This window comes from Methylocaldum sp. GT1TLB (assembly GCF_051027445.1).
GTDB lineage: Bacteria > Pseudomonadota > Gammaproteobacteria > Methylococcales > Methylococcaceae > Methylocaldum.
In genome coordinates this window covers 2582512-2640182 of sequence record NZ_CP194898.1, presented here as the reverse complement: position 1 = coordinate 2640182, position 57671 = coordinate 2582512, and the positions used below count along the sequence as shown (strand labels likewise).

Genomic DNA, 57671 nt, shown 5'->3' with positions numbered 1-57671 from the left:
AACAAAAGCGCGACCTGGATCTCAGCGCCTGGACATTGGCCTTCAATGGGTCCGAACCGGTACGCGCCGCGACCTTGGAGCGTTTTGCCGGCGCCTTCGCCGAATGCGGCTTTCGCCGCGAAAGTTTCTTTCCTTGTTACGGTCTGGCCGAGGCTACGCTGTTTGTAACAGGAGCGAGGCTAGAAACCGGAGGCGTGAGGCTGGAGGAAACAAAGGCCAAACCCAAGATCGGCGATTCCTCAAGCCTCAAGTCTCCAGCCTCCAGCCTCGTTTCCTGCGGCTTGCCCACGGATCGCCATATTGTCCAAATTGTCGATCCCCATACGGGAAAACCGTGCCTGCCGGGCCGGGAAGGCGAAATCTGGGTCTCGGGTCCCAGCGTGGCGCAGGGCTACTGGAACCGCGCCGAGGAATCCGAGAACACCTTCAGGGCGAGGCTAGAGGCTCTAGACCATAGACTTCGGACTAGCGGAATCCGGCCTATGGACTCTGGCCTAAAGCCTGAAGCCTCATTTCTCCGCACCGGCGACCTGGGATTACTCGACGACGGCCGGTTATACGTTACCGGGCGTATCAAGGACCTGATCATCATCCGAGGGCGGAACTATTACCCGCAGGACATCGAGCACGCACTGACTGACAGTGTGGATGTCCTGCGTCCCGGAGGCTGCGCCGCATTCTCTGTGACCTGTCAGGACGAGGAAAAGCCGATCCTGGTCGCGGAACTGACCCGCGAAGCCATACGGAAGGCCGATTACGAAGCGATTTTCGCATCCTTGCGGAGCACCCTGGCCGAGGCTTGTGAATTGACGGCCGCCGAACTGGTTCTCGTCCAGCCCGGCGGCGTTCCCAAGACCTCCAGCGGCAAACTGCGCCGCCAAGCCTGTAAGCAAGCGTACCTGGAGGGTGCTCTACCGGTGTTGGCGCGGTCGGACGACCCGAAGGAAGGGGGCGCGCAGCTTGCCGGGCAGGACAGCCCGGCTACTTCGGGTGGAATGAGGAAGGCGAGCGAACGCAAGGCGACGCCGCAGGAATTCCAACTCCAACTTCTGCAGGAAGCCTTGTCCGTCGTTCCTCACCCGCAGCGCGCCGCGCTGATCGCTCGTTTCCTCCGGACCAAGATCGCCCATCTGCTGAAGATCGAGGAATTCGCCGTATCCATGGAATCGCCGCTGCGAGCGTCGGGCCTCGATTCCCTGAAGGCCGTCGAACTCAAGCACACGGTGGACGAATTATTGGGCATCGAGGCCCCGTTGACGCTATTCCTGTCCGACCGGTCGGTGGTGGAAGTGGCTGAAGCTCTTGCCTGTCAGGCTGAAGGTTTGAGGCTGGAGGCTGTAGGAAATGACAAGGAACAGGCAATAGTCTCCGTTTCCTCAAGTCTCGAGTCTCTAGCCTCGAGCCTTTCTTCGACCCAGTTTTCCATGTGGACGATGCAACACATGGAACCGAACAGCATCGTTTACAACCTGCATCTAGCCTTGCGCATCGAGAACGGCGCCGACGCGGAAGCCTTGCGGCGATCCTTCTACCGCCTGGCGGAGCGGCACGAAATGCTGCGCACGGTTTATCGCAACGAGGGCGACGAGGTCTTTCAGTCGGTATTGCCGCTGGCCGACCTGCCCGACTTCTTTACTGCCGTCGACGCCGCGGTTTGGTCGGAATCCGAACTTCAAGACGACATGGCGCGGCGCATCCGCGAACCCTTCGACTTGGCGCACGGACCGGTCTTGCGGGTGGTCCTCTATCGACATGGAACCAAGACTCCAGACTTCAGGCTCAAGACTTCGGATGTCCAGGAACCTATAGCCCATAGCCTAGGGCCTCAAGCCTCTCCGCATACCCTCCTGCTTTGCGCCCACCACATCGCCCTGGACCTTTGGTCGGTGCTCGTGCTCGTCGACGAGTTGAGAAAAATCCGTTCGGAATTGGGTGAGACGGTTCCAGGGCCGAGCTTGTCCCCACCGGCTTCCAGCTATGCTGAATTCGCGGCCTGGCAACGGAACTATCTGGAAAGTCCGGCCGGCAATGCCGACTGGGATTACTGGCGGCAACGGCTTTCCGGAGAACTCCCGATCCTCGCCCTGCCCACTGACCGTGCGCGGCCTGCGGTACCGAACTACCGCGGCGCTTCGGTAGCGGTTCGCCTGAGCCGGGAGGAAACCGACAGGCTAAAGGATTTCGCGGCGCGGAGCGGCGTCACCCTGTTCACCCTATTGCTCGCGGCGTACAAGGTCCTGCTCCATCGCTACACCCGTCAAACCGACCTGATCGTAGGCGTTCCCACGGCCGGGCGCAGTCAGGCCCGACTCGCGTGCGTGGTGGGCAACTTCGTCAATCCGGTGCCGCTGCGCAGCCAGCCCGCCGCCGACAAGCCTTTTTCAGTTTATCTGGCGGAGATACACGACGCTTTATTGGGTGCTCTAGAACATCAGGACTATCCGTTTTCCCTCATGGTGGAACGCCTGCATGTCGAGCGCAACGCCGATCACTGGCCGGTCTATCAAACCCTATTCGTGCTGCAGCAGGCGCAAGCGAATATCGGAAGCGAACTGGCGCAGCTCGCTCTGGGGGAAAACGGCGAGATGTCGGTCGGGAACGATTGGCCAGTGCGCCCCCTGGCCATCAGGCAGCGCATAGAGCGGTTCGATCTCAAACTGATGGCGGCCGAAGATGGAGCCAGCCTCCTGCTGTCCTTCCAATACCGCACCGATCTTTTCACGGAACGGACGGTTTCCCGGATTGCCGATCATTTCCGCAATCTCTTAGAGGCTGTGGCGGCGAATCCCGCAACAAGTATCGGCGGCTTGAGGCTGTTCGGCGAGCAGGAGCGAAATCACCTGTTGGACCAGGCCGTTGGGCCGGAGATGCCGCTTCCGGAAGAACCGTGCATTCATCGGCTGTTCGAGCTGCAGGCGGCCAACACCCCCGATCTTCCGGCCGTGGCGTGCAAGCAGCAACGCCTGAGCTACCGCGAATTGGATGCGCTCGCTTCCCGTTGGGCGCGTCATCTGATATCGCTCGGAAGCGGGCCCGGTCGCCGGGTCGGCATTTGCGTCGAACGTTCCTCGAACTTCGTGACCGCCATCCTGGCCGTGCTGAAGACAGGCGCCGCCTACGTCCCGCTCGACCCCGCCTTCCCGGCGGAACGCGTGGCCCGCGTGCTGGCCGACGCCGGCGTCGGCCTATTGCTGACGCAGACCGGCTTGAACGCTTCCTGCCATTTTCCCGCCATCGTCCGGCTCGATATGGATCTATGGCCGGAAGGACCGGAACCGGCGCACGACGATCCGCACCCTGCGATGACGCCGGACCATCCCGCCTATGTGATCTACACATCGGGGTCGACCGGACAATCCAAAGGCGTCGTGGTTTCTCACCGGAGCCTCGCTAATTACACCCAGCTTATTGCCGGGCAGATTTCCGCGATCGCCGGATTTCGTTACGCAATGGTATCTACGCCCGCGGCGGATCTCGGCAATACGGTCCTGTTCGCTTCCCTCGTTTCCGGCGGATGTCTGCATGTATTCGACCAGGATGCCGCCACGGATGGGCGCGTGTTCGCCGACTACATCGAACGCCAGCCGATCGACGTGCTGAAGATCGTGCCCTCTCATCTCGCGGCCCTCCTGGATTCGGCCGAAGGCAGGACCATCGCGCCTCGACGGGCGTTGATTTGCGGCGGCGACGTGCTCACCTACGATCTGGTCGGCCGGATCATCGCCCAGCGTCCGGAATGCCTTATCTTCAATCACTACGGCCCCACGGAGACCACGGTCGGATCGCTGATTCTTCCGATTGAACCGGACGTGCGGGAGAGCGGGGCAAGGGAATCGGTACCGATCGGCCGCCCGATCGCCAACAGCCGGGCCTATGTTCTCGACGGCAATCTCGAACCGGTGCCGAACGGTGTCGCCGGCGAGTTGTACATCGGCGGCGCGGGGCTGGCCCAAGGGTATCTGAATCGTCCGGACCTGACCGCCGAACGCTTCGTTCCCGATCCGTTCGGTGCAGGCCCCGGCGAGCGCCTGTACCGGACCGGCGACCTCGTGCGTCGGAGAGCCGACGGCCTCGTCGAATTCCTGGGGCGCGCTGACCATCAGCTCAAGATTCGAGGCTTTCGTATCGAGCCGGGCGAGATCGAGGCCCGCCTGCGGACCCATCCCGAAGTGCGGGATGCCGTGGTGACGGCCTGGGAAGACGAACGCGGAGTCAAACGTCTTGCCGCGTACATCGTATCCAGCGGCGACGAACCGGACCCGGAAGCCCTGCGTGTCCATGTCCAAATCGCCCTGCCGGACTACATGGTTCCGGCGGCCTTCGTGTTCCTGGACGGTTTGCCGCTGACTCCCAACGGCAAGCTGGATCGGAGGTCCCTGCCTAAGCCTGATCCTTCCCGTCAATTGACGCGCCGATACGCCGCACCCCGAAACGACGCGGAAGCCCGGCTGGCTGCCATTTGGGCCGAGGTGCTGCGCATCGACAGGGTCGGCATCCACGATAACTTCTTTTCGCTGGGAGGGGATTCCATCCTCAGCATACAGGTGGCGAGCCGCGCTCGGCGGATCGGCTTGAACCTGGCGCCGCGGCAGATTTTTCAGCACCAGACAGTGGCGGAATTGGCGCTGGCGGCGGAAAGCGCGGCTCCGTTCGAGGCCGAGCAAGACATTATCGAAGGACCGGCTCCTCTAACGCCGGTCCAGCAGAAATTCTTCGCCCAGGATCTCGCGAATCCGCATCACTGGAATCAATCCCTGCTGTTGGACATGCTGCATCCGTTCGACCCCGGCCTGATGGAGCGCGCCGTGGAGCAACTGGTGTTCCATCATGACGTCTTGCGGCTGCGGTTTTCCCGCGACGCGGCGGCTTGGCGGGCCTGTTACGTCGGGAAAGAGCGGCAGCCCATGTTTCATCGGGAAGATCTGTCCGCTATCCCTGACGCGGCGTTCGAGGCCTTTCTTGCCGAACGCGCGGAGTATTGGCAGCGACAGATCGATCTCGGCGAGGGGCCCACGCTCCGGGCGGTCTGGTTCGAACTCGGGCGGGGACGCGGCGCGCGGCTGTTGCTGGTCATCCATCACCTGGCCATGGATATCGCGAGCTGGCGCATCCTGCTGGACGATCTCGTGCTCATCCACGACCAATTGGCCTCCGGCCACGCCGTGACCTTGCCGGCCAAAACGACCTCTTACCGGCAATGGGCTGCGCGGCTTCAGGACTATGCCGGAACCCTGGCGGGGGAGGGGAGAGCGCCATCCTGGTGGCACTCGCGGGAGGCTGCTGAAACGGCTTTGCCGGTCGATTGCGACGAAGGCACGAACACCGAAGCCGATGCCGCCGAGTATACGGTCAAGCTCTCCGAAAAACTCACTCGGGCGCTCATTCAGGAAGCCGGAGCGGCCTATCGGACCAGCGTTCAGGAATTGTTGCTCATCGCCGTCGTCAAAGGTCTTTCGGACTGGTCCGGCCTGCACCGGTTGCGGGTGGAGGTCGAAGCGCACAGCCGCGACAACGGCCCGTTCAGGGATTTGGATTTTACGCGGACGATAGGACGGTTCACGACCTCCTACCCGGTGACCTTCGATATCGATCCGGCGAACGCCACCGGAGGCATCATCAAGGACCTCAAGGAGCAGTTCCGCCGCCAGTCCGCATGGGGATTCGACTACACCGTCTGGCGCTGGCTCGGCGAAGGGCGGGAAAAAGGCTGTTCGGCGGATGCGCCCATCCTGTTCAATTATCTCGGCCACCTGGACCTCGGAACCGACGCCCACGCGTATTTCCGGCAATGCGCGCTGGCATCGGGCATCGCCCGCGCCTCGGCGAACCGCCGGACGCACGAATTGGCGGTCAACGCCGCGGTCAGCGGCGGGCATCTCCAACTGACCTGGATTTACAGCGCGGCGCGTTATGGCGGCTCGACCATCGCCCGCCTCGGCGACGCCGTGATCCAGGCATTGGAGACGCTGATCTCCCACTGTCTCGAACCCGGCGTGTCCGGGCTAACGCCCTCCGATTTTCCGCTGGCCAAGCTGTCCGCGCAGGAGCTCGACAGACTGCCTTATCCGCCGGGAAACATCGAGGATGTCTATCCGCTGGGGCCCATGCAGGAAGGCATGCTGTTCTATTCCCTGATGTATCCGGGATCGGGCATCTATCACATGATCGATCGCTACGAAATCGACGGGGATGTCGAAATCGAGGCTTTCAAGGCGGCCTGGCAGGAGGTCTTGGACCGTCACCCCATCCTCCGCACGTCCTTTCTTTGGAAAGACTATTCGAGTCCGCACCAGTGCGTGCAGAAGCACCTGGCGCTGCCGTTCGATTATCAGGACTGGAGAGGAATGGACCCAGTCGAACAGGAACGGCGGTTCGAGGCGTTGATCGAAACCGAGCTGAAAACGGGTTTCGATTTCACGGTGGCGCCTTTGATGCGGATACGCCTGGTCCGGTTCGGCGACCGACGTTACCGCTTCATCCGCAGCCATCACCACATTCTCATGGATGCCTGGTGCAAGTCCCCGGTTTTGTTGGAGTTCCGGGCGAACTATGAGGCCAAGGTAAAAGGAGAGCCCTGCCCGCCCAGGGAGGCCGCGATACCTTACCGGGATTACATCGGCTGGCTCGCGAAGCAAGACCCTGAGGCGGCGGCAAATTTCTGGCGGGAGTATCTTTCCGGGTTCACCGAACCCACGCCGCTGGTCGTGGACAAGCCGGTTCCGCCGGAAACAAAAGGCACGAGCCAGGTCCGGGATCGGGTGGCGCTGTTGTCCGAGGAAGACACCAAGGCGCTTCATGCTTTGGCGCAGCGTTGCCAAGTGACGCCGAACAGCGTCTTGCAGGCCGCCTGGGCGCTGATGCTGGCCCATTATTCGCGGTGCGACGAAGTCGTGTTCGGAGTGACTGTGGCCGGACGCCCGACCGATTTGCCCGGGGTGGAAACGGCGCTGGGATTGTTCATCAACAGCCTGCCGTTGCGGGTCAAGGTCAAGCCGGATCAGCCGGCCCTGGAATTCCTGCGCGAACTGCTGTACCACAATCTGGAGCTCCGCCAATACGAATACATGCCTCTGGTACAGATACAAGCTTTGAGCGAGCTTCCCAGAGGCCAGGCGCTCTTCCAGCACCTGTTCGTGTTCGAAAACGCGCCGGTCGATCCGACCTTGCGGGGTTCCAAGGACGTTTTGAACATCGTCGACGACAAGCACCGCACCCATTCCAATTATCCGATCAACGCGGTGCTGGTTCCTTCCCCGCGTTTCCACCTGCAAATTACCTATGACGTAAACCGTTTCGAACCGGCCGCCGTGGAACGGATGCTCGGGCATTTCAAGACCTTGCTGGAAAGCCTCATCCGCCATCCCGGCGCCCGCCTGGGCTCGCTCCCGATGCTGACCGAAAGCGAGCGCGGCGCAATCCTGGAGCAATGGAACCGGACCGATCATCCCTATCCCGAACCTCGGGACATCGTGGCCCGTTTCGAAGCGCAGACGGCGCTGGCGCCCGAGGCGGTCGCCGTCGCCTGCCGCGGCGAGGCATTGACCTATCGTGAACTCAACGCCCGCGTCAATCGCCTGGCTCACGCCTTGCGCGCCGCTGGGGTGGGCGCCGAGACGCTGGTCGCCCTGTTGAACGATCGCGGCATCGATTTCCTGGTGATGATGTTGGGCGTGTTCAAAGCCGGCGGCGCCTATCTGCCGCTCGATCCCGGCCATCCCGACGCACGCCTGACGCAGGTGCTGGAGGAAGCCCGCGCCGCTCGGCTGCTGGTTGGCAAGTCCTTCCGGGAACGGGCCGAATCAGTGTGCCGGACGGTCTCCCGGCGGCCGGCGCTGCTGGTACTGGACGAACCCGTGGCGCAAAGCTATCCGGCCACCGATCCCGAACGCCTGCACGGCCCCGGCAGCCTGGCCTTCACGATCTTCACGTCCGGCTCCACCGGAACGCCCAAGGGCGCCATGGTCGAGCACCGGGGCATGTTCAACAACCTGATCACCAAGGTTCCGACTTTGGGTTTGAGCGAAGCCGACGCCATCGCCCAAACCGCGGGACAGTGTTTCGACATTTCCGTCTGGCAGCACCTGACGGCTCTCGCATGCGGCGCTCGGGTCGAGATTTTCCCGGACGACATCGTGCGCGATCCCGGCCTGCTTCTCCGCCAAATCGCCGAACGCGAAGTCACCGTTCTGGAGGCGGTTCCGTCGATGATCCAGGCCCTGCTGGAAATGGCCGGGGGTATCGAGCTGCCGCGGCTGCGCTGGCTGATCGCCTGCGGCGAGGCGTTTCCGCCGGACCTCTGCCGGCGCTGGATGAAACGCTTCCCGCACGTGCGGGTGCTCAATGCCTACGGTCCCGCCGAATGCTCGGACGACGTTTCCTACTACGAGGTACCGGAAACGCTCGCAGAAACCGAAACGATCGTGCCGGTCGGGCGCCCCGTGGACAACACCCGGCTGTATCTTCTGGATGCCTGGCTCACCCCGGTTCCCGTGGGCGTGCCCGGAGAAATCTGCGTGGCCGGTATCCAGGTCGGGCGAGGTTACCTGCACCGGCCGGAAACGACGGCGGAAAAGTTCGTTCCGGACCCGTTCGGCCCTGTCGGCGGGCGCTTGTACCGCACCGGCGACCTCGGCCGTTACCGGGAGGACGGCGCCATCGAGTTTCTCGGACGCATCGACCACCAACTCAAGATTCGCGGGGCGCGGATCGAACCGGGCGAAATCGAGGCGCAGCTTCTCCTGCATCCGGCCGTGGAGCAAGCCGTGGTGGTGGCCCGAGACGACGGAGGCGCGGGCGGCAAACGTCTGGTGGCCTATGTCACGGAACGCTTGCCGTTTTCTCCCTCTCCCTCCGGCAACGGGCCGGATGCGCAACCCGGAGAAAATTTGGAGAGCAAGCCGAGTATCGCGGCTCGCGAGGAAACCGCGGACGGTCTTTCCCTGATCGACCAGTTGCGCGCCTATCTCTCGGCACGGCTTCCGAACTTCATGGTGCCATCGGTCTTCGTTCGCCTCGACGCCATGCCTCTCGGTAGCAACGGCAAAATCGACCGCAAGGCCTTGCCGGCGCCGGACGTCGCCGCTCAAAGGGAAGCGCGCTACGTGGCCCCGCGCACCCCTGCGGAAGAAATTCTCGCCGACATCTGGAAAGACGTATTGGGCCTGGATAGGGTCGGCGTCGAGGACAACTTTTTCGATCTCGGCGGGCACTCCCTCATCGCCGTACAAGTGCTGTCTCGGGTACGGACCGCTTTCGATGTCGAGGTTCCCCTGAGACGCGTCTTCGAGGCCTCCACCATCACACAGCTCGCCTTGGTGATCGAGGAATGCCTGATCGAACAACTCGAATCCCTTTCGGAAGAGGAAGCCTTGGCGTTACTGGAGGACGGATCATGAACTGAAGAAACACTGTAAGAAACCTTCCCGTGTGGGTAAAGGCATCTACTGAAGTCGTCGCCCCGGCATGGATTGCCGGGGTCCGGAAGCCAAGGACGGCAAAGGCCTCTTAACTCCTGTGCTCTGAATTCCGGCACGAATTCGCCCGGAGCCGAGTGATTCTGAGGTGTCATTCGACCAGCCTGCAGAAAGAAAAAATAACGATGAAAACGACCGATAACTTGAAATTTACTGGGGAAGACGTCCTGGCGATTAACAAGGATCGACAACAAGAAGCTGTCGCTCATCAAGGAGGGAATGGTGTTGAGACAGGTTCGAAGAATGGCCTGTGCCCAGGTGCCCTTACCCGCAAGAGTACGGCCATTGCCGCGGCTTTTGCGGCCTATGTTCCGCTTGCTTCCGTCGGCGCCGAGCCGCAGCCCGTCGGCAAGGCCACGACGACCGCTCAAGCGCCGATCCAATTCGACATTCCGGCGCAAGATTTGCCCCGCGCCCTGTCCGCTTTCACCGTGCAGAGCCGCGTCCAGGTTCTTTACGAAGGCGATGTCGCCGAGGGGCTGCGCAACGCCCCCCTCAAAGGCGCCTATACACCGGAAAAGGCCTTGAAAGTGCTGCTGAGCGCGGCTCCCGTTCAAGCCCGTTTCACCGGCCAACGGACGGTGACCCTGGAGCGCAAGCCAATCGCCGTTCAATCCGGCGGCGATGCAGCCGACGCCATCGCGCTCGGGAAAGTGACTGTCAGTGCGGGAGCGGAGGCCGATCCGAACGATCCCTACAACGAGGACTACGCCGTTTCCAAATCCTTCCCAGCCACCAAGACCGACACGCCGATCATCGAGACGCCGGTATCGATTCAAGTAGTGCCGAGAGCGGTGATGGAGGATCAGAAAACTACCAGGATTACGGATGCTCTGGAGAACGTGAGCGGCGTTCGAGCGCAATCCTCCCTCGGAGCGGGCACCGGCTTCATCGTTCGCGGATTTCGCAATCCCTTGACCTACCGCAACGGCCTAATGGCAGTCCCGAGCGGTTTCCGTTCCGAATTCGATACGGCCAATCTGCAAAGCGTCGAAGTGCTCAAGGGGCCGGCGTCGGTTCTGTTCGGACGCGCGGAGCCCGGCGGCTTGATCCATGTCACGACCAAGAGGGCGCTCGACATTCCTTATTACTCCCTGGAACAACGGTTCGGCTCGTACGACTTCTATCGCACCGAATGGGACGCTACCGGCCCGATCACCGACGACAAATCCTTGTTGTATCGCTTCACCGGCTCCTACCAGAACAACGAGTCGTTCCGGGATTTCATCTCCAATGACAGGATCATGGTTTATCCCAGCGTCACGTGGCGACCGACCGAGGCAACCGATATAACGATCAACATCGAGGGGCTCAATCAGGACTACCAGGCCGATTATGGCATCCCCGTCATCGGCAAGCGCCCGGCGAATATCCCCGTGAGACGTGCCCTCGGCGATCCCAACGATCCGTTGGACAATATTTCCAGGGTGTTGCTGGGTACCGAAATCAACCATCGGTTCAACGAAGACTGGGCCATCCATAACCGGTTCCTCGCCAACTTCGGCCATGGCGACGAAACCTTTCTCAACCCTGCACCGGCGTTCGGGAACGCATTGAATCCCGTTACCGGCATCCTTCAGCGCAACGTCTTTTTCCAGCGTTATGACAGCGAGGGCTACACTACCAACCTCGATTTGACCGGCAAGTTCCGGATCGGTCCAACCGACCACGACGTCCTGGTGGGATACGACTATTTCCGGTCCTTCACCAAATACCGCACCCAGGGTTTTTTCGACACCCCCGACCCGGCGCTGGCGATCAACATATTCAATCCTTCACCGAGTTATGGAATCGACAAGGCCGTATTCGACAGTGCCGTATTAGAGACGGAATTTCCGAACAACCGCTCGGTGATCAAAGACGAGTGGCACGGCGTTTATTTCCAGGACCACATCACCTTGTGGGACAAGCTGCATATCATGGGGGGAGGCCGTTACGACTGGATCGAAACGGGTAGAGGTCGGGGCAGCTCCTTCTCGGCTGCCGACAAAAACCTGCCGGACACCATCCGGAAAGACGACGGATTCAGTCCGCGCGTGGGCATTCTCTACCAGCCTTGGCAGTGGCTGGGAGTTTACGGTAATTGGACGACCTCGCTCGGCGCCAACAATGGGATATCGGCAACCGGGAGATCCTTTGATCCTCAAATCGGCGAGCAATTCGAAGCCGGAATCAAGACCTCTTTGTTCGAAGATCGTTTGCTCGCTACCTTGGCTTATTACCACATCACCAAGGACAACCTGCTTACCCCCGACCTGACGACGCCCGATCCCAACGACAGCGTGGCGATCGGCCAGCAGCGCAGCCAGGGAATCGAACTGGACGTAGCGGGGCGTATTACCGACAACTTGAGCATCATCAGCAGCTATGCCTTCACCGATGCCCGGATTACCAAGGACAACCGAGCCCTGAATGGCCAGATTAAGGGGTACGAGGGCAAGCGACTGAACAATGTGCCCGAGCATGCGGCAAGCCTATGGCTCAGATACGACCTCAACGGGTACGAAGCGCCGGACGGTTGGAGTTTCGGTCTAGGCGGCGTACTGGCGGGGCAACGGGAAGGCGATGTCGAGAATACCTTCCAATTACCCGGCTATGTGCGGATGGACGCCTTCGCGGCATACCGATTGAAGGTAGGGCCGACGCGCGTCACGGCTCAATTCAATATCCGCAACCTGCTCGACAAGACGTATTACGAGTCCACCGATCCGGATATCAATGTATCGCCGCGCCTGGGCGTTTATCCCGGCGCACCGCTGACGGCCATCGGTTCGGTGCGGGTGGAATTTTGATGTTCAAGTATTTGGATAGCTAAGACGACCCGAACACGCAATGCCGATGAGCCTCCTTGCAAACGTCCTTGAAAGAGAAGCTGGGCTTCAGAGCGGTGCGCGACGTCTCGGTCGCTCAAGGCGCGTGCAGGGTCTGGCTTAAGGTACACCGGTGGATCTGGGGTGAACCAGCAGAGGCGATTCAATCGGCCGGGAAAAGAGGATTGTGATGTGTAGTATCAAAACCATTTCTGCGCTCCCCGGCCATCCGGACCCGGTGGTATTGGAGCCTGACTTCAACCGGGTTCATGAAATCTTCGAGAAGCTAGCGGACCGGTACGGAAAACTTTTCACGGTTCAATTTGCGAACCGGCCGCTAGTAGTCGTCGCGAATGCCAATCAGATCAATTTCATTCTTCGCAAAAGGCCGGACCTTTTCGGCCCATATAGCAGGAAAAACAGAGTTCTCGAAACCATGAAAGTGGACGGAATCGAGGCTGCCGACGACCACGGCTGGAAACGTCAACGGGAAGTTATAGCGGCATCCATGGAATCCCGCCATATGGCCCAATATTTCGAATATATCAAGGCGGCTACCGGAGATTTGAAAAACCATTGGATCACTCATGGCGAAAACCTTTCGAAAATTGATTTGGAAGCGGAGATTTTGGGCTTCTCGATATCGGTATTTACATCGATGGTATTCGGCGATCTGACCGATATGCCAGTGGGCGAGCAAGAGGTCACGAAGAATATCTTACATAACCTGGTCCCCATTTTGGGCAGGCGCATCGATGCCTTACTGCCGCAAATGCATTTGGAAAGCTTCTCCGAAGACAATTATTTTGACGAGGACATAAGGGAAATCTTCAGAGCCGTTAAAAATGTCATTGCACGTAAAGGATCCCTTTTAAATGACACAAATGGGGCTGGCAACGCGGTGAGCATGGTCCGGCTTCTTATAGAAGCCATGAAAGAAAAGGGTTCTGATATTCGCAATATAAAACTCATCGAAAATATTCTGTTGATAGTCCTGGCCTCCGAACCCACTACAGCGAATACCCTGCTCCGGGTGCTCTTCTGCATTGCCAAAGACCCCCAGGTCCAAAGGGACATTCAGGACGAAGTCGATGCTGTACTAGGCAATGGCGGCATTATCGAGGACATTGAAGATATCAAGAAGCTCAAATGTATCGACGCCGTTATTTTAGAGACGATGAGAACGTCGTCGGTATCCCGCCTCGCGATCGTGGAGGCCAAGGCGGATTTGGTAATGGACGATGTCGAGATACCCGCTGGAACTCCGTTGGTATTGCTGATCGCGCGTTGCGCTCTGGACGATGAAAATTTTCATCAGGCCAGGGTATTTGATCACCGGCGATGGCGCAGCGAAACCAAAGTGGAATCTTCCAAACATAACGGAAAAGCCTTTTTGGGTTTCGGCTCGGGGCCGCGTTCATGTCCGGGAAGAGGTTTGGCCATGCTGGTTATCAAAAGCGCCTTGGCGATGATTTGCGGAAATTTCCAAATCCGACTGTCACCCGAAAAACAGCCTGGCGATAAAACCGGTTTCAACGATAAGCCGCTGTCCTTTGGTCTTACTATCGAAATTCGCGATAGGCGTCATGACGTCGCGCTTTAGAAAAGATTAAACCTATTGCTGTACGAAAAAGTATTCCACGAACGCGAACATGGAACGAAACTCGGGACACCTTACTCTTCGACGGCGTTTTCGCGCTTTCTGGCTCAAGGTGCATTTATTTATCGCCTTGGCGGCAGGGTTTGTTTTCGTCGTTCTCGGACTGACGGGGTCGGTTAATGTTTTCTTCCGAGAATTGGAAGAACTCGGTTTGCCGACGCAAACCCATCATGAATCCCATGTGCAACCACATTCATTGGACGAGATCATGCAAACCCTCACGGCGGCACATCCACAAAGAAAGGGGCAATGGATCTTGGTATTGCCTGGGTATGGGAAAACCTATTTGTGGGCAATATATCCGAACCCCGAGGAAACGATGGATGAATTTTACGCACCGTTGCGGGTTTTGGTGGATGTTTACAGTGGTGAAATCCTCAAGGAGAGCTTTTGGGGGCAAACCTTATCGACCCTGATTTACGAGATTCACGCCAGCTTTCTATTGGGCAAGCTCGGTTCGAAACCCGGCAAACTGGGTTTTGACATAGTCTGTTTCTCCGGCTTGCTCCTGCTGCTTTCCGCGTTGAGCGGCTTGTACCTGTGGTGGCCGCGTTGGAGCAAAATGAAAACCGCAATCACTTTCAAACGAAGGGCGAGTCCCGAACGGTTTTATTTCGATTTGCATAAAGTAACCGGCTTTTACGCAGCAACGGTTCTCGTCACACTGGCTTTTACCGGGTTTTCGTTCAGTTACGATGATTATCTAAAGCCGTTGATACGATGTTTTTCGCCTATCGGCGCCGAGCATTTAAAGGACCCCGAACTTAAATCGGAATCAGCCGCCGGTGGGCGCCGGATTTCGATAGCCGACGCCGTGGCAATAGCCGACTCCGTTTTTCCCGGCGCAGAACTGCGTGGAGTACAGACGCCGGACGGTCCCGATGGCGTCTATGTCATCGAGAAAAGGCAATCCGGAGAAGCTAACCGGCTCAGGCCGCGCACCAAGATCTGGATCGACCAGTACACCGGCAAGGTGCTGGCGGTTCAGGACCCGAATCAATTTACCGCCGGCGAGACATTCCTCAACCTCATGTGGCCCCTGCATAGCGGAGAAGCGATTGGCCTTCCGGGCCGCATCGCATGGTGTGTCATCGGTTTCACGCCCTTGATCCTTTACGTCAGCGGAATCGTGCGCTGGCTACAGAAGCGAAAGGCGGCAAGGCGGAGCGGGGCCGGGTTCAAGAAACGTCTGGAAAGGACAATGGGATGAAAAACAAGATCGAATTATCCGAATCCAAGTCTGCATTATCCGCAAGCAAACGAGCGCTTTTGCAAGAACGCCTGCAAGGGCGGCTGATTCCCCGTCGGCTCGGACCATCCACGATGCCCAAGCGGCCTCAGGGACCATCGCCTCTGTCTTTCTCCCAACAGCAGTTGTTCTTCCTCGATCAATTGGAATCGGACAGCGCCGCCTATAACTTTTCCATTGCGGTTCGGCTTAGGGGAACGCTAGTCGTTGATGCATTGGAAAAAGCCATCAACGAGATCATCCGTCGGCACGAGTCCTTGCGGACCGAATTTGTCATCGCGAACTCCGAGCCGATGCAGCGAGTGCTGCCGGAACTTAGCTTGTCCGTCAGTGTGGAGGATCTGAGCGGACAATCTCCGTCGGAACGCCGCGACTACCTTGGAAAACTGCTTAACCGGGAATCGAGAACGCCTTTTGATTTATCCGAATGCCCGCTGCTGCGCGTCAGGCTCTTTCGCTTGGCCGAGGGCACCCAAGACGAACAGGAGCATGTTCTCCTCATCACCATGCCCCACATTATCACCGACGGCTGGTCGGCGGCTGTTCTATACCGGGAGCTGGCCACGCTGTACGAAGCTTATGTCCTAGGCCGCCCGTCACCGTTACCCGAGTTGCCCATCCAATACGCCGACTTCGCTTATTGGCAGCGGCAGCGGTTGCAACCGGATGTCCTCGCGAAAATGTTTTCGTTCTGGGAGCGTCATTTATCCGGTTCCGATTCCGGTTTCGAGTTGCCGACCGATCGGACGAGGCCGGCGGTGCAGACGTATCGCGGGAGCGACTACCACTTTTTTCTGGCCAAGGAACTCACCGTAAAGCTGAACCAGTTATGCCGCCGGCGGAACGTGACTTTGTTCGCGCTCTTGTTTTCCGCCTTCAATGTGCTCCTGCATCGCTATACCGGTGAGCAACATATTTGCGTAGGGACCCCGGTAGCCAACCGCAACCATGCGGAGCTCGAAGGGCTGATCGGTTTTTTCGTCAATGTATTGGCACTGCAAACCGATCTTTCGGGCAATCCGAAATTCACCGCCTTGCTGGGCCGAACCCACGAAACGATGTTGGATACCCAGCCGCATCAGGAGTATCCCTTCGAGTTATTGGTTAAAAAGCTCAAGCCGATTCGAGATGCGAGTTCCAATCCGTTATTCCAGGTCATGTTCGTACTGCACAACGTGCCGTTCGACTCGATACGGGTAACCGGACTGGATATCACGCCATTCTCGGTCGAGAACCATGTTTCAAAGTTCGACTTGACCCTGCACGTTACCGAAGAGCCGGACGGTCTGCGCACATCCCTGGAATACAACGTCGATTTGTTCGACGAGAGCACGATCGCCCGCATGGCGAGTCACTTCCGGGTATTACTGGAGCACATCGCAGACGCTCCGGACACGCGGATCAGCGAATTGCGGCTGCTGACGCCGGAGGAAAACCGGCAACTGACCGAGGAGTGGAGCACTGTAACCGCCTACGTGTTATCGGATGGCGGTCCGGAGAGTGCGAATGGCCTGCCCGCGCGCTCGGGAGAAACGTCGGCGGACGGATTCATCCACGCACTGTTCGAGGATCAGGCGCGGCGTGTGCCGTCAGCAATCGCCCTGTGCGGCAACGGATCGACTTTGACTTACGCGGAGCTTAACGCCAGGGCCAATCAACTGGCGCACTACCTCCGTAGCAAAGGGGTAGGACCCGGAATCACGGTCGCACTATGTATCGGTCGCTTGCCGGAAATGGTGGTCGGGATACTCGGCGTTCTGAAAGCCGGCGGAGCCTATGTGCCGATCGATCCGAAATACCCCAAGGACGAGATTGCGTATCTGCTGGACGATTCCGGCGCAGCGCTGCTTCTGACTCGGGAATCGGTGCTGGCGGCGTTGCCGAATCTATCGATAGCGGCGACATGCGTCGACTGTGATTGGGAAGCGATTGCCGAACAACCCGTCGTGGATCCGCGGGTGACGACCGATTCCGGCGACCTGGCCTACGTTATTTACACCTCCGGGTCCACGGGAAAACCCAAGGGCGTAGCCGTTACTCATCGCAATGTCCTGCACTCGACCCAGGCCCGGTTTGCCTATTACCGCAACCCGGTGGAAAGCTTTTTATTGCTTTCTTCCTTTGCCTTCGACAGTTCCGTGGCGGGCATATTCTGGACCTTGAGCCAAGGCGGAAAACTGTGCATTCCCGATGATTCGACTCATACCGTTCCGGCGTTTGTGGTCGATTGGATCAGGAAAGAGCGGATTACCCATTTGTTAGGCCTGCCGTCTTTTTACAATATCCTCCTCGAGCAAGCGGATGCGGGGCAACTCGATAGCTTGCGGGCGGTTATCGTCGCCGGAGAAGCTTGCTCGGCGGGAGTGGCCGAACGCCACTACGCACAACTGCCGGGAGCGGATCTCTATAACGAATACGGCCCCACCGAAGGCACCGTCTGGTGCACCGCATATAAAATCCCGCCGAAATTTTCCGAGGACTCGATACCCATCGGCCGCCCCATTCCCGGTGCGCGGATATATCTATTGGATGCCTATTTGAATCCGGTGCCCGTTGGCGTACCCGGCGAGCTTTATATCGGCGGCGAAGGTCTTGCCGCCCGCTATTTGAATCAGCCGGCATTGACCGCCGAACGTTTTTTGCCCAACCCTTTCGATAATGCCTCCGGGGCTCGTCTTTACCGGACGGGAGACCGTGCGCATTTCCGCGCCGACGGCAATATCGTGTTCTTGGGGAGGGCCGATCACCAAGTCAAGATTAGGGGGTTTCGAGTAGAGTTGAGCGAGATCGAGGTCAAGTTGCTGAAGCACCCGGATATCGAAGCAGCGGTCGTGACCGATCACGAAACCCCTTCGGGAAGCAAGCGCCTGATTGCGTACCTCGTGCCAAGGCAAGGCGAACGCGCGGCCGACGCCGACGGGTTACGCGCGTTTCTGCAAAACATGTTGCCCAGCTACATGATTCCGTCGGCCTTTGTATTTCTCGATCGTCTCCCGCTGACGCCCAACGGCAAACTGGACCGCAAGGCATTACCTTCAGTGGACGTCCGGGATCAATCGGAGGACCGCTACGTCGCACCGCGCACCAAGATCGAGGCCGTGTTGTGCGCTATCTGGGGGCAGGTATTGGGTCTGGAGAAAGTCGGCATCCAGGATAACTTTTTCGAGATCGGCGGCGATTCCATATTAAGCATGCAGATGGTGAATCGGGCGAAGCAGGCCGGCTTGACCATTCATCCCCGGCAGGTTTTCGAATACCAAACCATCGAAGCATTGGCGAAAGCAAAGGACCGCGACACGGACGTGCAGGCGGAACAGGGCATCATTACGGGAGAAGTTCCCTTGACGCCCATCCAGCGGTGGTTTTTCGAACAGTCCTTCCCTAACCCGAATCATTGGAACCAATCGGTTCTGCTGGAGGCAAAACAGCCGATCGTCCCCGCGGTACTGACAGACGTCATACGGCACCTGCTGCACCACCACGATGTTTTGCGCACCCGTTTTCGCGAGTGCGGCGGTCTTTGGACGCAGGTGCTGGCGGAGGATGTCGAGGGCGCAGTCGAAATCGTTTCGGTCGATTTTTCGGGTCTCGCCGAGGATCGCCGGCAAGCCGCGCTGACCGAACAGGCTTCGCGGTGGCAGCGCAGCCTCGATTTGCGTCACGGGCCTTTAATTCGGGTGGTGTGGTTCGATTGCGGAGGCGATTCGAGCAGCCGTTTGTTGATCATCATCCACCACCTGGTGGTGGACGGAGTAAGTTGGCGCATTCTTTTGGAAGACATGAGCGCCCTTTACCGGCAGGCTCTCGCGGCGCGAGAGATGAGGTTGCCGAAAAAAACCACCGCCTTCAAGCAATGGGCGGAACGCCTCGCGGATCATGCGCAAACGGCAATGCCGGAGCGCAACGTCGCCTATTGGCTGAACACCGATTGGAGCCGGATCGCTGCACTGCCGATGGATTTCGCCGGGGGCGTCGATTCCGAGGCAACCGGCGAGACCGTGACCATTTCGCTGGACCCGACGAAAACGTCCGTTTTGCTGCAAAACGCCCCGCTGGCCTATGGCGCGCGGATCAACGAGGTTCTTCTCGCGGCGGTAGTGGCCGTGCTGGCCGAATGGGCGCAAAGCGACTCGGTATTTTTGGAAATGGAAAGCCATGGCCGTGAATACCTTTTTGACGATGTAGACATCTCGCGCACCGTAGGCTGGTTTACCGCCTTATTTCCGGTTTTGTTCGAAATTTCGCCCGATCGGGCTTTTCCGGAAATAGTCCAAGCGGTGAAGGAGCAACTGGCCGTCATCCCGAACCACGGCATCGATTACGGCGTCGTGCGCTATCTGAATCGGAATCCCGATCTTGTCAGCCGGCTGGAAGCCGTTCCGGAACCTCAAATCGGGTTTAACTACCTTGGCCGAATCGATCAAGGAACCGCGGTCGACGCTTGGTTTTCTCTCGCTCCGGAACCCGCCTGCCGCCTGAACGATCCAGCGGGAATGCGGCCGCGCAGCCTGTCGATCGAAGCCTCGGTCGTGGCGGGTGAATTGCGCGTTCATTGGAGCTACAGCCATTCCTGTCATTCGCGGGAAACCATCGAGCGACTTGCCGGCAGGCTTTTAGGGATACTCGAAGATGCCGCCGCGGCTTGTTCGGCAGCAGCATCGCTCGGCGATGCCGTGAATTCGGAGCAACAAGAACCATCAACTTCCATTGTGAATCTGGCCGCGGAAGCGATTCTGGATTCGTCCATCACGCCTGCTTTCCGCCCAGGGAAACCGAACGGACTTCCTCGCAATGTGTTGTTGACTGGAATTACCGGGTTCGTGGGCCCTTTTTTACTGGACGAACTATTGGCGCAAACTCAAGGAAAGATTTTTTGCCTGGTGCGTTCCGGTTCGGCTGAGGACGCAGCCAATAAAATCGAAGAAACCCTCGATCGCTATGCCATCCATAACCCTTTGGCAAAACAGCGGATCGTGCCTTTGCCCGGTGATTTGGCAAAACCGTTTCTCGGACTGCCGGCGGCGCGGTTTCGGGAGTTGGGCGATGAAGTCGACGTGATCTATCACAACGGATCGTCGACCAACCTGATCTTATCTTATCCGGCTTTGAAACCCGCCAACGTGTCGGGTACGCGGGAGATCCTTCGCCTTGCCTGCACCGGCACGGTCAAGCCGGTTCATTACGTATCGACGTTGTCTATTTTCGACGACGGAACCGAGCCCGAGCCGCCAGGATTTTCGGAGGACGATCTGCCCAGCCTGAATACCCGTTTGACCTTGGGGTATTCGCAGAGCAAGTTGGTGGCCGAGCATCTGATTCGAATCGCGCGCGACCGCGGCTTGCCGGTTACCGTTTACCGATTGGGCACCGTGACGGGACATGGCGGCACCGGCGCTTGGAATCCGAATGATTTCCACTGCCGGTTTCTTAAGGTGTGCCTCGATCTCGGGATATTTCCCACGAATAGGACGTCATTCGTGCTGACACCCGTCGACTTCGTCAGCCGCGCCATCGTGGGGCTGTCCGCCCTCGATTCCTCGCCAGGGCGTACCTATCACGTTTTCAATCCTCATCCGACACCGGTATCGGATCTTATTGCCTGGCTCGACAGGTATGGGTATCGGATTGAAAAGGCTTCACCCCCGGAATGGATGAGCGCCTTTTCCACGCTCGCCTCTCGGTCGCCCGATCAGCCTTTGCACACCATGGCCGGAATGGTGGAGTCCTTTGTAGAACATCATCACGATGGTTCAGTGCCTTATCGATGCGGCACGACGGCTGAAGCATTGAGGCAAGCCGGAATCGCCTTGCCGACGGTCGATGAGGGCGTGTTTGCCAAATCGCTCGATTATCTGGTCGACGCGGGCGTTCTGGAACGGCCCTTTCGTTGAGCGACTTGCAAGCATCCACCCTGAAACAACACGCCGGATTAGTTCGATGGACCTGCTCAAACGCAAAGTAGCAGTAAGGTGCCCCGGTTGGGATAACGACAAGCCGCCCCGATATTTTTCCCAGCCTTATAGCCTCGTCGAGGGATTGGAGTGGATTTACCACGTCCTGATCAATCCGCCGCGAAGCCACGGCCCATTCGAAGAATTCGTTCCCGATAACAGCGTGATAAATACCGTTATGCCTCGGATAAAGCTGGGTTTTATCGGAGATATCATGATCCTCGAAGGAATGGATTTAAGAATCGGGGAGGATATCAGGCGCTTTTTCTCTGATACGGATTTCCTGGTCGGTAATTTCGAAGGGACTATTGTTACCGGCCACCGCAAGCAGGTGTTTATGGCCCAGGCTCACACCGAGGAGATTTTGGACCATCTGTCCAAGCTTTTTCCACCTGAGCGCACGGTTCTGTCCTGTGCCAATAATCACACGGGCGATTATGGCTGGGATGGGTTTTGCGAATCCTACCGGCGGCTGCAAGATTATGGCTTTATAACCGTGGGAAGGCGGGATGAACCGTCTGTGCTCATTGACGGTAAGGTAAATATTGTCGGTTGTACCCGTTGGTCGAATCAAAAATGCGAATTCGTAGCGACGATAGATGAGGTCGATGATTATTTTGCTGGCGATGCCGAATTCAATATTTTGTATCCGCACTGGGGATACGAAATGCAATTGCGTCCTAAATATCATCAGGTGCTGCACGGCCGCAGATTATTAAACATGTGGGATATGATCATCGGCCATCATTCGCATTGTCCGCAACCAGTCGAGCTTTGTGAAACTAATCGCAATACAAGATTATTAGCTTATTCATTGGGAAATTTTTGCTCCTCTGAAAATAGGGGAGATACCCCTATCGGGATTATTCTGAAAGCCGATATCGGGCCGGATAGCAACGGTGTCTGGGGTGTCGGCAGAATGAACTGGGAGTTTATATATGCGTTCTTGCACAAGAAACAGCGATGCGTCGAGCTCGAAATACGCCGCACTGAACCTGCTCGGTCTCGATAATGTGACAACCCGATGAGTGATTTATTCGGCTTTCTTCCGTTTCGGTCATGGATCGCGCTCTTGATCGCTGCCCTAACGGGCATGGTTAGTGGGCTTAGCGGGGTCGCACTGCTCGCCGTGATCAATGGCGCACTGCAGCCCCCTGCTTCTATAGACGAGTATTGGCCGGTATTCGTCGGACTGTGTGGCAGTTTTATCGCGGCCAGGCTCGTATCGGAATACGTCGTCATATTCCTAGGACAAAATACGATTCGTGATTTACGAATCAGGCTGTGTCGAGAAATTCTCGAATTACCGCTGGCTGAATTTCAGAAAATGGGCCCCGGCAAGGCCTTGGCAAATCTCACAGAAGATGTGGCGGCAGTCTCCGAGGCGTTCACCCGAATTCCTTCCATTTGCGTCAATATCGCCGTGGTGTTCGGCGGCCTGGGTTATCTCGGCTGGTTATCGAGGGATATCCTCTGGATCGTGTTAGGGGCCATGGCCGTCGGCGTCCTCAGTTTTAGGACGATTCAATACTGGGCCTATCGATGGCTGGTGGTCGCCCGCGAGCACGAGGATTCGGTATATAGATACATTCGGAACATGACCGATGGAATCAAGGAGCTAAAGCTCAATCAGCCGCGTCGCCGGGCGTTTTTGTCGGACTGCGTGGAAGCTTCGATTATCAATTGCCGTCGGAATAGGCTATCGGCAATGCTGTGGTATGCGGTCGCCATCAACTGGGGAAACGGATTGTTTTACGCAGTGATCGGTACGATTCTTTTCATTCTGCCTCAGTGGCAGGAAATTCCGTCCGAGATCGCGCGAGGCTATTGTTTGATCATTTTATACATGGCTATGCCGCTCCAGCTTCTGCTCGAAGTTATTCCTATCCTGTCGAAAGCCAGGGTGTCGGCCGGAAAGATTCACGCTCTGGAGAAAGGGCTTTCCGGCAAAAATCAGGATTACGGGCTGCTTCCAAGAAGAGATCCCGAAGCGCGTACGCCGATTTTGGAGCTTTCGAAAGTCCAGCATTGTTATCGTGGAGAAGACGGGCGCGTGGAGTTCGTACTCGGCCCTATCGACCTAACTCTATACCCCGGTGAAATCGTTTTTATTATTGGAGGAAACGGCAGCGGGAAATCCACGTTAGCTTTTTTATTGGTTGGATTATATCGGCCGGAAAGCGGAGAAATACAGTTGGATGGCGAACCGATAAACGATGGAAATCTCGAATATTATCGACAGCACTTCTCGGCCATTTTTTTCGACTTTTTCCTGTTCGAAAACCTATTGGGCTTCGACAATCTGGAATCCAACAGCAAAATATGGGAATACCTGAAGCATCTGGACCTCGCTCACAAGGTCACCGTCAAGGACGGTAAGTTTTCTACGGTCAATTTATCGCAAGGGCAGCGAAAACGGCTCGCACTTCTGGTTGCTTATCTGGAAGATCGTCCGTTCTATGTGTTCGATGAATGGGCTGCGGATCAGGATCCGATATTCAAGAGGATTTTCTACCGAGAGATTCTCGGTTCCCTAAAATCCCGCGGAAAGACGGTTATCGTGATTACTCACGACGATGCGTATTTTTCATTGGCGGATCGTTGTCTCAAGCTGCGGGACGGAAAGCTTTTCGAGGTGCCGGTGGCCGAGGCGAGCGATAGCCATGGGAGAGCCGAAAATTTCGCCGCCCCTACTACGACAATGTTAGAGGTCGGCCATGGAGCCTGAAATGGGTTGCTCGAGCCCTGGAGACAAGGAAGAAAAATCGGCGGTTTCGGCAGAGCTATCGAACCGAATGTCGTCACGGCGGTGGAACCGAACGAGCACGAAAGTAACGCATCGCCTGTTTTTCGGCGCCGTCATTTTGATCGGTGCCGGCTGCTTGGCGGGGTATTGCTCGCTACGACTATCGTTGCCCCCCGAGCAGGGGACTTACGGGCTTACTGAGCTTGCATCGGGCGTCGTGGTGGAATTCGACAGCCAGGGAATTCCCTCGATTTCGGCAAAATCCCGCGAGGACGCCTTTTATGCGTTAGGTTTTGTGACCGCTCGCGACCGCCTGTTTCAACTCGATCTGCTGAGGAGGCAAATGGCGGGACGGTTGGCCGAGGTCATGGGAGAAGATTTGGTGGAGTCGGACCATCGGCATCGGGTAATGGGTTTCGAACATGTGGCCGAAGCTATTGTGAAACGCCTTCCGGAGGATCAGTTGCGGGTGTTGGAGGCTTATGCAGCGGGGATCAACCAGGGAATGGCGTCCATGCCGGTCGTACCGTTCGAATTCTTGCTGTTGGGATATCGGCCTTCCGCTTGGCGGCCCGAGGACAGCCTGCTGGTGGTGCTGGCCATGGAAGAGGACTTGGGATGGACGGGGGAAGCGGAGCGCATGGCCACGGTCATGGAGGCCGCCCTGCCGAAAGCGGTAAATGCGTTTTTCTCTCCGGCCGTCGATCGCTACACCAACCAACTTCTAAGCGGCAAAGCCTCTCGGACTCGGCTCCCTCCGATTCCCAAGGAGGACTTGTCTGCCTTGCTGAGGAATGCTGGAGAACACTACGCCGGTTTGGCAACGGACGGTCCTGCCCCCAAGGGATCGAACGGTTGGGTGGTCGGTCCTTCGAAAACTTGGGACGGACGAGCCATCCTCGCAAATGATATGCACTTGTCGCTACGTGTCCCCAACATATGGTACCGGGTGCAAATTCGCTACGAGGACGTGCAGCTCACCGGTCTTGGCTTGCCGGGAATCCCTCTGGTCGTGGTGGGTTCCAACGGTAAGGTGGCCTGGGGCTTTACCAACATAGAGGGCGATTTCGTCGATTTGGTGGAACTGGAACTCGATCCGGACGATCCCGGACGCTATCGCACGCCTCAGGGATTTGCCCGCTTCGGCGAACGCATCGAAACGGTGCCGGTACGGGACGGAACCGAGCGCACGTTCAAAGTACTGGAAACCATCTGGGGACCCGCTCTGCCCGAACCCCTACTGGGCAAGCGGGTGGCCGTACACTGGACCGCCCTGGATCCGGAGGCTACCGACCTGCATCTTCTCAACCTGGATGCGGTGGAGGATGTCGCTGCCGCCCAGGCCGTGTTCAACCGGGGCGGCGGTCCGCCCTTGAATGCCATGGCGGCGGATAGCCGAGGCAACATCGGTTGGACTTACACGGGGAAAATCCCGAGACGCTTCGGTTTCGACGGATCGGTTACCCGCTCTTGGGCAGATGGCTCGCGCGGCTGGAAAGGTTACATTCCGCCCGAAGAGCTGCCACGCTCGGTGAATCCGTCAGCCGGTTTCATCGTCAACGCCAATCAGCGGATGCTCAATGACGATTATCCCTATGTCATCGGCCATGATTTCGACCACGGGCACCGCGCCCACCGAATCGCCGAAAAACTCTCCATGGCCAATAATCTCGACGAGCGGGATATGCTTACCCTGCAACTCGACACGCGGGTGGAGTTCTATCGGTTTTATCAACGGCTTGCCCTGTCTCTTCCGCCCGGCGATGCGCGCGAGGCGGGGGAACGTTGGCGGGAGAGCTTGGAAAGGTGGGACGGTTCCGCGGAAAAAGGGTCGGTAGGATTTGCGCTGCTGGTGGAATTTCGCCGCTTGTTGCTCGACGAGGTTATTTCTCCCTACCTGACGAGGTGTCGTAGCCTAGATCCCGGCTTCCGGCTTCAGAGAGCGACCATCGATGAGCCCTTGCAGCAACTTCTAGAGGCGAAATTGCCGGAATTGTTGCCTCACAAAGAACGCTATCCGGATTGGGATGCTTTTCTCCGCGATCTCCTGATACGGTCGGAGCGTAACATCTCTGCTAAGTATGGAGGCGAGTCCGCGGAATCGCTGACTTGGGGCGCGGTCAATCGCGTGTCTATCGCCCATCCGTTTTCATCCGCGCTTCCATTGCTCGGCACCTTCCTGGACATGCCGCCGGTTCCCGTGTCGGGATGCCGCGAATGCGTCCGCGTTTACTCGCCCGGCTATGGAGCCAGCGAGCGTATGGTGGTCGCGCCGGGTCATGAACTCAACGGCCTTTTCCATATGCCGGGAGGCCAATCCGGGCATCCGCTGTCGGCACATTATGACGACCAACACTCGGCTTGGGTGGAAGGAACTCCTACGCCTTTTTTAGTCGATGATCTCGTTCATCGGCTTTATCTGGTGCCAGTGGAGGACTGAATTCAGTGGGATTGGAAGAGAGGGGGCAAGGATTTGCGGAAATGCCCGGTGCCGCATGGCAGTGGGACCAGATGCCCGGAAGTGCTTCGGGCAACGAATCGCATAAAACTGAAACGGAGTTGTCATCATGACGCACATTGTTGCGGAGCCGAAAATTGACCTTCCCTCGCAGGAACCCTTAGCCGGGGCCGACGGATTATCGTTGGCGTCATCGAATCGAACGAGGCGGAACGATATTTCGGGCAACGCGTATTATCTGGATCGGCAGACGGCGTTCGAATCCAACGCCCGGACCTATCCGCGCAAGCTGCCCATCGCCATTCGCCGGGCCGAAGGCATTCATGTCGAGGATACCGACGGACGGCGCTATATCGATTGCCTGGCTGGGGCGGGGGCCTTGACGCTCGGGCACTATCATCCGGTGGTGGTGGAAGCGGTGCAACGCGCGGTGGCCGATGGCGTGCCCTGGCAAACCCTGGATTTGACGACGCCGGTCAAGGACGCTTTTGTCGAGGAGCTTTTCTCTACGCTGCCGAACGAATTCGCCGGCCACGCCCGTATCCAGTTCTGCGGGCCGTCCGGGGCGGATGCCATCGAAGCGGCGCTCAAGCTGGTCAAGACCGCCACTCGTCGGCGTTCGGTCCTTGCTTTTCATGGGGCCTACCACGGCATGACCCACGGCGCGCTGGGCTTGACCGGCGAGACCGGGCCCAAGCTGGCGATCGGGGGACTCATGCCCGAGGTGCATTTCCTGCCTTATCCCTACGCCTATCGCTGCCCGTTCAATCTCGGCGGCGAGGCGACCTGGCGCGCATCCATCGCCTACATCGAGAGGCTGTTGGACGACACCAACAGCGGCATCGCGCCGCCCGCCGGCATGATCCTGGAAGCCGTGCAAGGGGAGGGCGGGGTGATTCCGGCGCCGGACGAGTGGCTTCGGGAAATACGGCGCATCACCCGCGAACGGGAGATTCCCTTGATCGTCGACGAAGTACAGACCGGCGTAGGTCGCACGGGAGCGATGTATGCCTTCGAGCATGCCGGCATCCTGCCGGATGTGTTGGTGCTTTCGAAAGCGGTGGGCGGCGGACTGCCGCTTAGCGTGGCGGTCTACCACGAAAGTCTGGACCGCTGGGAGCCCGGCGCCCATGCCGGCACGTTTCGAGGCAACCAATTGGCCATGGCGGCGGGCGCCGCGACTCTGCGATTCGTCAAGGAGCAGACGCTCGACCGCCATGCGGACGCGATGGGCGAGCGTTTAATGGCCCATCTGCGCCGTATCCAACGGGAGTCGCCTCATGTGGGCGACGTGCGGGGACGGGGCCTGATGATCGGCGCCGAGATCGTGGATGCGCGAGCCGAGCCCGATCGTCTCGGCGCTCGTCCGCCTTGCCGCGAACTGGCGCGCCGGATTCAAAAGGAATGTCTCAATCGCGGCTTGATTCTCGAATTGGGCGGGCGTCAGGGAAGCGTGGCCCGCTTCCTGCCGCCTCTGATCGTGACCGCGGGCGACATCGACCGGATCGCCGGAATCTTCGAGGAGGCTGTGAGGGGGGCTGGTAAGAGGCCGAAGACTTAAGGCAATAGGAGGAACGGAGCGGCTGCGATTGTCGACTCTATTAAGCCTCTGGCTTGGTCTCGTTCAGTATTTTGCGTCGCGTTTTTCAGATCGCGATCAAGCGCAAGGGAAAACATTGGCTGATAGCTTGGAAATCGCGATCTTTGCAGAGTAGTGGCAGGTTGTCGCGCAGGCAGAGTCGCGCGATCACACAATCGATCGTCGATCGAATGGTATAGCCCTTGGCGCGGCAAGCCCGGTAAATCCTTGCGGCCTCGATATAATCCGACTGCGCAGGCTCTTTGACGTAGTCGAACGCTTCCAACAAACCGGAAATTTTGACCGCTTCGGATTCGGTGCGCAGGCCGAGCAGGATTTCCGTCCATACTACACCCGGAAGCGCGATAGGTTCGGCATCGGCTAGCGCCTGCGACAGCCGATCCGCTTCCGCTGAGGCATGGCCGTTGAAATAGTCGATCCAAACCGAGGTATCGACGAGCATCAGTCTTCTTCGAGGTTCGGTCTGGCGCGTAACTGATCGAGGTCACCCTGCCACGGGATCTGACCGCGCAAGGCCAGCAGTTGCCGGCGTTTGAGCGTTTTGACGAACTCGGTCAGAGCGGCTTGGATAGCGGCTTTTTTGGTCGGGAAGCGGCCCAACTGCACTACCTGATCAAGCAGGTTTTCATCCAAATCGACATGCGTTCTCATGGGATTAAAATCCTATTTTCAATGCACATAATTTTGTCAGCACTATGTGCATAATTCAACGAACGGATTCCCGCGCTTCTGCGGCCCGCGTAAAGCGGAACACACGGACTCACTATTTGCCGTACCAATAAAAATGAGTGACCGGAGTACGGGTTTTGGGGCGGTCAAACGTCTTATATGGAATGGCTGCGGCAAATTGCCTTTGGCCGAGTCTTTGGTTTTGCTATTCCCTTCAGGAGTAATCCGTGAAACGACGCACACTGACTGCCGCCCTTGTCATGCTGATTGTTGCGCTGGAGATCCATGCCGGTACTCTCGCCGACGGCAAATGGAGTCCGGCAAGTTGCGGAACGCGGCCGGCCGCGCCGGAGATCGATTCCCGCAGCGTCGACGCCTACAACCGCAGTCTCAAGGCGGCGAGAGACTGGCAGCAAAAGGCGCAAGCCTACAACGACTGCATCGTCAAGGAAGCCAATGCAGACAACTCGGTCATCGCCGAGACGGCAAACGCTGAACAGGCACGCTTCCGCGCCGAGGTCGAACAGATCGGTGCCGTGGCGACGGCCGCCAAGGCCAAGCTGGATAGCCGATGACACGGATGGCTGAAACGCCGCCCGGCGCTTTGGGTACAGATACACGCCGGACCGGTCTTGCGATGGCCGGTTTTTTGATTGTGATGGGCCCGTCTCGGCCGGGCTTTGGCCCACGCACCAAACGGGGCAGGTGAACTGCCGGTGAGTCTTGGAGAGGCATGAGGCTGGTGACTTTGGACGTTGGACTTGAGGCCGAACCGAGAGCGTGCGCCGGGTGCCCGCCCGAGCAGCGAGATAGGCGTCGAAGCTTGGGGCTTTCCCTCCGGCGTAGTTAACGTCCAGATGAAAATCCTCCTCCCCATTCTCGTGTTGCTGACCGGCGCGGTCGGCGCTTATGCCATCGTATCCCACCGGCCGGCGCTGGAAACCCAGCCCGCCAAAGCGGAACCGCCGCTGGTCTCGGTCGTTCGTGCCGAGCCGCAGACCGTTCGGTTGAACGTGCGTTCACAAGGTGTCGTCATGCCCCGCAACGAAATCGACTGGGTCGCGGAGGTGGCGGGCAAGGTGATCCGGTTGAATCCCGATTTCGTCGCCGGCGGGTTCTTCGAGATGGGCGAGGAACTCGTGGGCCTCGACCCCCGCGACTACGATCAGGCCGTCCTCGCCGCCGAAGCCCAGCTTGCGGAGGCTAAGCGTCGGCTCGCCCAGGAGGAAGCCGAAGCGGAACAGGCTCGAAGCGAATGGCAGGCTCTCGGCGAAGGACAGCCCTCGCCGCTCATCCTGCACGAGCCGCAACTGGCCGAAGCGCGGGCCAAGCTGAAAGCCGCCGAAGCCGATTTGGTCAAGGCTCGCGTGCAGCGGAGCCGGTGTGAACTGCACGCGCCGTTCGCAGGTCGGGTATTGGCCAAGTACGTGGGACTCGGCCAATACGTGCAGCCCGGCGAAAAACTGGCGCGGGTCTATGCCACCGATGTGGCCGAGGTGCGCTTGCCGGTTTCGACCGATCAACTGGCATACCTCGATCTGGACCTGGGCCGGCGCAACGGCCATCGCGACGAAGGCCCCAGGGTTATTTTGACGGCGGATCTCGGGAACGTCGAACAGCGCTGGGAGGGGCGCATCGTGCGCAGCGAGGCGCAAGTCGACGACGCGACCGGCCTCTTGCATCTCGTGGCGGAAGTTCGGGAGCCGTATGCGCAAAAACATCCCCAACCCTTGCTGACCGGTTTGTTCGTCAAGGCTGAGATCGATGGCAGGGAACAGTCCGGGGTTTTCGTGCTGCCGCCCGGCGCCGTCAATGCGGCTCAGGAAGCGCTGGTGGTGGACGCCGAGCGGCACCTCCATATCCGCCGCCTCGCGGTGCTGCGCACCGAAGCCGATCGGGTCTTGATCGGCGGCGGACTGGCTGCCGGGGAGAAGGTGGTCATCGGCGGCGTGCAGGTGCCCGTGGAGGGAATGCTCGTGAGACTCGAGGCTGGAGACTTGGGGCCGGAGGAAAGGAATGACCGTGCCTCCAATTGATAGCTCTCAAGCCTACAGCCTCAAGTCTCAAACCTTTTCCTCGGGTCTCGTCGGTTGGTTCGCTTCCAACCCGGTCGCCGCCAATCTCTTGATGCTGCTGATCCTGTTCGGCGGAATCGGCAGCCTGATCGTCATGGACAAGGAGGTGTTTCCACGCTTTCTCCCCCACCAAATCGAAATCAAGGCGATCTATCCTGGTGCCGGGCCCTTGGAGATCGAGGAATCGGTGTGCATCCGCATCGAAGAGGCGGTTTACGATCTGCCGGGCGTCAAGCGGCTCAAGTCGGAGATCAGCGAGGGCGAATGTAGGGTGAATGTGGTGGTTCTGCCGGGTCACGACAAAGACCGGGTGATGAACGCCGTGCGCGGGCGGGTCCAGTCCATTCAGCGACTGCCGAAGACTCTCGAAAAGATCGAGGTGCAGCCGGCTTACCGGGAGGGCGACGACGGCGTCATCTGGGTGGCGCTGCACGGTCCCACCGATCCGCTCATCCTCAAGCGGCTCGGCGAACGTATCCAGGGCGATCTGGCGCGGTTACCCGGCGTCACCCGCGCCCTCAATTACTACGACGTGCCTTACGAAATCGCCATCGAGGTTTCTTCGGAACGGCTGCGGCAACACCGGTTGTCCCTGCACGATGTTGCCGACGCGGTCCGACGGACTTCGGTGGACCTGCCCGGCGGCATGGTGAAGAGCCCGGCCGGTGAACTGTTGCTGCGGGTCAAGGGCAAAGCCCGAGAGGGAGCTTCGATCGGGGATCTGGTGCTCAAAACCCATCCGGACGGCAGCCGGGTGCTGCTCCGCGACGTAGCCACCGTCACTGACGGCCTGGAAGAACGCCTCTCGGCATGGCGCCACAACGGCGAGACGGCTCAGGGCTGGGAAATCCACGCCGAGCATGACACGGTCGAGGTCGCCCGCCGGGTCAAGGCCTATGTGGAGGAGATGAGTGCCCGGCTGCCGGAACGGCTCTCGATGATTACCTGGTGGGACGATTCCCAAGCCTACGACGAGCGCATCCGGACTCTCATCGAGGACGGCCTCTGCGGTTTCGTTCTGGTGTGCGCCGTGCTGAGCCTATTTCTGCGATTCAAGGTGGCTTTGTGGGCCGGCGCGGGGATTCTCACCTCGGTGTTCGGCGCGCTCTGGCTGATGCCGATGCTGGGCATCTCGCTCAATATGCTGTCCCTGTTCGGTTTTCTGCTCGCCATGGGTATTCTGGTGGACGACGCCATCATCGTCGGGGATGCGGTGCATAAGGAACAGACTCTAGACTCTAGGCCAGAGTCCCCAGGCCATGGGCTGAAGGCTCAAGGAGAGGCGCTAGGCTCTAGACCTCAGGCGCTGGAAAATCAAGACCTTGAGTCTAGAGCCTATAGCCTCGCCTGTGCCATTCGCGGCGCGGAAAGCGTCGCCCAGCCGGTGATTCTGGCGGTGTTGACCACCCTGGTTGCCTTCCTGCCCGGCCTGTTCCTGCCCGGCTGGGCGGGGGAGATGATGCGGCCGATCTGCCTGGTGATGATTCTCACGCTGGTATTTTCTTTAATCGAGGCGCTATTGATCTTGCCTGCGCATTTGGCCGCTCCCTCAAGACCCGGCCCATATGTCTCTCGCTTGGAGAGATTGCGTATCAGGCTCAACCGCGGTTTGGAGGATTTCGTCCGGCGGATTTACGGACCCTTTCTGGAAAAAGCCTTGGCATGGCGCTATCTCACCGTTGCCGCTTTCGCCGTATTGCTGATGCTGGGCGCCGCGCTGGTGGCCGGCGGCCATATCCGGTTGTCGCTGCAGGCGGACGTCACCAAGGACAGTTTCTGGGTCAATCTGAAGTTACCGCAGGATGCGCCCTATAGTGAAACCCTCCGGGCGGCGGAAAAAGTGGAGCGGGCTTTGCTGGAGTTGCGGGATGAACTGGATCAGGCTGGAGGAAAAGGCAGAGAGAAAACAGCAGCACTATCTTCCTCAAGTCTCCAGCCTCAGGTCTCAAGCCTGGAGCCAGCCTCGGTAATCGTCGGTCTGGAGACGCTGGTGTGGGAGCACGGCGCCGGATTCTGGACCGAGCTTTCGCCGGAAGGACGGCAACACATCGTGGTCGAGGATTTCATCCAGGAATGGCGCCGGCGCATCGGCGACATCGGGCGCGCGAAAATCGATTTTCTCTACAAGGAAGGCGATGTTCCCTACGATATCGAGCTCGACCTCGGGGCGCCCGATCCGTCGCTGCTGACCGCGGCGGCCGAACAGCTCAAGCGCAAACTGGCCGCATATCCCGGCGTGTACGACGTGGTGGACTCCGCCGAACCCGGCAAACCCGAGATCCGCCTTCGCCTGAAGCCTGAAGCGGAACGCTTGGGGCTGCGGCTGGAAGACGTCGCCGAGCAGACGCGGCACGGCTACTACGGCGACGAAGTTCATCGGCTGCAACGAGGGCGCAGCGAAGTCAAAGTCATGGCGCGCCTGCCCCGGAGCGAGCGGCAGTCCTTGGACGATCTGCATAATCTGCCGATCCGCCTGCCCAACGGAGCACAAGCGCCGCTTCGGACCCTCGCCGAGATCGACCTCGTGCCCGGCTACGCCAAGCTGGCCCGGCAGGATCGGCAGCGTGTGCTGAAAGTGCAAGCGCGGGTCGATCCCAAGTCGGCGGACCTCAATGCGATCTATGCCGATCTGGAAGCAGCGGAAATTCCCCGTTTGAAACAGCAGTTCCCGGGGCTGGACGTAGGCCTGGGCGAGGAGCGAATCGAGCAGGAGGCGTCCGTTCATGCTCTCGCTTTCTACACCCTGATCGCCCTGGTGGTGATCTACGCCCTGATCGCCGTGCCGTTCCGCTCCTATGTCATTCCGCTGATTTTTCTGCTGGCCGCGCCCGTCGCCTGGTGCGGCGCGGTTTTCGCCCACTGGCTGGCGGGTTTGCCTTTATCCATGGAATCCCTGGTGGGCATGATCGCCGCCAGCGGCGTGGTAGTGAACGACAGTTTGGTGCTGCTCGACTACATCAAGGAACATGAGGCTACAGGCCCTAGGCTCGAGGCTTTAGAAGAGGACAGCGAGCAAGATTCGCCAATCGCTGCTTCCTGTAGCCTAGAGCCCAAAGCCCATAGCCTGGTCTTAGAAGCCTGCACCGTCCGCTTCCGCCCGATTCTGCTGGCGTTTCTCACGACCTTCGCCGGTTTTTTGCCGACCCTGTTGGAGACCAGCCAGCAAGCCCAATTTCTGGTCCCGATGACCTTGTCGCTGGCCGCCGGGCTGTTGTTCGGCATGGGGGCCAGCCTGATACTCACGCCGGTCTGTTACGCCATTTTGGGGCAGTCGCGGCAGGTTGCGGCCTCTAGCGCGGTTCCTACCGGGGTATAGCTGTGTCGGCAAAGGATTGCCGACCTACGAAAGGGCGTCGCTAAGTAGGTCGGCAATCCTTTGCCGACATGCACCCGTTCGGACAAAGCTTGACCCGAAGAGGGCCCGATGGTTTGCTTTCAGGCACGCTATCCAGGCCCGCGGGCCGCTTCAGTTAACGAGTTATCGAACGTCTTAAGGAATCCCATGAAGAAATTCATCAACACTGTCGAGAGTTTGCTGGATGAAAGCGGGCGCGGCTTTGCGCTGGCGCATGCCGATATCGTTCGCTTCAATCCGGAACCCCGCTATATGGTCCGCATCGCGCCGCGCGTACCGGGCAAGGTGGCGCTGATTTCGGGCGGCGGTTCCGGGCACGAGCCCTTGCACACCGGTTTCGTCGGTTTAGGCATGCTGGACGCGGCCTGTCCGGGACAGGTATTCACCTCGCCCACGCCCGATCAGATGCTCGCCGCCGCGGAGGCCACGGAAAACGGCGGCGGCGTATTGTTCATCGTCAAGAATTACGCCGGCGATGTCATGAATTTCGAGATCGCGGCGGAAATGCTCGACTGCCCCCACGAGACCGTACTGGTGCACGACGATGTGTCCATCCCCGAGCACCAGGGCATGGGCCGGCGCGGAGTGGCGGGCACGACTATCGTCGAAAAGATCGTCGGCGCGGCGGCGGAAGCCGGCATGGACCTGGCCGGCTGCAAGGCGCTGGGCGAGCGCGTGGTGCGGGCCACCGCATCCATGGGCGTCGCGCTGACCAGTTGTACCGTTCCGGCCCTGGGCAAGCCCACCTTCGAGATCGCCGACAATGAAATGGAAATGGGCGTGGGCATACACGGGGAGAAGGGCAGGGAGCGCATGGCTCTGGCGAGCGCTTCGGAAATCGTCGAGCACCTGACGCAAGCCATCGACGGCGAGCTGAAACCCGCCAAAGGCCAGCCGGCCCTGCTGCACGTCAACGGCTTCGGCGCGACGCCGCTGATGGAGCTTTATCTGGTCTACGATCTCGCTCGCCAGTTCTGGGATCAGCGCGGAGTGAGCATCGTCCGTTCGCTGGTCGGCAATTTCACCACGTCGCTGGACATGGCGGGCTGCTCCGTCACGCTGACTCTGCTGGACGAAGAGATGATCAGGTTGTGGGATGCGCCGGTACATACGGCGGCGTTGAGGTGGGGATGTTGAGAACGTTTTACTCCAAATCGCTTTCAATAAGGCATTCATTTTGTAGGAGGGGTAGAGCGAAGCGAAACCCATCGATGGTGGGGTAGGCCGCGAGGCCGTAACCCACCGAGCGGCCTCGAATCGGTGGGTTACGCTTCGCTAACCCACCCTACGATGAGTGTTCACTCGAATGCCGAATGGAATTAGGTCCTAATTGTGAAAAACGGCATCAAAATTACTGTATTGAGTTGGGATGCAAACCGATCATGGACAGATTGGGATGGTAAAGCACGCTACCAATTGGTGCCCCGGCTTGTGGAGTTTGGGCAGCAACCACGACTTGAAGCGAAGCGTCTGGCTCGCCGCATAATGGCCAGAGAGCTTGTATCTTTAACTCTTCCTTCTGACAAGGGCGTTGAGGGAATCCGGCACGTGCTCGAATCCCTGGGGGCAGAGGTAGAAATCAAGTGGCTATAAGCTGTAAGAAGGTTCCCGGGATACCTAACAAGCCGCGGAGGGGTCTACTGTGAGCTCTTCGCCAGCACGTCCCCGATCGCCCCGATGATCAACTGACTGGTCCTCGCCCCTGCATCGATATGGCCGCGGGCGCGTTCGCCGAGGAACGAGGCTCGTCCCTTGGTGGCGATCATGTCGCGGGTCGATTCGCAGCCTGCCCCGGCTACGCGGTTGACCGTTTCCAAAGCTTGCGGCAATTCCCAAGACTCTCGCGCTGCCTGTCGCAAAGCGTTCGCCACTGGTATCAAGACGTCGAGCATGGTTTTTTCGCCCAAATCGGCCTTGCCCCGCTGTTTGACCGATTCGACGCCCTGGCTGAAGGCTTCGGCCAGATTGGGTAGGTTCATGTCCTTGTCCCGCATGGCCTTGCTCATGGACAGAAAGAACGTGCCGTAGAGCGAACCGGAAGCCCCGCCCACGCTGCTCATGAGGCTCATGCCGATTTTCTGGAAGGCGGCGGACCAATCCATTCGCCCGAGCTCTTCCGCCAACGCGTCCAATGCGGCCAGGCCCCGCTGCAGGTTCGCGATATGATCGCCATCGCCGATCGCCTGGTCGAGTTCGGTGACTTCTTCGGCGTGTTCGCGGATGACGGCATCGGCAGCCTGGATGTAGGCCTTGATTTGAGTGGTGCTTGCTGACATGGGACTACTCTTCGGGGTTGTTTACGGTTTTTGAAAAGCGGCCAAGTATCGACGAGCCGGCCATCAAAGGGTAATTTAGGCGCGCTTCGATCGGCAATCCATAATCGAGAATCGATCTCATGACACTCAACGACATTCGCGCCCTGATCATCGATATGGACGGCGTGCTCTGGGAGGGCGATCGCCCGATGCCCGGACTGGTGGAGTTTTTCGAGACCCTGCGGGCCCGTGACATCCGTTTCGTATTGGCCACAAACAACGCCAGCAACACGCCGGAGCAGTACGTCGCCAAGCTCGCCCGCATGGGCGTTGGCGTCGACCGGGAGCAGGTGATCGGTTCCGGCCTCGCCGCCGCGCTGTATCTCAAGCAGCACGCGCCGGCCGGTGCCAAGGTGTTCCCCATCGGCGAGGACGGCGTGTGCCGGGCTTTGCTCGAAAACGGCTTCCGCCTGGCGGAACTCTACGAAAAGGATGCCGATTACGTGGTCTGCGGCCTGGACCGAACCCTGTCGTGGGACAAGCTGGCCACCGCCACCCTGAACCTTCGCGCCGGAGCGAAGTTTATCGGCACCAATCCCGACACTTCTCTTCCGACCGAGCATGGCATGACCCACGGCAACGGCGCGGTCTTGGCGGCCTTGCAAGCCGCCACGGGTATCGAACCCACCATCATCGGCAAGCCTGAGCCGATCATGTATCAACTGGCGATGGAGCGCTTGCAGGTGCCGCCCGAAGAAACCGTTGCCTTGGGCGATCGCCTGGACACCGACATCCTCGGTGCCGTGCGCGCAGGCATTCGGAGCATTTTGGTGCTTTCGGGCATTTCCACGCGGGCGCACCTGGCCGACCTCGATTATGCGCCGACCTGGGTGATGGAAGACATCCGCGAAGTCATCGGCGCGATTCAATAGAAAGCCAATCAGCACAGGCCGATGGCTGCGGTAGGTCGGCAATCCTTTGCCGACGAACCCTACGTCGGGAAAGGATTCCTGACCTACAACGGCCCAGCCATGGGAAGGCAATCCTTTGCCGATAGATTTAACCTTATGAGGAGAACACGATGTCCCTGTTTCTGGATTCAGCTTTCCCCGCCGACGCACGCCAGGCGATGACGCTCGGCTTCGTCGCCGGGATAACGACCAATCCGACCTTGATGGCGAAAGTCGACCGCAAGCCGGAGGATGTGATCGCCGAACTGGCCGACATTTGCCCCGGTCCGGTTTTTTATCAGCTGACCGCGCCGACCGTGTCCGAACGCGAGGCCGAAGCGCGGCGTTTCCTGGCCTTGAGGTCCAACGTGGCGCTGAAGATCGGGATGACCACCGAAAATCTGGTGCTGGCCGCGAAGTTCGCCAAAGAAGGCGTCAAGGTCGGCATGACTGCCAGCTACAGTGCCGCGCAGACGTATCTCACCTGCGAGGCGGGCGTGGCGTATTCGATCGCCTATGTGAACCGCAGCACGCGTCTTCAAGGCGACGGCGCGGCGCTGGTTTCGGAGATGCGTGAGGTGGTCGATGCCTGCGACACGCCGACCACGATTCTGGTCGCGAGTCTGAAATCCGCGAGCGAAGTGGTGCAGGCTGTGGTCGCGGGCGCTCATCACGTCACCATTCCTTTGCCCCTGTTACTCGAGATGGGCGATCATCCCCTGTCCGTTCAAGCCATCGAGGAATTCGGACGTGCGGTTCGCAATGCTTGAGGTCGCCGGCTTTCCGATATTCGATTACTCGGGGCGGCGGTCCCGGTTCTCCGGCGGAGCAGTCAGCGATTTCGCCAGCCGTTTGCAAGCCTTCAGTGCGACCTGGCGTAAGGCATAGGTCCTGGCGTAAGCGACCTTTCCGCTCGACCAGACCACGACACGGTATCCATCCAGAGTCCAATATAGCTCGATCGAGATGCTCGATTTGACCATGGAAATCAGCAACCAGAGTGCTGAGACGAAAGATAATGCCGGAAACTATGATTTGGATCGAATAACCCGAAACGCGTTTCTTTCTTACTGTCTTTGAGCGGCTTTTGAGCGTACGCCTATGCCCCGGAAAACACTTCCGCCTGAATCCGCCGAATTTCGTCGCGCAATCGTGCCGCTTCCTCGAATTCGAGTTCGCGGGCGTGGGTGTACATCTTTTCTTCGAGCTGCTTGATCAGCTTGGCGGCTTCCGCCGGTTTTACCGCGTGGTAGTCGGCGCCTTTCTCGGCCACTTTGGCCAGCTTCTTTTTCCCGGAACCCGTTTGTAAAGCGCCCGGTATCGGGACTTCCAGGATGTCCGTCACGCGCTTCGAGATACCGGTCGGGGTGAGGCCCGTTCGCTTGTTGTAGTCGATCTGCTTGGCACGGCGGCGTTCGGTTTCTTCGATCGCCCGCTGGATCGAGCCGGTGACCGTGTCCGCATAGAGGATTGCCTTCCCGCGAAGGTTGCGGGCGGCGCGGCCGATGGTCTGAATGAGCGAAACGGTAGACCGCAGGAAACCTTCCTTGTCGGCGTCGAGGATGGCGACCAGCGAGACTTCGGGGATGTCCAGACCTTCCCGCAGCAGATTGATGCCCACGAGCACGTCGAACCGACCGAGCCGGAGGTCGCGGATGATCTCGACGCGCTCCACGGTTTCGACGTCGGAATGGAGGTAACGCACGGCGATGTCGTGCTCGAACAGATATTCGGTCAAATCTTCCGCCATGCGCTTGGTCAGCGTGGTGACCAGCACCCGTTCGCTGCGGGCGATGCGCTCGCGAATTTCCGAAAGCAGGTCTTCCACCTGGCTCAGGGCAGGGCGTATTTCAACCTCGGGGTCCACCAGGCCGGTAGGCCGCACCACCTGCTCGATGACGGCTCCGGAATGCTTGAGTTCGTACGGTCCCGGCGTCGCCGAAATGTAGATGCGCTGCGGCGAACGGGCCTCGAACTCCTCGAACTTGAGCGGCCGGTTATCCAGGGCGGAGGGTAGGCGGAAACCGTACTCCACCAGCGTTTCCTTGCGCGAGCGGTCGCCCCGGTACATGGCGCCGAGCTGCGGAATGGTGACGTGGCTCTCGTCGATCACCAGCAAGGCATCGGCCGGCAGGTAATCGAACAGGGTGGGCGGGGGTTCGCCCGGCGCGCGGCCGGAGAGATAGCGCGAATAGTTCTCGATGCCCGAGCAATAGCCGACTTCCAGCATGATTTCGAGATCGAACAGCGTGCGCTGCTCCAGCCGCTGGGCTTCCACCAGCTTGTTCAAAGACCGCAGCTCCTCCAGCCGTACCTTGAGATCGGCCTTGATCTGATCCACGGCTTCCATGATTTTTTCCCGCGGCGTGACGTAATGGGTCTTGGGATAGACCGTGTAGCGGGCGATGCGGGAAATGATCTCCCCAGTCAGGGGATCGAACAGCGATAGCCGTTCGATCTCGTCGTCGAACAACTCGATGCGCAGCGCCTCCCTTTCGGATTCCGCCGGAAACACGTCTATCACATCGCCCCGCACCCGGTAGGTGGCGCGGCGCAGCTCGGTTTCGTTGCGGGTGTATTGCAATTCGGCCAGGCGGCGCAGGATCGTCCGCTGATCGATCATGTCCCCGCGCACCAGATGCAGCACCATGCTGAAATAGGAGGCCGGCTCGCCCAAGCCGTAGATTGAGGACACGGTCGCCACGATGATCGTGTCGCGCCGCTCGATCAGCGCCTTGGTGGCCGACAGGCGCATCTGCTCGATATGCTCGTTGAGCGAGGCGTCCTTCTGGATATAGGTATCGGAAGCCGGGACGTACGCTTCTGGCTGATAGTAGTCGTAATAGGAAACGAAGTATTCCACGGAGTTTTCCGGGAAAAATTCCTTCATTTCCCCGTAAAGCTGGGCGGCCAGCGTCTTGTTCGGCGCCAGGATCAGCGTCGGGCGCTGCACGGCCTGAATGACATTGGCGACGGTGAAGGTTTTTCCGGAACCGGTGACGCCCAAGAGAGTCTGGTGTAACAAGCCGTCGCCGAGACCTTCGATCAGTTGCCGGATCGCTTCCGGTTGATCGCCGGACGGCTTGAATTGGCTATGAAGATCGAAACTTTTTCCCCTGGTGGGATTCAGGGGCAAGGTTTCATCGAGTATCATTTTTTGCGGCATAAAGCCTGACCTATTTGACCAATCTTTAACTCGACACAATGAACATTAAACTTTCCGACCGCGTACAGTCGATCAAACCCTCACCTACCTTGGCCGTGACCGCGAGAGCGGCCGCCATGCGCGCCGCCGGCAAAGACATCGTGGGCCTCGGAGCCGGCGAGCCGGATTTCGATACCCCCGAGCATATCAAACAGGCTGCCATCAAGGCCATTCAGGACGGTTTCACCAAATATACGGCGGTCGACGGTACGCCCGGCCTCAAGAAGGCGGTGGTCGCAAAGTTCAAGCGGGAAAACGGGTTCGACTACGACGTCAAGCAAGTGTTGGTATCCTGCGGCGGCAAGCAGAGCTTTTACAACCTGGCGCAAGCGCTGTTGAATCCGGGCGACGAAGTCATCATTCCGGCGCCGTACTGGGTGTCCTACCCGGACATGGTGCTTTTGGCAGGCGCCGTCCCCGTCATTATCGACGCGCCGCAGTCGCAGAAGTTCAAAATCACGCCCGCCCAACTCAAGGCGGCGCTGACGCCGAAAACCCGGTTGTTCGTGATCAACAGCCCGTCCAACCCGACCGGCATGGCGTACAGCGAAGCGGAGCTTAAAGCCCTCGGCGAGGTGTTGAAAGACTATCCGGACGTGGTTGTCGCCACCGACGACATGTACGAGCACATCGTCTGGAAGGCCGGCAGCTTCTGCAATATTCTCAATGTCTGCCCGGAGCTGTACGACCGCACCGTGGTCTTGAACGGCGTATCCAAAGCCTATTCCATGACCGGCTGGCGTATCGGCTATGCGGCGGGACCCGCGAAGCTGATCGAGGCGATGACCAATATCCAGTCGCAAAGCACATCCAACCCCACGTCCATCTCTCAGGTGGCCGCAGAAATCGCTTTGACCGGCGATCAGTCCTTTATCGGCGAGATGGTCAAGGCCTTCAAGGAACGGCACGATTACGTGGTGAGCGAGTTGAACAGCATTCCCGGCGTATCCTGTCTCGAAACCGACGGGACCTTCTATGTCCTTCCCAATGTGCAGGGCGTGATCGACCGCATGCCGGGAATTTCCGACGACTTGGGCCTATCGGAGCATCTCATCGAGCACGGCGGCGTCGCCGTGGTTCCGGGCTCCGCTTTCGGCGCTCCGGGTCATGTGCGCCTCTCCATCGCCACCAGCATGGCCAATCTTCAGAAGGCCATGGAGCGGCTGAAGAGCGGTTTGACTTAAATCTTGGCTTTCGTGCCTTGGCCGCGGCGAGGATGCTGTTTCCAAGGCGCTAAACGTTCATTTTCTTGAACTCGGCGGATAGGCGGCTTAGCCGACTATCCGGGGTTCACTGGCGGGCGATGAGTGATGCGAGCGATTCGCCGGCCGAACCGTGTTAACATCGGGCCGACGATGCGGATTGCCCGGCATGGCCGCTGCCCGGGTGCGATATCCGCTAACCGGAATCTCGCCATTTGATGGAGACAGGATTCTCGTCATGGTTCACTCCAAGCTCTCGTCCGTATCGGCGTATGCCCTATCGTTCGGCGCAGCGGTTGCCGTAGCGCTGGCCATATTGCTCCTGCGCCCATCGTATCAAGGCGCGCCCATAGTGATGCCCTTTCTGCTGCCGGTGCTGATAGGCGCTCTTTACGGCGGATTCGGCCCAGGGCTGCTGGCCACGTTATCGGGCGCCGTGCTGGGTACTTATCTCGCGATAACTCCGGTTGGTTCGCCGAGGGGCGAGGGGGCTGACGAATGGATTCCGCTAGGCGCTTTTGTCGTAGTGGGACTTGCCATCGTCCTACTGGTCCATTTATGGCGCACCGGGCTCGTGCGGCGCGAGTTGCAGGCGCGACAGCGATTGGAGGACGAGATTTTCAGACGCCAGCAGGCCGAAGAACAGCTCCGCGTCGAGCGCGATCGTTTTGTCGTGACCTTGACCAGCATCGGCGATGCGGCCGTCGTCACCGATACCGGGGGTCGTATAGAACTGTTCAATCCGACTGCGGAATCGCTGACCGGATGGATTCAGGATGAAGCGCGCGGCCAGCCGCTGGAGAACGTGTTTCGCGTCGTTAACGAGGAGACGCTCAATCCGATCGAAAACCCCGTCGAAAAGGTACTGAGAACCGGCGCCGTCGTCGGTCTCGCGAATCATACGGTGCTGATTGCGAGAAACGGACGGAAAATTCCGATCAGCGACAGCGCTGCGCCCATACGAGGCATGGACGGCCGGTTATTGGGCGTGATTCTGATTTTTCGGGATGTCACTGAAAGCCGCCGCGCGGAGGCTGCTCTCGCCGAATCGGAGGCGCTCTATCGTGCGATCGGCGAGTCGATCCCTTTCGGAGCCTGGATCTGCGAGCCGAACGGCGATATCCGCTACTTGAGCGATTCGTTCTTGAAAATGACCGGGATGACGCTGGACGAGTGCATACACGTCGGTTGGACCTCGCGTGTGCATCCGGAGGACCTGCAGCCCATCCTGGATCATTGGAGGTACTGCGTCAAAACCGGCTGCTTCTGGGATTACGAATATCGTATCCGGAGCGCGGAAGGCTCTTACCGACACATTTTGAGTCGCGGCGTCCCGATCCGGAACGCCGAAGGCAAGGTGACGGCCTGGGCGGGCATGAATCTCGACATTACCGAAATGAAAAAGCTACAGGATGAGCTGATCCGTAAGACCGAAGAGTTGACTGCCGCCGACCGGCAAAAGGATGAATTCTTGGCCACGCTGGCGCACGAAATGCGCAACCCGCTGGCGCCGATCATGAGCGCCGTACAGATCCTGCATCGAACCAGCGGCGACGGACCGCAGTACGCTTGGGCCAGAGATGTCATCGAGCGGCAGACGAAGCATCTCACCCGGCTGGTCGACGATTTGTTGGACGTGTCCCGCATCAGCCGCGGAAAGGTCACCTTGAACAAGCAGCCGCTGGAACTGGCCACCATCGTCAACCACGCCATGGAAACGAGCCGGCCGCTGATTCAGGCTCACGGCCACAGCATCAGCCTATCCCTGCCTTCCGAGCCGGTCTGGATCGAAGGCGACCAGATCCGAATCGCGCAAGTCGTATCGAATTTGCTCAACAATGCCGCCAAATATTCCGAGCCGAACAGACAGATTTGGCTGACGGCGGCAACGGAGAACGGACAGGCCGTCATCCGGGTGCGGGATGCAGGTGTCGGGATCAGTCCGGAGGTGTTGCCCCGCATTTTTGACCTTTTCGCCCAAGCCGACCGTTCTTTGGATCGTGCGAAAGGTGGGTTGGGCATCGGGCTCAGCCTTGTGAAACAATTGGTCGATTTGCACGGCGGCAGTGTCGAGGCAAAGAGCGAGGGTATCGGCAAGGGTTCCGAATTTATCGTCCGGTTGCCGTTGCTATGCGATAAGCCGGCGGAGCAGTCGACAGCCAAGCCAGAGGACGATACCGATGCGGAGAAACGCGCTGCGCTGCGCGTGCTGGTGGTTGACGACAATGCGGATGCCGTCGAGGGATTGTCTTTGCTGCTCGAGTTGGAAGGATGCGAGGTCGAGCGGGCGTCGGATGGCCCTACAGCTCTCGCGATTGCGCAGAGATTCGCCCCGGATGTGGTCTTGCTGGATATCGGGCTGCCCGTGATGGACGGCTGCGAAGTGGCGCAGAAGTTGCGCGCCATGCCTCAGATCCGGCAGGCCCTGTTGATCGCCATCAGTGGCTACGGCCAGGATCAGGACCGTTACCGCTGCCTCACGGCCGGTTTCGACCACCACTTCATCAAGCCGGTGAGGCTGGAGGACATCACCCGCGTGATTGCCGAGCATCGGCTGAGGAAGCCGGATACCGGGTCACAGTTCAAGACTTCGAGTTGCCAGTGATCGGATCGTGGACGACATCGGTCATGGCAGATATTTGATCAGCCGAGCCTGGATTCGCGTCATGGGAACCGTGTTGATCCCTCCCGCCTGATGTCCGCCGATGTTGCCGCCGGCAAACAATATGACCACATCGCCGTAATGGTAGGGCGGTCCGAAGAGGACGGCATCGGCACCGGCCGCTTTGGCTCGATCGACGATTGCGCCTACGGCCTCCCGGTCGGCACGGGCCGTAATCTCCGCGATTTCGATGAACGCCCTGTGTTCGGGCCAGGAATCCAGAATATCGATCTCGGCCGTTGGGGGATAGATCCGGCTGGTCAAGGGTTCCTCGCGTAATATCGGGGCGCACCCGGCCAGCAATAACATTACGATGACAAGCAGATACTTCATGACAGAACCTCGCGTCCTTGCGAAGCTTGGGCTTCGTATCGGCAAAATATGAACTCAACCAAAAGACCGCCTCTCATCCTTGAAGCAAAGCGGCGGATACATTCCTATCCGAATCTTAGACGTGACGGAGACATTTGGGTTCCTGAGCGTGGCACGGGCCGGCCGAAACGTCGGAAAGCCGGTGCATCGATCTCAACCCCGATGGGGCCCCGCAAAACCCGCCAGTCCGTAAAGCGACAAGGCGGCGACCAATAGCCAGAACTGACCGACGTGAATGGCCAATACCGTGGCCAGAATGGCGGCGATGACCGATGCGCAGCCGTTGATTCCGAAAGCCCAGGGAATCAGCCGCTCCGCCTCGGCCGCCAGCCGCGAAAGCCCTAGCGGAAAAGGCATGCCCATAAAAAACGCCAACGGCGCGATAAGGGCGAGGACGACCGTCACTTTGATAGGGGCGGGAAGGGCGATGGATACATCAAACAGCGATGGTAGCGTTAAGAAATAAACTGCGGAGACGGCAATAATCGCTTTGGTAGCCCGAGAAATATGCATTCCGGCCTGTTGGGGCGTAATCCTCGCCGCATATCGGCTTCCCAGTCCGGCGAAGATCAGAAATCCTGCGAGTACCATCGCCACGGCATAGAGCGGATGACCCAGGTAAAGAATGAATTTCTGTATGTAAACGATTTCCGTAAACATGAATGCCAGGCCGATCGCGAAGAAATAGCCGAAAACCGGGGATCGTCGGCTATTTTTCAGCCCGCCGTCGCTCCGATGCATCAAGACCCCGAGCGGGGCCAGGATCAGCAAGGTACTGATGATCACTGATTGGAGCAGCGTTGCCAGCAGGATCGGATAGCCCATGTCGAGCAGCGAAAGTCCTCCCGACCCTTTCAGCTTGAAGGCTTCCGCTAGAAGCGGCCATTTGAAGAAGTGAAAGAAATACGGCCGGTCGTCGGTGGCTGGACGGACATCGAACTTGTAGCGCTCTGTAAACGATTCCCGTTCGGGACTCAGCAAGGCCGTCGCCGCTTCGAAGAAATAAGGTTCTTTCAACCGGTTGTGGAGATTGGCTTGCTGTGCTTCGATGCCGGGATAGTAGGCAAGGTCGAATGAGCGTTCGTCGCAGAACTGCCGCAGCGCGGCGATCTCCGGATCGGAAATTTCGCCGTTCTTGATCAACAGGGTGCTGGTCTGCCAGCCGCGGATCCAGATCAAGCGCCGTTCCGGCGCGCTCGCGCCGGAACGCGCCAAGGCATCGGCAGCGGTCGCGAACAGCTTGATCTCGTCACGGGGCGGCAGGCGGACCCAGCGGGTGATGGCCAGAAAACCTCCGGATCTCAGGTGCGCCAAATAGGCTTGCAGGGCCTCAACCGTATAGAGATAGCTTTCGTTCAGTGCATACGAACCCGCCGACGAGGTGTTGAAGGCGTCCAGCAAGGCGATTTGAATCAAATCGTAATGCTCCGCCGACGCGGCGACGAAACTCCTCGCCTCGGCCGCATGTACGCGAACCGAGGGCTGACCGTAAACCTGCCCGGCAAAATCGGCAAAATCGCGGGATACCAGGTCGATCATTTGCGGATTGAGTTCCACGGCGTCGATGCGTTCCGCATCGTGATAGATCGCCTGAAGCACCTCGCTGCCCCCTCCCGCGCCCAAAACGAGGACTTTCGGCTTCCGGGGCAACAGGTGATACGGCAGGGCGGACGGCACGTAATCGAGAAAAGCGAGGCTGCCTCGGCTTCCATCCCAACGATTGATGGCGCTCATGCCTTCGCCGTCGGTAAACACCGCCAGTTGCTCCGGCACCGGAACCGGGCTGTTCAGGCTGAGCCCCGGCGCATGGCGGAACGGTACTTCGGGGCTGCGCACCACGCTGAGCAGCCCGAGCGGGCTGGAACGTTCCTCGATTCGCTCCGCTCCGGACACGCGCAATGCCTGGGAGAGGCTTTTGTATTCCACCGGCCGGAGTTCCGCACCGCTCCAATGAACCAGAAGCCACAGAGCGGCAATCACCGCAACTAAAGGCGCGATCAGTTCGCGGGGACGCATTCCCAACGCAATCCAGGCCAAGGACGCGGCCGCAAATCCCGCTCCGCTCGCGAGGACCAGCGCATTCAACGGAAACACCAGGAACAGCAGAAGAACGACCGCCAAAGCGCCTGTTCCCGCTCCCGAGAGATCGGCCGCATAGGTGCGGCCTATCGTCGCTTTGTAGCGCTGGAAGGTCAGGCCGATGCAGTTGGCCGCGAAAAAGAAGGGCGGCGTCAGGATAAGGTAGATCAGAACGAGATGCCCCCATTCCCGCGGACTCCAAAGCACTTCCAGCGCATTGAAGGGCACTTGCTGCGCGGCCAGAAAGCACAATGTCGCGCTCAAGCCGAACAAAGCCGCGTTGAGAACGAATGCGGCACCGAAACGGGGCAACAAATATTCCCGTGCGAGCGTCAGGAACGTTCCGCTCGCGCCGTAGCCGAGCAGCGCCAAGCTGATCATCATGTAGGCAAAGTGATGCCATTGGATAATGGAAAAAAGCCGCATCAAGAGGATTTCATAGACCAGCGCCGCAGCCGAAATCAGCGAAACGGAGAGCAAGAGCAGCCGCGGCGGCGCTTCATGGCGCGCGCGCTCCTCGTCGCGGCGAGATTCGATCGCGGAATCGACCATGTCTAATGAGCGCCCGTCAAAGGCACGAATTGCACCGGCACGATCTGCCGAGTCGAGATCTTGCCCTGTTCGCTTTTCTCGACGAGCACCAGATACTGCAGCAGGAATTGTCCGCCGACCGGTATGATCATGCGGCCGCCCGGCTTGAGCTGTTGCACCAGCGGCGGCGGAATTTGCGTGGGGGCGGCGGTGACGATGATGGCATCGAAAGGCGCGTGTTCCGGCCAGCCGTAATAGCCGTCGCCGGTCTTGGTCTCAACCTTGGCGTAGCCCAGCCGTTTCAGACGTTCCGTCGCCATTTGGGTCAATTCCGGCACAATCTCGATGGAGTAGACCCGCTCGGCCAATTCCGCCAGGACGGCCGCCTGATAGCCGGAACCGGTGCCGATTTCGAGCACCGTTTCATCCGGTTTGACGCGCAGCAGATCGGTCATCAGCGCCACGATGAAAGGCTGGGAAATGGTTTGTCCGTAACCGATGGGCAAAGGCCGGTTCGCATACGCGATACTGCGCAGATCCTCGCTCACGAACTCGTGCCGGGGAACCTTCCCCATGGCGGCCAGGACCTGGGCATCCAACTCGGTTTTGCCGATTTCGCTGCTGACCCAGCGGGTTTCGCTTCGGATTTCATCGATCAGAGCCTGGCGTTTGGCGGCATATTCGTCGGCGTGAGCCGCTGTGCCGAAGAGTCCGATGCACAGCAGCGCGACCGAGAATTTCAGACGGCGAGTGAAAGGCATCACTGAATCTCCTCCTGACGGATCCCCCGATCATACCGTTAGAGAGGGCTCGTGAGTCTTGGTATCCGTGAAAGCCGGAATAAAGTCGAGTCTGCGGCCGAATCCGCGACTCGGGGTAGCGTGTGAAGGGGTGTCGTCGAAACGAAAAGACGCCCGCTCAAGCGCCGTAGTGCGCTTGAGCGGGCGGAGAGCTCCTAACTTTGGAAAAAGAGGAACCGTTTCCGGATCAGTGCTTGCCCTCCGATTGCACCATCTTTCCGGATAATTCAATTCCGCGTTGAGCGGTCGTCAGAGCGCCCAGCCAAGACTCGACCTCGGCGCTGAGCTGGCCAGAGCCCGACAGTTTGGCAGTTTGCTCGATCCAGCCGTGATCGGCGACGGGCAGCGGCAGGACGCCTTGGCCGCCCATGCCGTTGTTGCCGACGATATCGGCATCCTTGACGTCGGCAAGCATCACGCGGCCGGCGATTTCGAGCTTATCCATGTCGACCACGATGAGGTCGTTGGCGAACTTGCTGGCGACATAGGCGTAGTAGCCTCCGCCTTTTTTCATGCCGAAATTGACGCCATGGCAGCCCGGTTCGCAGGGCAGGCTCTTGAGCACCTTGTGAGTCGACGTGTCGGTGATGGTAATGGTCGCGCTCAGGGTATTGGCCGTGACCACGTATTTTCCGTCCGGGCTGATCGGGGTCTGGATCGGCAGCAAGCCGTAAGCCTCGCCGGTCGTCTTGCCGCTGATCGGATCGTAATCCGCAGCGAGATTGATGTCCTTGATCTTCTGCTTGCTCTTGATGTCGATCACGCTCAGAGTGCTGAGCAGCGGCGGTGTCCCGAGCAGGTTGGCTACATAGGCCTTGTCGGTCGCGTCGCCCCAGATGGCGATGGGAATCACGCCGACGTTCGGCACGGTGGAGGCCTGGCCGCTGTCCAGATCGACGATCGATACCGAGCCCGCCAAGGCATTCGGCGTCAGCGCGTATTTGCCGTCATGGGTCACGTGATGGCCATGGGGTCCGGAGTTCGGGCCAGTGTTAACGCTGTCCTGAGCCGTCGGGTGCTTGCCTCCGGTCAGCTTCAATACGCGGTCTTCGCCGTTGAGTGCCACGGTCAGGCTGTCATCCGACGGTCGCGACATGACATGAGAAGGCGATTGGCCGACCGTCAGAGCGCCGTAAATCTGTCCGGTTTCACGGTCGAAGGTGACCAAGCGCTTATCGAACCATTCGGTTTGATAGATGTACTTGTAGGACCTGTCCGTCCACATGTTGTGGGGATTGTTCATATTGATGTCGACGCCCTTGACCTTTTTCTTGATGGTCCAGTTCGCTGCGTCAACTTGTGTGGCGGAACCCGGCTTGCTCTTGCCCTTGATGGTCTCGAACTGAGCGTTCACCCAGACCTCGCCGACACCGGGCGTAGCCGGATTGGACAACTTGTTCGGCATGGATACGTTCAGCGCATCCAGGCTGATGACGGTTCCGCCCAGATTCAGGGGGATGGACGGCAGCTTTAGGTCCCAGTTCGGCTTGGAGTAGTCACGCCAGAGCGAGGGCGTGGTGGCAACGAAGAAGGTCCGAAGCAGCTTCTTGGCGATATCGCTGGTGGTCGGCACTTTTGCCCCGGTGACGAGCTGGATTTCGCTGCCCAGATCCAGCCCTTCCGTATTGGGGTCATCCACTACGACGGCGCCAAACATGTAGGGATGGACCTTGCAGGTAAATACGTACAGGCCGGGTTTATCGAACGTTTGTGTGACGCTGGCGCTCGACGGCTTGTCCTGGTCGACCGGGAACTTGGCGGCGCCGGGCTGCCACAGCAGGCTGGTAATCGTGTGTTCGGCGTTGACGTCGGTCATCTTGATCAAGACCGCGTCGCCGGGTTTGACCACGACCAGGCTGTCGCCATCCGTCGGGTCTTTGAACCACCGACCGGGCTCGTCGGTCATTTCCAGCGCGCCGACCGGCATAACGCCCGGAACGCTGAGAATGACGTCGTCTTCGGACGAGGCTGTTTCGGCGCTCACGATGGGCGTCAAGCTCATGGTTCCGAGACTCACGGCAATGGCGGTGGTCAGTTTGCGAAACTTATTCATATTCATAACCTCTTGTTTTGATGTGATTTTGATAGAGCTTACTTGACGACTTTGAAGTCACCCATCATGCCGGCCTGCATGTGCTGGATGACATGGCAGTGGAAGTGCCAGTCGCCAGTGCCGACGCCTTCGCCGGCTTGGACGACGAACGTGTCGCGGCTGATCGGTCCGATGTTGACCGTATCGACGACATGGGTGGTGCCGGGGTTGAGCCAACGGTGCCCGTGCAAATGGAAGGTGTGGAAGGCGGTTCCCAGCCCGATCACGTGGAAGCGGACTTTCTCGCCGAGACGCGCGCCCACCGTGGGATTGGTCCACAGCGGAACCTGCTTGCCCTTGAGGATGTTATTGACTTCCATCCCCCAGAATGTCGTTTCGTGCATCCACAGGACGAACTCGCGTTTGATATCGCCGACATTCACATCCTCGATCTTGCCGTTGATGAGTGCCGGCACCTTTCCGCTACGCGGATTGACGATCAGGGTACCGAACAGTCCCTTGTCCTCGGCTCCGAGCATGGGATTGCCGAAGGTGTGGTCGTGATACGGCCAGGTGCCGGCGGTACCCGGCGCTGCGGTCCATTTGTAGGTGTACGGCTTGCCGGGGAAGGCGGCTTCGTCGGCAACGCCGTTGAGCATCTTCATCGTGCCGTCGCTGCGGATATCGAAATGCACCCCGTGCACGTGCAGGCTGACGGGCTGATCGGTGTTGGGGATGCCGTTTTCCAGGGTGATTTCCGCAACATCGCCCTCGGTCATGACGATGGCAGGGCCCGGAATGGTCGGCTTGTCGCTGTACCGCGCAGTGACATCCTCGGTTTGGCCACCAGCAGTCTGGATCTTATGGCTCACCATCTGATAGCCGAATTGCCCGGACGGTAAGGGGGCTGCACGCAAGGTGATGCGATGGGTGCTCCCCGAAACCGAATCGGTTTTGGCAGGGACATACTCCGCTTGCGCGATCGGGATAAAAAAGATCGCCAACAGCAAAGGTGATGAGAGAAACGATGACGTTCGTCGGAGAATACACGAGAGACTCATAGTCACACTCCTAATAAAGGGTTCCAGTCCGTTTCCGGACCTGACGTCGGCCCAAAAAATTGATGCATCTCTTATGGCATCTTGTTTATCATGCATATTAAATACATGATTACGGTTCTAATGTATCGCACATGCATGTTTATATTTCAAGACGGCATGACCGAAAAAGTCAATAAATTATTGAGTCGAAACTTTTGTGCCGCATTTGCCTTAAGCCAATCGGTATCGTAAAACGGCTCTAATTGTCCATTCGAGGTGCTAAATGCAGCTGACCCGTTACACCGATTACGCTTTAAGAGTGCTGATGTATGTCGGCATACATACCGAACGCATGGTGACTATCGCCGAGATCGCCAGCGTGTTCGATATGTCTCACAACCATTTGATGAAGGTCGTTCAGGAGCTGTCCGCAAAGGGCTATGTCAAGAGCACGCGCGGAAAGCATGGCGGGATAGAGCTCGGACGCCCTCCCGAGGAGATCAATATCGGCGAGGTCGTACGCCACATGGAGAGCAACTTCCACGTTGTGGAATGCCTTGATCCCGGACGCAGTTTGTGCCGAATCATTCCGGGCTGCACCCTGAAAAAGGTACTCCAGGAAGCGGTCTCGGCCTTTCAGGAAGTTCTGAATCGGTATACGTTGGCGGATCTTCTTAAGAATCGCGCCGTGCTGAACCGATTGCTGACCGAGCGACGAGTCGTCAGCAGGGCTTGAGACGGCCGCTTCGTGCCGATTTACAAGGCGTGGAGACCTGGTTTTTTCTGGAAGTACCGGCGCAAGAGATCGAAACTAAGCGCCGTGGCGGTGGATTGTTTACGTGCGGTACCGCCGCCTATAGTCCGAGTTTGCCGCCAGACGCCATCGGGAGCCGCAAGGATGAAATGGACTTCGATCGTTGCGGTTTCGTCGTGTAGCTTGTCGCGGGCGTAGTAGGCGATTTGAGCAAGCGCATGATCCGCGCCTTGCTCCCGTAGACGCGGGGCAATCCATGCTGCGGCCCGGGCAAGATCGTCGGACGGCTCCACGCCGAAATATCGGCACAGGCCGGCCGAATCCGGGATCACGACCGCTCCGCGGAACCAGGGCTCGCCGGCGCAGCGGTTGGCCAGCTTGCCTCCGCTCAGAGTTTCGACGACATGAAGTGTCGACCGGCGCGCGGCGAGTTCGCGGCCGACCACCGAAGCTATGGCGTTTTCCGCTTCCCCTGAGCCGCCGATAGCAAATACTGCATCCCCGATTGCGTCGGCGGCGCGTTTTGCGATGTCGTTGATCTCGGTCTCGGAGAAATCGGCGGGAAACAGCAGTTTGACCCTGTTTTCTGGCCCTCCCGCGTGAAAGCCGAGTTTTACCTCGGGCGGCAAGGCGATTCGATCGAGACGCTCCTGTAGACTCGATTCGCCCATGCCCACAGTGTTCAATACCACCAGCCGCGCCGGACGCAACCGAAAGCGACGGTGCAGATCCGGTTCGATCCAGCGCCGGAACATCGCCTTCATCTCGCCGGGCACGCCGGGCATGAAGACGAAGCGGCAACGGCCGGCCGTGAGAGCGAAGCCGGGAGCGGTGCCCCAAAGGTTGTCGAGACGCTCCGAGCCGCGCGGGAGGAGTGCCTGCTTCCTGTTGATGTCCGGCATCGCGCGTCCGAGCCTCGTGAAATAAGACTCGACCTGAGCCAGCGCGTCTTCGTCCAGTTCGAGGGGCGGGCCGAAAGCCCGGCTGACCGCTTCGGCGGTGAGATCGTCGCAGGTCGGTCCCAATCCGCCGGTACAAATGCATAGATCGGCGCGCCCGGCGATTTCGCGGAGCAAATCGACCAACGCTTCCAGCCGGTCGCCGACCGCGGTATGCCGGGCCACGTCAAACCCCAGTGCAGTCAACTTTCGCGACAGCCAGGCCGAATTGGTATCGGTGATTTCGCCGGTGACGATTTCATCCCCTTGCGAAAAGATTTCTGCGACAGGTCTTTGCATGATCAATGTCCGGAATGTATGGCGGCCACCCGATGATGCCAGAAGGGCAGGGAGACCATGGCGAAGAGCGTGGTCAGCGAGACGGCCAGGGCGTAGAACGAAGTGTCGAGCCGGTAGCGGTCGCAATAAACGACGCCGAGCAGCATGCTCGGCATGGCGGCCTCCAATACGAGTGCTGTCAGAGTATCGCCCTCGAATCCCAGGGAGAGCCCCAACCCCAGACCGAACAACGGCATGGCGCCCATTTTGAACGCCACGACAACCGAAGCGAGCGGCAGGTTACGGCTGTGCCAGGAATTCCAGCGCAGGCCGAGTCCCAGTGAAATCAGCATGAGAGGCACGACGGCCGCAGACAAGCCCATCAAAAACCGCTCCATCCAGGCGGGTTGCGCCACGCCCGCGAAATTCAGGCCTAGTGCGACCGCCGCGGCCCAGAGCGGCGGATTGAGCAGGAGAGAGCGGAGCATCGAACCGTTTTCCGAGTTCGTCGTACCGTAGTGCCGGGCGATCAGGATACCGAGGGTAAAAACCAGCGGCATGGACGCGAACAAATCGATTTGAATAACGATGGTGCGTGCCCAAGCACCGAAGGTCTGCTCCAGCACGGGAAGCCCCATGTAGGTTACGTTCGAGAAAGCGATGCTCAGCATCGCGGCGCCCAGGCGTTGCGGTGCCAGCTTGATGAGACGGGCGGCCAGCCAGGTGATGGCGATGCCGAACAGAATGATTCCCGCGCCGAATAGTGAAATCTTCAGCGTTTCCATACCTAAATCGGCCGTCCACAGCACGGAAAGCACCAGCGCCGGCAGCAAAAGATGAAATACCACAGCGGTCAGCGCCAAGCGAGTTTGATCGGCATCCAGCCCGCCAGGCCGTATAATGCGCCACATTGCGCCGCACAGGATTAATACGGCCATCTGCATCAGCACGGAAACCATTCGCGACTCCTAGGTTCGAGGAGGCGTTATTCTAGCAATCGCAGTGCCGACACCGAGACCACAGCGGCCGAACGACCCGAAAACGAGGAACAGCATGACCGACACCCTTTCTAAAAAGCCCATTCCCTCCCGAGACCGCCTCATCATGGCGCTGGACCTGCCGAGCATGTCCGAAGCCAAGGATCTGGTGGAAACCTTGGGCGATTCGGTGAGTTTTTACAAAATCGGGCTGGAACTGTTCATGGCCGGCGACTACTTCGAATTGATCGAATGGCTCAAGAAGCGGGGCAAGAAGATCTTCGCCGACCTCAAGTTTTTCGACGTGCCGGAAACGGTTGCGCGGGCAGTTAGAGCCCTGAGCGCCCATGGCGTCGAATTCGCCACCGTGCACGGCAACGATGCGATCATGGAAGCCGCTGCGAAAGCCAAGGGCAATCTCAAGATTCTGGCCGTCACGGTATTGACCAGCCTCGATCAAGGCGATCTCAGGGATCTCGGCTTCGAGTGCGACGTGCAGCGCTTGGTTCTCTCCCGCGCCCGGCGCGCTTTGGCCTTGGGCTGCGACGGCGTGATTTCTTCGGGCCTTGAGGTTCCCGCATTGCGGCGGGAGATCGACGAAAAGCTGCTGGTCATTTCACCCGGCATTCGTCCCGTGGAAAACCGTCCGACGGACGACCAGAAGCGGGTCGTGACGGTCGAGCAAGCCTTCTTGAATGGCGCTGATTACATCGTCGTCGGTCGTCCGATCCGGGACGCGGACAATCCGCGCGAAGCGGCGGAAAAGGTGCAGGCGCAGATCGAAAACGTGTTCAGAAGGGTGGCGAGTTAAAACGTCAGCTCTGGCTTGTCGTCTCGCGAGTCCCGCTATGCAAGCCCTTTGGCTGGAAGACAGACGGCTCTCCATTCGTAACGATCTTTCCATTCCCGTCCCGCCCGCAGGCGAGGCGCTGGTTCGGGTGCGGCTCGCGGGCATCTGCGGCACGGATTTGGAGTTGGTGCGGGGTTATTATCCTTACGCCGGCATTCCCGGACATGAATTCGTCGGCGAAGTCGCCGACTCGCCCGATGGTACGCTCATAGGCTGCCGGATAGTCGGTGAAATCCATGTCTCTTGCGGAGAGTGCGAGATCTGCCGGCGAAATCTTCCTACCCACTGCGCGCGCCGTACCGTGCTCGGTATCCGCGATCGGCGCGGCGCATTCGCCGAATATCTCACCTTGCCTTTGCGGAATCTGCATCGGGTGCCGGACACCGTGCCGGATGAGGCGGCGGTCTTTGCCGAACCACTCGCCGCGGCGCTGCAAATTCAGCGGCAAATATCGATAAATGCCGGCGATCGAATATTGTTGATCGGAGCGGGCCGATTGGGACAGCTCATTGTTCAGACGCTGACGCTTACCGGCTGCGATTTGTGCGTTTCGGCGCGACATCCCCGGCAGAAAGCGCTGCTTCTGAGTCGGGGAATCCGGTTGATTGCCGAAGACGAGATTCCCGCTCGACATTACGACATCGTCATCGAGGCGACCGGTTCGCCGGCCGGTTTCGATCTTGCCCGGCGCGCCGTCCGCCCGCGCGGCACGCTGGTGTTGAAATCGACTTATCGGGACAGCGTAAACGTGAATCTTTCTTCCTTGGTCGTGGACGAGATTTCGCTGCTCGGTTCTCGCTGCGGTCCTTTCGACTCGGCCCTGCGCTTGCTGGAGCAGAAAGCCGTTGATCCCTCTCCGTTGATCGATGCGGAATATTCTCTAGCTCGTGCGGTCGAAGCCTTCGAATTGGCCAAGAGGCCGGGCGTCCTTAAGGTACTGATCCGTCCATAGTCGACTATTAGCGGCGGTGGACGCTTCCCGGAACCACTATCGGATATGGCGCGATCGGGATATGCCTTGCGGCCTCGACCTTCCGGCGTGCCCGTTCCAGTTGATCTTGCTGGGTTTGAATCGTTTCGTCTTTCGATTCCAAAGCTTGCTGCAAGCGGGCTTTTTCCCCCTGATATCTTTCCTTCAGCCGTTCCATGTCCTGCCCGCTCGGAGACCTGAATTCGGACGCCTTCCTGCCGCTCAATAGGGCCGCGCGATGAGCGAGCAAGTCCAAAATCAACTCTTGCTTGGCCGCAGGCGTCAATTCGTACTCCGGTCCCAAACCGGCCGGCATCTTCTTTATTCGATCCATTTCCCGATCGATCCGCCGCAAATGGTCCTTGGCGAGATTTCGGCAGACCGCGTCGATTGGGCCTTTATAAAGGTTTCGCTGCTCGTCCTCGGCCGGAGTCGCATTCATGCCTGCGGGTGGATGATAGCCGTAGCGGACAGTGCCCGAATTATCCGTCCAACGATAAAGAGTCGCGGCTCCTGCCGGCGTGGCCAGACTCGCGAAAAGAAGACAAACAGCAGCAAAACGCAGTTTCATGGAATTTCTCCGGCGATGGCGGTTCTTAATCTGACTGTGGGACCCCCGATTCGCTCCCGTCGACTCGCCTGAACGTTGCCTGACGAAGGGCTCTCCAGGATACGCGCCGAGGCAGCTTATCGTTAAGCCCGATCTGTTATACCTATAAGTTTTTGTGCTATCGTTCGCCCCCTTATGCACCATCTCGAAACCGCGTTCAGCACGTCCTATCTCGTAGCTCTGCTGATGGGGCTTTTCAGTTCCCTGCATTGCTTAGGGATGTGCGGTTCCATCATCGGTTCGCTGACCCTGAGTTTGAGGCGGGAAATCCGCGAGCAAAAATCCCTGCTCATGCCCTTCGTATTCAGCTACAACTTGGGGCGCATAGCCAGCTACTCGTTGGGGGGGCTGCTTGCGGGTCTTGCTCATCATGTTCTCAGTATGCCGCTCGGAGAAGGGCACGGGCATCGCATCTTGCAAATCATATCCGCACTGATCATGGCCGGAGCGGGTCTGCATATCGCCGGCTGGTTTCCGCGATTCGCTTACATCGAGAAGGCCGGCGGAATCATCTGGAAAAGAATCGAGCCTTACGGCCGGCGCCTGATCCCGGTGGAGACCTTGCCCAAGGCTTTCATCTTCGGCATGATTTGGGGTTGGCTGCCGTGCGGTCTGGTCTATACCGCGTTGGCGCTCGCCGCGACGACCGGAGATGTGGTGCGCAGCACCTTCACCATGTTGGCGTTCGGCATAGGTACTTTGCCTGCCGTCATGGGCGTCGGTATAATGACCTCGTTAATGGTGCGGTTGTCCAATATGAAGAAATTTCGCCAGGCGGCAGGGGTCACTCTGATTGTCTTGGCCCTATTGGCGGCATTCCCTTGGCTCAACCCCATGGTTCGCCATACAATAGGTTCCTAAAAGAAGGAGGAGGGTGAGATTATGTTTGAGAAGCTGATCGGCCAATCACCGAATTTCGAGGCGTTATTGCGCAGCGCCAGAATGATTGCCGCGACCGACGTGACTGTTTTGGTCGTCGGAGAGACCGGTACCGGCAAGGAGGTGCTGGCGCATGCTTTGAAAGAACATAGTCCTCGTGCAAATAAACCTTTCATCACGCTGAATTGCGCCGCACTTCCCGAGGCGTTGGCCGAGTCGGAATTGTTTGGGCATCGCAAA

35 protein-coding genes (2 of these 35 only partly in view) are annotated in these 57671 nt (G+C 59.0%); 22 read left to right on the top strand and 13 right to left on the bottom strand.

The window, feature by feature from the left end:
- The 9 genes from ACR2R1_RS11375 to ACR2R1_RS11335 all read left to right on the top strand — a co-directional run.
- A protein-coding gene (locus ACR2R1_RS11375; protein WP_434110170.1) for an amino acid adenylation domain-containing protein crosses the window boundary here: on the top strand, positions 1-9395 show its 3' portion. The gene continues 817 nt to the left of window position 1, outside the view; 9395 of the gene's 10212 nt are visible here — the last part of the coding sequence; the start codon falls outside the window, past its left edge; it ends in the stop codon at positions 9393-9395.
- A gap of 203 nt (positions 9396-9598) precedes the next feature.
- Positions 9599-12265 (top strand): TonB-dependent siderophore receptor, encoded by a 2667-nt coding sequence (locus tag ACR2R1_RS11370; RefSeq protein WP_434110168.1) that lies wholly within the window; start codon positions 9599-9601, stop codon positions 12263-12265.
- A 208-nt stretch (positions 12266-12473) separates the two neighbouring features.
- Positions 12474-13886 carry a cytochrome P450 gene (locus ACR2R1_RS11365; protein ID WP_156880230.1) on the top strand — a complete coding sequence of 471 codons (1413 nt, stop codon included), beginning with the start codon at positions 12474-12476 and terminating at the stop codon, positions 13884-13886.
- Positions 13887-13935: 49 nt separating this feature from the next.
- Positions 13936-15153: a PepSY-associated TM helix domain-containing protein gene (locus ACR2R1_RS11360; RefSeq protein ID WP_156880228.1), complete on the top strand. Its 1218-nt coding sequence runs from the start codon at positions 13936-13938 to the stop codon at positions 15151-15153.
- Positions 15150-21083 carry an amino acid adenylation domain-containing protein gene (locus ACR2R1_RS11355; protein ID WP_434110165.1) on the top strand — a complete coding sequence of 1978 codons (5934 nt, stop codon included), beginning with the start codon at positions 15150-15152 and terminating at the stop codon, positions 21081-21083. The genes ACR2R1_RS11360 and ACR2R1_RS11355 overlap by 4 nt, the downstream gene beginning before the upstream one ends.
- Positions 21084-21129: 46 nt before the next feature.
- Positions 21130-22155, top strand: a complete 1026-nt coding sequence (locus ACR2R1_RS11350; protein ID WP_168183883.1) for a CapA family protein — start codon at positions 21130-21132, stop codon at positions 22153-22155.
- A gap of 12 nt (positions 22156-22167) precedes the next feature.
- A complete protein-coding gene (locus ACR2R1_RS11345) occupies positions 22168-23871 on the top strand; it encodes a cyclic peptide export ABC transporter (RefSeq protein ID WP_086135183.1) in 1704 nt (567 codons plus the stop codon).
- 1 nt (position 23872) lies between these two features.
- Positions 23873-26329, top strand: a complete 2457-nt coding sequence (locus ACR2R1_RS11340; RefSeq protein WP_434110162.1) for a penicillin acylase family protein — start codon at positions 23873-23875, stop codon at positions 26327-26329.
- A 127-nt stretch (positions 26330-26456) separates the two neighbouring features.
- The gene (locus ACR2R1_RS11335) at positions 26457-27908 is read left to right on the top strand and encodes a diaminobutyrate--2-oxoglutarate transaminase (protein ID WP_077728414.1); all 1452 of its coding nucleotides are present in this window, start codon (positions 26457-26459) and stop codon (positions 27906-27908) included.
- An 85-nt stretch (positions 27909-27993) separates the two neighbouring features.
- On the opposite strand, the gene vapC is transcribed toward ACR2R1_RS11335, so the two are convergent.
- Both vapC and ACR2R1_RS11325 read right to left on the bottom strand, forming a co-directional pair.
- A complete protein-coding gene (gene vapC, locus ACR2R1_RS11330; protein ID WP_077728413.1) occupies positions 27994-28389 on the bottom strand; it encodes a type II toxin-antitoxin system VapC family toxin in 396 nt (131 codons plus the stop codon).
- Complete coding sequence (locus tag ACR2R1_RS11325; protein WP_156880216.1) at positions 28389-28598, bottom strand: type II toxin-antitoxin system VapB family antitoxin; 210 nt, start codon at positions 28596-28598, stop codon at positions 28389-28391. The genes vapC and ACR2R1_RS11325 overlap by 1 nt, the downstream gene beginning before the upstream one ends.
- Positions 28599-28843: 245 nt before the next feature.
- Here ACR2R1_RS11325 and ACR2R1_RS11320 point away from each other — a divergent pair, with 245 nt between their 5' ends.
- From ACR2R1_RS11320 to dhaK, 4 genes are all read left to right on the top strand, one after another.
- On the top strand, positions 28844-29191 hold the full coding sequence (locus tag ACR2R1_RS11320; RefSeq protein WP_434110159.1) for a hypothetical protein: 348 nt from the start codon (positions 28844-28846) through the stop codon (positions 29189-29191).
- 186 nt (positions 29192-29377) lie between these two features.
- On the top strand, positions 29378-30652 hold the full coding sequence (locus ACR2R1_RS11315; RefSeq protein WP_240502382.1) for an efflux RND transporter periplasmic adaptor subunit: 1275 nt from the start codon (positions 29378-29380) through the stop codon (positions 30650-30652).
- Positions 30633-34007 carry an efflux RND transporter permease subunit gene (locus tag ACR2R1_RS11310; RefSeq protein WP_434110157.1) on the top strand — a complete coding sequence of 1125 codons (3375 nt, stop codon included), beginning with the start codon at positions 30633-30635 and terminating at the stop codon, positions 34005-34007. Before ACR2R1_RS11315 ends, ACR2R1_RS11310 begins: the two co-directional genes overlap by 20 nt.
- A gap of 186 nt (positions 34008-34193) precedes the next feature.
- Positions 34194-35183, top strand: coding sequence for a dihydroxyacetone kinase subunit DhaK (gene dhaK / locus ACR2R1_RS11305; RefSeq protein WP_086135188.1), 990 nt, complete (start codon positions 34194-34196; stop codon positions 35181-35183).
- A gap of 500 nt (positions 35184-35683) precedes the next feature.
- Here the strand turns inward: dhaK and dhaL are convergent, their stop codons facing one another.
- Positions 35684-36322, bottom strand: a complete 639-nt coding sequence (gene dhaL, locus ACR2R1_RS11300; protein ID WP_086135189.1) for a dihydroxyacetone kinase subunit DhaL — start codon at positions 36320-36322, stop codon at positions 35684-35686.
- Positions 36323-36441: 119 nt separating this feature from the next.
- Here dhaL and ACR2R1_RS11295 point away from each other — a divergent pair, with 119 nt between their 5' ends.
- Together ACR2R1_RS11295 and ACR2R1_RS11290 are read left to right on the top strand one after the other, a co-directional pair.
- Positions 36442-37233 carry an HAD-IIA family hydrolase gene (locus ACR2R1_RS11295; RefSeq protein ID WP_077728404.1) on the top strand — a complete coding sequence of 264 codons (792 nt, stop codon included), beginning with the start codon at positions 36442-36444 and terminating at the stop codon, positions 37231-37233.
- A 149-nt stretch (positions 37234-37382) separates the two neighbouring features.
- Positions 37383-38021, top strand: coding sequence for a transaldolase family protein (locus ACR2R1_RS11290; protein ID WP_077728403.1), 639 nt, complete (start codon positions 37383-37385; stop codon positions 38019-38021).
- A 24-nt stretch (positions 38022-38045) separates the two neighbouring features.
- On the opposite strand, the gene ACR2R1_RS11285 is transcribed toward ACR2R1_RS11290, so the two are convergent.
- Positions 38046-38234: a hypothetical protein gene (locus ACR2R1_RS11285; protein WP_143735050.1), complete on the bottom strand. Its 189-nt coding sequence runs from the start codon at positions 38232-38234 to the stop codon at positions 38046-38048.
- 116 nt (positions 38235-38350) lie between these two features.
- The gene (uvrB, locus tag ACR2R1_RS11280; RefSeq protein ID WP_156880314.1) at positions 38351-40405 is read right to left on the bottom strand and encodes an excinuclease ABC subunit UvrB; all 2055 of its coding nucleotides are present in this window, start codon (positions 40403-40405) and stop codon (positions 38351-38353) included.
- Positions 40406-40455: 50 nt separating this feature from the next.
- Here uvrB and ACR2R1_RS11275 point away from each other — a divergent pair, with 50 nt between their 5' ends.
- Both ACR2R1_RS11275 and ACR2R1_RS11270 read left to right on the top strand, forming a co-directional pair.
- On the top strand, positions 40456-41640 hold the full coding sequence (locus ACR2R1_RS11275) for a pyridoxal phosphate-dependent aminotransferase (RefSeq protein WP_077728401.1): 1185 nt from the start codon (positions 40456-40458) through the stop codon (positions 41638-41640).
- A 256-nt stretch (positions 41641-41896) separates the two neighbouring features.
- On the top strand, positions 41897-44263 hold the full coding sequence (locus ACR2R1_RS11270; protein WP_434110153.1) for a PAS domain S-box protein: 2367 nt from the start codon (positions 41897-41899) through the stop codon (positions 44261-44263).
- Positions 44264-44284: 21 nt separating this feature from the next.
- On the opposite strand, the gene ACR2R1_RS11265 is transcribed toward ACR2R1_RS11270, so the two are convergent.
- From ACR2R1_RS11265 to ACR2R1_RS11245, 5 genes are all read right to left on the bottom strand, one after another.
- On the bottom strand, positions 44285-44653 hold the full coding sequence (locus ACR2R1_RS11265) for a hypothetical protein (RefSeq protein WP_347257648.1): 369 nt from the start codon (positions 44651-44653) through the stop codon (positions 44285-44287).
- Between the two features lie 192 nt (positions 44654-44845).
- Complete coding sequence (locus tag ACR2R1_RS11260) at positions 44846-47323, bottom strand: spermidine synthase (RefSeq protein ID WP_434110151.1); 2478 nt, start codon at positions 47321-47323, stop codon at positions 44846-44848.
- 2 nt (positions 47324-47325) lie between these two features.
- Positions 47326-48063: a protein-L-isoaspartate(D-aspartate) O-methyltransferase gene (locus tag ACR2R1_RS11255; protein WP_077728397.1), complete on the bottom strand. Its 738-nt coding sequence runs from the start codon at positions 48061-48063 to the stop codon at positions 47326-47328.
- A gap of 226 nt (positions 48064-48289) precedes the next feature.
- On the bottom strand, positions 48290-50155 hold the full coding sequence (locus tag ACR2R1_RS11250; RefSeq protein ID WP_156880203.1) for a hypothetical protein: 1866 nt from the start codon (positions 50153-50155) through the stop codon (positions 48290-48292).
- A 38-nt stretch (positions 50156-50193) separates the two neighbouring features.
- Positions 50194-51195 carry a multicopper oxidase domain-containing protein gene (locus ACR2R1_RS11245; protein ID WP_077728396.1) on the bottom strand — a complete coding sequence of 334 codons (1002 nt, stop codon included), beginning with the start codon at positions 51193-51195 and terminating at the stop codon, positions 50194-50196.
- Positions 51196-51457: 262 nt separating this feature from the next.
- Between ACR2R1_RS11245 and ACR2R1_RS11240 the strand changes: the two genes are divergently transcribed.
- Positions 51458-51910: an Rrf2 family transcriptional regulator gene (locus ACR2R1_RS11240; RefSeq protein ID WP_133717683.1), complete on the top strand. Its 453-nt coding sequence runs from the start codon at positions 51458-51460 to the stop codon at positions 51908-51910.
- A gap of 20 nt (positions 51911-51930) precedes the next feature.
- On the opposite strand, the gene ACR2R1_RS11235 is transcribed toward ACR2R1_RS11240, so the two are convergent.
- Positions 51931-53166, bottom strand: coding sequence for a competence/damage-inducible protein A (locus tag ACR2R1_RS11235; protein ID WP_434110148.1), 1236 nt, complete (start codon positions 53164-53166; stop codon positions 51931-51933).
- A 2-nt stretch (positions 53167-53168) separates the two neighbouring features.
- Entirely contained in the window at positions 53169-54104 is a 936-nt protein-coding gene (locus tag ACR2R1_RS11230) for an AEC family transporter (RefSeq protein WP_156880199.1), read from the bottom strand.
- 94 nt (positions 54105-54198) lie between these two features.
- On the opposite strand from ACR2R1_RS11230, the gene pyrF reads away from it, so the two are divergent.
- Together pyrF and ACR2R1_RS11220 are read left to right on the top strand one after the other, a co-directional pair.
- Positions 54199-54933, top strand: a complete 735-nt coding sequence (gene pyrF / locus ACR2R1_RS11225; RefSeq protein ID WP_434110146.1) for an orotidine-5'-phosphate decarboxylase — start codon at positions 54199-54201, stop codon at positions 54931-54933.
- 37 nt (positions 54934-54970) lie between these two features.
- Positions 54971-55924 (top strand): MDR/zinc-dependent alcohol dehydrogenase-like family protein, encoded by a 954-nt coding sequence (locus ACR2R1_RS11220; protein WP_434110144.1) that lies wholly within the window; start codon positions 54971-54973, stop codon positions 55922-55924.
- Between the two features lie 7 nt (positions 55925-55931).
- Here ACR2R1_RS11220 and ACR2R1_RS11215 read toward each other — a convergent pair whose 3' ends face one another.
- Positions 55932-56513 carry a DUF4124 domain-containing protein gene (locus tag ACR2R1_RS11215; RefSeq protein WP_434110142.1) on the bottom strand — a complete coding sequence of 194 codons (582 nt, stop codon included), beginning with the start codon at positions 56511-56513 and terminating at the stop codon, positions 55932-55934.
- Positions 56514-56687: 174 nt separating this feature from the next.
- On the opposite strand from ACR2R1_RS11215, the gene ACR2R1_RS11210 reads away from it, so the two are divergent.
- On the top strand, positions 56688-57413 hold the full coding sequence (locus tag ACR2R1_RS11210) for a sulfite exporter TauE/SafE family protein (protein ID WP_240502381.1): 726 nt from the start codon (positions 56688-56690) through the stop codon (positions 57411-57413).
- Between the two features lie 21 nt (positions 57414-57434).
- Positions 57435-57671: the 5' end (the start) of a sigma-54 interaction domain-containing protein gene (locus ACR2R1_RS11205; protein WP_434110140.1), read on the top strand. Its footprint extends 705 nt past the window's final position; 237 of the gene's 942 nt are visible here — the first part of the coding sequence; the start codon lies at positions 57435-57437; its stop codon lies off the right edge, out of view.

What these genes read in the sequence shown, in the direction of transcription:
- ACR2R1_RS11230 (WP_156880199.1), bottom strand. Translation starts at nt 54,104, where the DNA reads ATGGTTTCCGTGCTGATGCAGATGGCCGTATTAATCCTGTGCGGCGCA.
- dhaK (WP_086135188.1), top strand. Translation starts at nt 34,194, where the DNA reads ATGAAGAAATTCATCAACACTGTCGAGAGTTTGCTGGATGAAAGCGGG.
- ACR2R1_RS11340 (WP_434110162.1), top strand. Translation starts at nt 23,873, where the DNA reads ATGGGTTGCTCGAGCCCTGGAGACAAGGAAGAAAAATCGGCGGTTTCG.
- ACR2R1_RS11210 (WP_240502381.1), top strand. Translation starts at nt 56,688, where the DNA reads ATGCACCATCTCGAAACCGCGTTCAGCACGTCCTATCTCGTAGCTCTG.
- ACR2R1_RS11365 (WP_156880230.1), top strand. Translation starts at nt 12,474, where the DNA reads ATGTGTAGTATCAAAACCATTTCTGCGCTCCCCGGCCATCCGGACCCG.
- ACR2R1_RS11345 (WP_086135183.1), top strand. Translation starts at nt 22,168, where the DNA reads ATGAGTGATTTATTCGGCTTTCTTCCGTTTCGGTCATGGATCGCGCTC.
- ACR2R1_RS11335 (WP_077728414.1), top strand. Translation starts at nt 26,457, where the DNA reads ATGACGCACATTGTTGCGGAGCCGAAAATTGACCTTCCCTCGCAGGAA.
- ACR2R1_RS11295 (WP_077728404.1), top strand. Translation starts at nt 36,442, where the DNA reads ATGACACTCAACGACATTCGCGCCCTGATCATCGATATGGACGGCGTG.
- ACR2R1_RS11285 (WP_143735050.1), bottom strand. Translation starts at nt 38,234, where the DNA reads ATGGTCAAATCGAGCATCTCGATCGAGCTATATTGGACTCTGGATGGA.
- ACR2R1_RS11215 (WP_434110142.1), bottom strand. Translation starts at nt 56,513, where the DNA reads ATGAAACTGCGTTTTGCTGCTGTTTGTCTTCTTTTCGCGAGTCTGGCC.
- ACR2R1_RS11255 (WP_077728397.1), bottom strand. Translation starts at nt 48,063, where the DNA reads ATGCCTTTCACTCGCCGTCTGAAATTCTCGGTCGCGCTGCTGTGCATC.
- ACR2R1_RS11290 (WP_077728403.1), top strand. Translation starts at nt 37,383, where the DNA reads ATGTCCCTGTTTCTGGATTCAGCTTTCCCCGCCGACGCACGCCAGGCG.
- ACR2R1_RS11260 (WP_434110151.1), bottom strand. Translation starts at nt 47,323, where the DNA reads ATGGTCGATTCCGCGATCGAATCTCGCCGCGACGAGGAGCGCGCGCGC.
- ACR2R1_RS11265 (WP_347257648.1), bottom strand. Translation starts at nt 44,653, where the DNA reads ATGAAGTATCTGCTTGTCATCGTAATGTTATTGCTGGCCGGGTGCGCC.
- uvrB (WP_156880314.1), bottom strand. Translation starts at nt 40,405, where the DNA reads ATGATACTCGATGAAACCTTGCCCCTGAATCCCACCAGGGGAAAAAGT.
- ACR2R1_RS11245 (WP_077728396.1), bottom strand. Translation starts at nt 51,195, where the DNA reads ATGAGTCTCTCGTGTATTCTCCGACGAACGTCATCGTTTCTCTCATCA.
- ACR2R1_RS11370 (WP_434110168.1), top strand. Translation starts at nt 9,599, where the DNA reads ATGAAAACGACCGATAACTTGAAATTTACTGGGGAAGACGTCCTGGCG.
- vapC (WP_077728413.1), bottom strand. Translation starts at nt 28,389, where the DNA reads ATGCTCGTCGATACCTCGGTTTGGATCGACTATTTCAACGGCCATGCC.
- ACR2R1_RS11275 (WP_077728401.1), top strand. Translation starts at nt 40,456, where the DNA reads ATGAACATTAAACTTTCCGACCGCGTACAGTCGATCAAACCCTCACCT.
- ACR2R1_RS11310 (WP_434110157.1), top strand. Translation starts at nt 30,633, where the DNA reads ATGACCGTGCCTCCAATTGATAGCTCTCAAGCCTACAGCCTCAAGTCT.
- ACR2R1_RS11270 (WP_434110153.1), top strand. Translation starts at nt 41,897, where the DNA reads ATGGTTCACTCCAAGCTCTCGTCCGTATCGGCGTATGCCCTATCGTTC.
- ACR2R1_RS11220 (WP_434110144.1), top strand. Translation starts at nt 54,971, where the DNA reads ATGCAAGCCCTTTGGCTGGAAGACAGACGGCTCTCCATTCGTAACGAT.
- ACR2R1_RS11250 (WP_156880203.1), bottom strand. Translation starts at nt 50,155, where the DNA reads ATGAATAAGTTTCGCAAACTGACCACCGCCATTGCCGTGAGTCTCGGA.
- pyrF (WP_434110146.1), top strand. Translation starts at nt 54,199, where the DNA reads ATGACCGACACCCTTTCTAAAAAGCCCATTCCCTCCCGAGACCGCCTC.
- ACR2R1_RS11355 (WP_434110165.1), top strand. Translation starts at nt 15,150, where the DNA reads ATGAAAAACAAGATCGAATTATCCGAATCCAAGTCTGCATTATCCGCA.
- ACR2R1_RS11240 (WP_133717683.1), top strand. Translation starts at nt 51,458, where the DNA reads ATGCAGCTGACCCGTTACACCGATTACGCTTTAAGAGTGCTGATGTAT.
- ACR2R1_RS11235 (WP_434110148.1), bottom strand. Translation starts at nt 53,166, where the DNA reads ATGCAAAGACCTGTCGCAGAAATCTTTTCGCAAGGGGATGAAATCGTC.
- dhaL (WP_086135189.1), bottom strand. Translation starts at nt 36,322, where the DNA reads ATGTCAGCAAGCACCACTCAAATCAAGGCCTACATCCAGGCTGCCGAT.
- ACR2R1_RS11350 (WP_168183883.1), top strand. Translation starts at nt 21,130, where the DNA reads ATGGACCTGCTCAAACGCAAAGTAGCAGTAAGGTGCCCCGGTTGGGAT.
- ACR2R1_RS11325 (WP_156880216.1), bottom strand. Translation starts at nt 28,598, where the DNA reads ATGAGAACGCATGTCGATTTGGATGAAAACCTGCTTGATCAGGTAGTG.
- ACR2R1_RS11360 (WP_156880228.1), top strand. Translation starts at nt 13,936, where the DNA reads ATGGAACGAAACTCGGGACACCTTACTCTTCGACGGCGTTTTCGCGCT.